Origin of the sequence: Paenibacillus sp. TAF43_2 (assembly GCF_052113545.1) — a bacterium.
Taxonomy (GTDB): Bacteria; Bacillota; Bacilli; order Paenibacillales; family Paenibacillaceae; genus Pristimantibacillus.
Window position 1 is genome coordinate 1 of record NZ_JBFRDK010000024.1, and the last position, 51962, is coordinate 51962.

47 protein-coding genes and 3 pseudogenes are annotated in these 51962 nt (G+C 44.9%); 32 read left to right on the forward strand and 18 right to left on the reverse strand.

What is annotated here, in order from left to right:
- The 4 genes and pseudogenes from AB4Z17_RS07720 to AB4Z17_RS07735 form a co-directional block, all read left to right on the forward strand.
- Positions 1-171 (forward strand): annotated as a pseudogene (locus tag AB4Z17_RS07720) (carbohydrate ABC transporter permease); the annotation flags it as partial.
- A 195-nt stretch (positions 172-366) separates the two neighbouring features.
- Positions 367-1443, forward strand: a complete 1077-nt coding sequence (locus AB4Z17_RS07725) for a copper resistance D family protein (protein ID WP_076268587.1) — start codon at positions 367-369, stop codon at positions 1441-1443.
- Positions 1444-1598: 155 nt separating this feature from the next.
- Positions 1599-2696, forward strand: coding sequence for a polysaccharide deacetylase family protein (locus AB4Z17_RS07730; protein ID WP_441959069.1), 1098 nt, complete (start codon positions 1599-1601; stop codon positions 2694-2696).
- Between the two features lie 18 nt (positions 2697-2714).
- Positions 2715-3866 carry an MFS transporter gene (locus AB4Z17_RS07735; protein ID WP_441912400.1) on the forward strand — a complete coding sequence of 384 codons (1152 nt, stop codon included), beginning with the start codon at positions 2715-2717 and terminating at the stop codon, positions 3864-3866.
- A gap of 153 nt (positions 3867-4019) precedes the next feature.
- Here AB4Z17_RS07735 and udk read toward each other — a convergent pair whose 3' ends face one another.
- Entirely contained in the window at positions 4020-4655 is a 636-nt protein-coding gene (udk, locus tag AB4Z17_RS07740) for a uridine kinase (RefSeq protein WP_441959071.1), read from the reverse strand.
- A gap of 145 nt (positions 4656-4800) precedes the next feature.
- On the opposite strand from udk, the gene AB4Z17_RS07745 reads away from it, so the two are divergent.
- The 3 genes from AB4Z17_RS07745 to AB4Z17_RS07755 all read left to right on the forward strand — a co-directional run bounded on the left by AB4Z17_RS07745 (position 4801) and on the right by AB4Z17_RS07755 (position 7785).
- On the forward strand, positions 4801-5721 hold the full coding sequence (locus tag AB4Z17_RS07745; protein ID WP_441959073.1) for an aldo/keto reductase: 921 nt from the start codon (positions 4801-4803) through the stop codon (positions 5719-5721).
- Positions 5722-5950: 229 nt separating this feature from the next.
- Positions 5951-6862: a permease gene (locus AB4Z17_RS07750; RefSeq protein WP_441959075.1), complete on the forward strand. Its 912-nt coding sequence runs from the start codon at positions 5951-5953 to the stop codon at positions 6860-6862.
- Complete coding sequence (locus AB4Z17_RS07755) at positions 6859-7785, forward strand: TIGR03943 family putative permease subunit (RefSeq protein ID WP_441959077.1); 927 nt, start codon at positions 6859-6861, stop codon at positions 7783-7785. The genes AB4Z17_RS07750 and AB4Z17_RS07755 overlap by 4 nt, the downstream gene beginning before the upstream one ends.
- Positions 7786-7924: 139 nt before the next feature.
- On the opposite strand, the gene hflX is transcribed toward AB4Z17_RS07755, so the two are convergent.
- From hflX to AB4Z17_RS07770, 3 genes are all read right to left on the reverse strand, one after another.
- On the reverse strand, positions 7925-9190 hold the full coding sequence (gene hflX, locus AB4Z17_RS07760) for a GTPase HflX (RefSeq protein ID WP_441959079.1): 1266 nt from the start codon (positions 9188-9190) through the stop codon (positions 7925-7927).
- A 431-nt stretch (positions 9191-9621) separates the two neighbouring features.
- Positions 9622-12579: a DEAD/DEAH box helicase gene (locus AB4Z17_RS07765; RefSeq protein WP_441959081.1), complete on the reverse strand. Its 2958-nt coding sequence runs from the start codon at positions 12577-12579 to the stop codon at positions 9622-9624.
- A complete protein-coding gene (locus AB4Z17_RS07770; protein WP_441959082.1) occupies positions 12576-13787 on the reverse strand; it encodes an SWIM zinc finger family protein in 1212 nt (403 codons plus the stop codon). Before AB4Z17_RS07770 ends, AB4Z17_RS07765 begins: the two co-directional genes overlap by 4 nt.
- A 195-nt stretch (positions 13788-13982) precedes the next feature.
- Between AB4Z17_RS07770 and AB4Z17_RS07775 the strand changes: the two genes are divergently transcribed.
- From AB4Z17_RS07775 to AB4Z17_RS07815, 9 genes are all read left to right on the forward strand, one after another.
- Positions 13983-14300, forward strand: a complete 318-nt coding sequence (locus tag AB4Z17_RS07775) for a thioredoxin family protein (RefSeq protein WP_441959084.1) — start codon at positions 13983-13985, stop codon at positions 14298-14300.
- Positions 14301-14445: 145 nt separating this feature from the next.
- Positions 14446-14676: a hypothetical protein gene (locus AB4Z17_RS07780; protein ID WP_053373130.1), complete on the forward strand. Its 231-nt coding sequence runs from the start codon at positions 14446-14448 to the stop codon at positions 14674-14676.
- Between the two features lie 250 nt (positions 14677-14926).
- Positions 14927-15106 (forward strand): hypothetical protein, encoded by a 180-nt coding sequence (locus AB4Z17_RS07785; protein WP_076268579.1) that lies wholly within the window; start codon positions 14927-14929, stop codon positions 15104-15106.
- Positions 15107-15306: 200 nt separating this feature from the next.
- Positions 15307-15960 (forward strand): polysaccharide deacetylase family protein, encoded by a 654-nt coding sequence (locus AB4Z17_RS07790; protein WP_441959086.1) that lies wholly within the window; start codon positions 15307-15309, stop codon positions 15958-15960.
- Between the two features lie 193 nt (positions 15961-16153).
- The gene (locus tag AB4Z17_RS07795; RefSeq protein WP_076268577.1) at positions 16154-16543 is read left to right on the forward strand and encodes a hypothetical protein; all 390 of its coding nucleotides are present in this window, start codon (positions 16154-16156) and stop codon (positions 16541-16543) included.
- Positions 16544-16670: 127 nt separating this feature from the next.
- Positions 16671-17720, forward strand: coding sequence for a serine hydrolase domain-containing protein (locus AB4Z17_RS07800; protein WP_441959088.1), 1050 nt, complete (start codon positions 16671-16673; stop codon positions 17718-17720).
- A gap of 54 nt (positions 17721-17774) precedes the next feature.
- Complete coding sequence (locus AB4Z17_RS07805; RefSeq protein WP_441959090.1) at positions 17775-18503, forward strand: metal-dependent hydrolase; 729 nt, start codon at positions 17775-17777, stop codon at positions 18501-18503.
- Positions 18487-19047 carry a nucleotidyltransferase family protein gene (locus tag AB4Z17_RS07810; RefSeq protein ID WP_441959091.1) on the forward strand — a complete coding sequence of 187 codons (561 nt, stop codon included), beginning with the start codon at positions 18487-18489 and terminating at the stop codon, positions 19045-19047. Before AB4Z17_RS07805 ends, AB4Z17_RS07810 begins: the two co-directional genes overlap by 17 nt.
- Before the next feature lie 179 nt (positions 19048-19226).
- Positions 19227-20213, forward strand: a complete 987-nt coding sequence (locus tag AB4Z17_RS07815; RefSeq protein WP_076268573.1) for a cation diffusion facilitator family transporter — start codon at positions 19227-19229, stop codon at positions 20211-20213.
- Positions 20214-20349: 136 nt separating this feature from the next.
- Here the strand turns inward: AB4Z17_RS07815 and AB4Z17_RS07820 are convergent, their stop codons facing one another.
- From AB4Z17_RS07820 to AB4Z17_RS07850, 7 genes and pseudogenes are all read right to left on the reverse strand, one after another.
- Positions 20350-21183, reverse strand: a complete 834-nt coding sequence (locus tag AB4Z17_RS07820; protein WP_076268572.1) for a PIG-L deacetylase family protein — start codon at positions 21181-21183, stop codon at positions 20350-20352.
- A gap of 36 nt (positions 21184-21219) precedes the next feature.
- Complete coding sequence (locus AB4Z17_RS07825; protein WP_441959092.1) at positions 21220-22065, reverse strand: carbohydrate ABC transporter permease; 846 nt, start codon at positions 22063-22065, stop codon at positions 21220-21222.
- 42 nt (positions 22066-22107) lie between these two features.
- Positions 22108-22977, reverse strand: a complete 870-nt coding sequence (locus AB4Z17_RS07830) for a carbohydrate ABC transporter permease (RefSeq protein WP_256710918.1) — start codon at positions 22975-22977, stop codon at positions 22108-22110.
- Positions 22978-23073: 96 nt separating this feature from the next.
- On the reverse strand, positions 23074-24348 hold the full coding sequence (locus AB4Z17_RS07835) for an ABC transporter substrate-binding protein (protein WP_441959094.1): 1275 nt from the start codon (positions 24346-24348) through the stop codon (positions 23074-23076).
- Positions 24349-24477: 129 nt separating this feature from the next.
- Positions 24478-25665 carry an ROK family protein gene (locus AB4Z17_RS07840; protein ID WP_441959096.1) on the reverse strand — a complete coding sequence of 396 codons (1188 nt, stop codon included), beginning with the start codon at positions 25663-25665 and terminating at the stop codon, positions 24478-24480.
- A gap of 124 nt (positions 25666-25789) precedes the next feature.
- On the reverse strand, positions 25790-26683 hold the full coding sequence (locus AB4Z17_RS07845; RefSeq protein WP_441959098.1) for a hypothetical protein: 894 nt from the start codon (positions 26681-26683) through the stop codon (positions 25790-25792).
- A 42-nt stretch (positions 26684-26725) separates the two neighbouring features.
- A pseudogene (locus AB4Z17_RS07850) lies at positions 26726-26905 on the reverse strand (family 4 glycosyl hydrolase); the annotation flags it as partial.
- A gap of 364 nt (positions 26906-27269) precedes the next feature.
- On the opposite strand from AB4Z17_RS07850, the gene AB4Z17_RS07855 reads away from it, so the two are divergent.
- The 3 genes from AB4Z17_RS07855 (at position 27270) to AB4Z17_RS07865 (ending at position 30240) form a co-directional block, all read left to right on the forward strand.
- Positions 27270-28214 carry an acetamidase/formamidase family protein gene (locus AB4Z17_RS07855; RefSeq protein ID WP_441959100.1) on the forward strand — a complete coding sequence of 315 codons (945 nt, stop codon included), beginning with the start codon at positions 27270-27272 and terminating at the stop codon, positions 28212-28214.
- Between the two features lie 177 nt (positions 28215-28391).
- Entirely contained in the window at positions 28392-28817 is a 426-nt protein-coding gene (locus tag AB4Z17_RS07860) for a MerR family transcriptional regulator (protein ID WP_441959101.1), read from the forward strand.
- Positions 28818-28827: 10 nt separating this feature from the next.
- On the forward strand, positions 28828-30240 hold the full coding sequence (locus AB4Z17_RS07865; protein WP_430055893.1) for an MDR family MFS transporter: 1413 nt from the start codon (positions 28828-28830) through the stop codon (positions 30238-30240).
- A 42-nt stretch (positions 30241-30282) separates the two neighbouring features.
- Here the strand turns inward: AB4Z17_RS07865 and AB4Z17_RS07870 are convergent, their stop codons facing one another.
- The 3 genes from AB4Z17_RS07870 to pyk all read right to left on the reverse strand — a co-directional run bounded on the left by AB4Z17_RS07870 (position 30283) and on the right by pyk (position 32818).
- Entirely contained in the window at positions 30283-30657 is a 375-nt protein-coding gene (locus AB4Z17_RS07870) for a hypothetical protein (RefSeq protein ID WP_076268564.1), read from the reverse strand.
- Positions 30658-30899: 242 nt separating this feature from the next.
- On the reverse strand, positions 30900-31196 hold the full coding sequence (locus AB4Z17_RS07875; RefSeq protein WP_076268563.1) for a hypothetical protein: 297 nt from the start codon (positions 31194-31196) through the stop codon (positions 30900-30902).
- 206 nt (positions 31197-31402) lie between these two features.
- Positions 31403-32818: a pyruvate kinase gene (gene pyk / locus AB4Z17_RS07880; RefSeq protein ID WP_076268562.1), complete on the reverse strand. Its 1416-nt coding sequence runs from the start codon at positions 32816-32818 to the stop codon at positions 31403-31405.
- A 105-nt stretch (positions 32819-32923) separates the two neighbouring features.
- On the opposite strand from pyk, the gene AB4Z17_RS07885 reads away from it, so the two are divergent.
- Together AB4Z17_RS07885 and AB4Z17_RS07890 are read left to right on the forward strand one after the other, a co-directional pair.
- Entirely contained in the window at positions 32924-33706 is a 783-nt protein-coding gene (locus tag AB4Z17_RS07885) for a helix-turn-helix domain-containing protein (RefSeq protein ID WP_441959104.1), read from the forward strand.
- Positions 33707-33804: 98 nt separating this feature from the next.
- A complete protein-coding gene (locus tag AB4Z17_RS07890; protein WP_441959106.1) occupies positions 33805-34434 on the forward strand; it encodes a type 1 glutamine amidotransferase family protein in 630 nt (209 codons plus the stop codon).
- Here AB4Z17_RS07890 and AB4Z17_RS07895 read toward each other — a convergent pair.
- A complete protein-coding gene (locus tag AB4Z17_RS07895; RefSeq protein WP_441959107.1) occupies positions 34414-35799 on the reverse strand; it encodes an MFS transporter in 1386 nt (461 codons plus the stop codon). The genes AB4Z17_RS07890 and AB4Z17_RS07895 overlap by 21 nt on opposite strands.
- A gap of 113 nt (positions 35800-35912) precedes the next feature.
- On the opposite strand from AB4Z17_RS07895, the pseudogene AB4Z17_RS07900 reads away from it, so the two are divergent.
- Positions 35913-36636: pseudogene (locus AB4Z17_RS07900) on the forward strand (LysR family transcriptional regulator).
- Positions 36637-36715: 79 nt separating this feature from the next.
- Here AB4Z17_RS07900 and AB4Z17_RS07905 read toward each other — a convergent pair.
- Complete coding sequence (locus AB4Z17_RS07905) at positions 36716-37120, reverse strand: CBS domain-containing protein (protein ID WP_441959108.1); 405 nt, start codon at positions 37118-37120, stop codon at positions 36716-36718.
- 504 nt (positions 37121-37624) lie between these two features.
- Here AB4Z17_RS07905 and thrS point away from each other — a divergent pair.
- The 5 genes from thrS (at position 37625) to AB4Z17_RS07930 (ending at position 43638) form a co-directional block, all read left to right on the forward strand.
- Positions 37625-39538 (forward strand): threonine--tRNA ligase, encoded by a 1914-nt coding sequence (thrS, locus tag AB4Z17_RS07910; RefSeq protein WP_441959122.1) that lies wholly within the window; start codon positions 37625-37627, stop codon positions 39536-39538.
- Positions 39539-39831: 293 nt separating this feature from the next.
- Positions 39832-40656, forward strand: coding sequence for a MetQ/NlpA family ABC transporter substrate-binding protein (locus tag AB4Z17_RS07915; RefSeq protein ID WP_076268555.1), 825 nt, complete (start codon positions 39832-39834; stop codon positions 40654-40656).
- Positions 40657-40729: 73 nt separating this feature from the next.
- Positions 40730-41758, forward strand: a complete 1029-nt coding sequence (locus AB4Z17_RS07920) for a methionine ABC transporter ATP-binding protein (RefSeq protein WP_441959109.1) — start codon at positions 40730-40732, stop codon at positions 41756-41758.
- On the forward strand, positions 41748-42422 hold the full coding sequence (locus tag AB4Z17_RS07925) for a methionine ABC transporter permease (RefSeq protein ID WP_441910633.1): 675 nt from the start codon (positions 41748-41750) through the stop codon (positions 42420-42422). The genes AB4Z17_RS07920 and AB4Z17_RS07925 overlap by 11 nt, the downstream gene beginning before the upstream one ends.
- 148 nt (positions 42423-42570) lie before the next feature.
- Entirely contained in the window at positions 42571-43638 is a 1068-nt protein-coding gene (locus tag AB4Z17_RS07930) for a cache domain-containing protein (protein WP_441959110.1), read from the forward strand.
- Here AB4Z17_RS07930 and AB4Z17_RS07935 read toward each other — a convergent pair.
- Both AB4Z17_RS07935 and AB4Z17_RS07940 read right to left on the reverse strand, forming a co-directional pair.
- On the reverse strand, positions 43626-45413 hold the full coding sequence (locus tag AB4Z17_RS07935; protein WP_441959112.1) for a sensor histidine kinase: 1788 nt from the start codon (positions 45411-45413) through the stop codon (positions 43626-43628). The genes AB4Z17_RS07930 and AB4Z17_RS07935 overlap by 13 nt on opposite strands.
- Positions 45394-46824 (reverse strand): response regulator transcription factor, encoded by a 1431-nt coding sequence (locus tag AB4Z17_RS07940; protein WP_441959114.1) that lies wholly within the window; start codon positions 46822-46824, stop codon positions 45394-45396. Before AB4Z17_RS07940 ends, AB4Z17_RS07935 begins: the two co-directional genes overlap by 20 nt.
- Before the next feature lie 143 nt (positions 46825-46967).
- Here AB4Z17_RS07940 and AB4Z17_RS07945 point away from each other — a divergent pair, with 143 nt between their 5' ends.
- The 5 genes from AB4Z17_RS07945 to AB4Z17_RS07965 all read left to right on the forward strand — a co-directional run.
- Entirely contained in the window at positions 46968-47897 is a 930-nt protein-coding gene (locus AB4Z17_RS07945; RefSeq protein WP_441881097.1) for a carbohydrate ABC transporter permease, read from the forward strand.
- A gap of 11 nt (positions 47898-47908) precedes the next feature.
- Positions 47909-48793 (forward strand): carbohydrate ABC transporter permease, encoded by an 885-nt coding sequence (locus tag AB4Z17_RS07950; protein WP_441959116.1) that lies wholly within the window; start codon positions 47909-47911, stop codon positions 48791-48793.
- 150 nt (positions 48794-48943) lie between these two features.
- Entirely contained in the window at positions 48944-50407 is a 1464-nt protein-coding gene (locus AB4Z17_RS07955) for an ABC transporter substrate-binding protein (RefSeq protein WP_441959118.1), read from the forward strand.
- Positions 50408-50539: 132 nt separating this feature from the next.
- Complete coding sequence (locus tag AB4Z17_RS07960; protein WP_441959120.1) at positions 50540-51649, forward strand: hypothetical protein; 1110 nt, start codon at positions 50540-50542, stop codon at positions 51647-51649.
- A 50-nt stretch (positions 51650-51699) separates the two neighbouring features.
- The coding region (locus AB4Z17_RS07965) for a hypothetical protein (RefSeq protein ID WP_441959121.1) at positions 51700-51962 on the forward strand (263 nt) is incomplete at its 3' end.

The following is a 51962-nucleotide window of genomic DNA, read 5'->3' on the forward strand; positions in this document are numbered from 1 at the left end:
CAGTATACGCTGCCGGTGGAAATTGGCGTTATGCAAGCCGAGATGCAGTATCGTACAGAGTGGGGTCCCTTGTTCGCAGCGCTGTTGATCACCATTATTCCGGTTCTTATTATTTATATTATTTTTCAAAGGCAAATCGCAAGCGGGATTACGGCTGGGGCGGTTAAATAAGCTAATATTTGAATAATCCAATAGCAGCTGGCAGCTCTTTTCTCTTCCGAGGAAGGAGCTGTTCGTTTATGGAAGACGTACTCGAGTGCGGGCATTCCTATTTTTCAAACAAATATCATATGAGCATGCATTCATTTGTTTTTATTTATGATATGATGGCTTTTGAGTTGAACCCTGTGCTTGGAGTTGATCATATTGTACATTTATTTGTTTGAAACGCTGCTTTATTTGTCCTTTGCTTTGACCGGCGGTTATCTATTGCTTCAATTCATTCCAGAGAAGTCCAAACCGCAATTAAAGAACATCACTGATTTATTTCAATATGCTTTATTGGCAATCCCGCTGTTTTCATTTATGTCGATTCTTCGATCAGCGCTTGTTTTACGCGATTTTGCGCAGGACATGCCCTTTATTCAGGTTTTATTAATAGTTGTAAAAGATTATTCGTACGGCAATGCATGGGTTTGGAATCTCATTATATGTACCGTGATGTACATGATCACACAGTTTAAAGGCATGCAGGGTAAAATGACCAAATGGGTTCTAGCACTCTTATGGTGTGCCAGTATTCTAGCTCATGGCTGGGCCAGCCATCCGGCAGGCTTCTCGCCTTTCTGGGGCGTACTTTCACAATCCGTTCATGTCGCTGCAGTTTCTCTTTGGCTTGGCACGCTTCTTATTGTTGCTTGGTTTACAAATGGGGAATGGAACTGGAAGGCGTTTGTACGATGGTTTACGCCAATGTCGATCAGCAGCATCGTCCTTATTGTAGCGGCTGGTATTGTGATGATGTTTCTCCTAGTCGATGGTTATATCAACTCATGGGGAATCAATTATGGACAAGCGCTTCTACTTAAGCATCTTGTTTTCTTGCCGCTTGTTCTTCTAGGCTTTATGAATGGGTTTCTATCAAAAATTACAGATAATGGTCGGCATAAAAGTAGATTGCAATGGTGGCTTCGAGCGGAAACGTTACTTGCACTAGTCATCCTCATCACAACCGCCTACATGGGTGTACAGGAGCCGCCTCATGAAGGGGAGTTCGAACAGCCTTCTCCATCTCCGTTATTTACTTTTTTGCATGGCGATTTGCAAGACGTGTCGCTGCAGTGGAACTGGAATTTGGTATATATCAGCATGATTGTTATTGGAATTGCAGCACTGGCCTTATTATTTCCCAGCTATAAAAAAGAGAAACGCAGCATGTTTGCTGCCTTTGCTTGCATAGCTGTCTTATTCCCGTTTTTTGGCATACTTTTATCTGTTCAATAGAGCAGATAGAAGGAAACTCGTTTTTGCTTTTTAAGCAGGACGAGTTTTTTTTGTAAGACAGTAGGATTGTATTAGATAAGGAGAGGAGAGTATTGGAACATTTTTTTATTCTCAACTATAATACAGGAAACTAACAAGAGAATAGGGGTTATCACATGACAATTGAAGCGTTTTGGAAGGGAAATAACGACCAGCCGATATGTGCATTTACGTTTGATGACGGGCCTTCACATCTACCACTTGAACTTTGGCTTTCTGTTCTAGAGGAAGAAGAAGCGATTGGCACCTTCTTTTTTACGGGCGAGTGGATAGATAGATATCCGGATAAAGCTAGAGAAATACTTTCGCGCGGTCATTTGCTCGCTCCGCATACGTATCATCATCGCAGAATGGCAGAGGTGCCTAAGGCTGTATTTTTGGAGCAGCTTAAGCTGACCGAGCTGGCTTATCAGGATGCGACAGGCCTTGCTTGCCCAACTTTTATGCGTTTTCCTTATTGTTCTTTCCGCGAAGAAAACTTGGATTGGCTGGATGAATGGGGCGGCTACCGGGACATTGAAGGCGTCGATTCAGGAGATTGGCGGGGCGTTTCTTCGGAAGATATAATTGCAAAAGTCGAACCCGTTCTAGATAAAGGGACGATTGTCGTCATGCATAGCAATGATATTGCGACAGGCACTCCGGAGGCTTTAAGAGCACTTATCCAAACCGCTAAGCAAAGAGGACTACGATGCGTCGGTATTCCCGAAATGCTCGAGTCAGCAGGGTTAGAAGTAGGCTACAAGCATTGGAAAATAACGGTTGAGGTTCCGTCTGAGCTGGATTATCCTTCGGAGGGCTGGGCTCCCTTTGCAAATAAAGAGGAGCTGTCTGCGCTAGCTGCTCAGACCATAGCATGGAACGTTCCACAATATACGCTTCAATTCAATTCCGAGCTGGAATGGCTTGAGCATTTGGAGAATCCAATTCATGAATTCGGTGTTATAGAGAATCGTGAGCTGTTCCACATATGGCAGTTTGAAGGCTCCTATTGGGGTTTTGTACGCGCTGGTGTCGTAGAAGATACGCTTGTACTACTCGACTTTGCGGCTAAGGAAGCGCAAGCGGATACGCTCGTGTATTTGCTTCGGTGGGCTGCTAAGACTGCGAAGGAATTAGGGTTAACCCGCATTGAAGCAAGGCGGGATATTCGCAATATGCATGAGATGTGCAGGCAGCTCAGCTGGCAATCGGAGATTAAGGAAGAGCTGTAGAGAGAAGGTACGTACCCGGTGAAGTCATTAGCAACCTATTATTTTTTATGGTATCTGGCCATTTCTGTCGTTATGCCTTACACCAGTCTATATTTCAGTGATCGCGGCTTTAGCCATACAACGGTTGGTCTCATCCTGTCTTTATGGGCTCTGGTCAGCGTCATTGCCCAGCCCGTGATGGGCATGATTAATGACCGAATTAACAATCCGCGCAAAATTATCATGATCTGCGTCATCATTGCTCCGATCCTCGGTCTTGGATTTCAGCTCATGGAGGGACTTGCGGGGATTCTCTTCTTGTCTATTTTCTTTGCATGGTTTCAATCCTCTGGCGGGCCGATAGGCGACGCGATGTCTGTAGAAATCGCCAGCAAAAAAGGTTTTTCCTTTGGCAGCGTCAGGTTATGGGGAGCTTTAAGTTATGCGATAGGTACCTTTGCTACAGGCATTTTATACGAAAAATACGGCTACAACGATATCTTTATTTATTATCTTATTGTGAGTTTAACCGTCTGCTTGGCGCTCATGCTGCTTCCAGCAACGAAGGTTACTCGTAGAAATGTGACGTTATTCGGCCAAATGGGCGAGGTTGTTCGCAATAAGCCGTTTATGATCTTTGTCGCTACAAGCATGCTGATGATGATGTCTGCATCGATTAATATGAATTTTTTGCCATTATACTTTAAGGAAATGGGCTTTGATAAGAGCTGGATCGGCAGTGCATTTGCGATAGCCGCTATTATTGAGGTGCCGATGTTCTGGGTGGCGACGAAGCTAAGCAAGCGAATAGGCAGATACCAGCTGCTGTGCGTCGCGGCTTTGATCTATGGCATCCAATATTTTGCGATGTTTTTCTTCGACAACGTTACATTGACGCTGGCGGTTCAACTGCTAAATGGGATCGCGTTCGCTTTTGTCGCGGGCACAGCTGTTGAAATCGTACAAAGCTATGCGACTGAGGGCACGAAAGCGACTCTGCAAACGGTATATGCGGCTGTAACCTGGGGACTTGGCGGCATTGTCGGCAATGCAATGGGCGGCGCGGTGGTCGATTATTTTGGAGCGCCATTTCTTTATTTGATTCTGTTCTGTTTATGCCTGACGGCTTCGGTGCTGTTCTTCGCAAACAAGCATCATGAGCGCGGAAGCCAAACAAACTCGATTGTTTAATGGTTGCTCGCAAAAATAGATCTAGAAAGTAGTCTTATTGCTGCTGAGAAGCTGCCGAATGGCACTTTAAACTTACATTTGCTAAAAAAGGGGCAGTCCCTCATGGTCTGAGATGACCGGAGGGACTGCCCTTTTCCTATGTTTAGAGCGCAATTAACCGAGAATCGGCGGCTCGTGATCTGTCATATATTTTTCAGTCAGTATGGACAGCAACTGGATACCGACCTCATTGTGTCCGCCTTCGGGAATGATTAGATCGGCATATTTTTTGGATGGCTCGATAAAAGCCTCGTGCATCGGCTTAACCGTCTTCAAGTACTGGTCATGAACGGACTGGATCGTCCGGCCGCGCTCCTCAATATCCCGAAGCACACGACGGAGAATACGCACATCGGGGTCCGTATCGACGAATACTTTGATGTCGAGCAGCTTCCGAATGCTTTCTTCAGCGAGCAGATGAAGACCTTCCAATATTACGATATTATTCGGCTTAAGCTCTACCGTTTCTGTTGTGGATGGAGCATAAGCGGCGAAGTCATAGACTGGCGCGTAAACGGTTTTCCCTTCTTTTAGAAGCAGCAGATCTTGAGCGAGCAGCTCGATATCAAAAGAGAGAGGGTGATCATAATTGATCAATTCACGTTCAGCCATGCTGAGATGCGAATAGGTTTTATAGTAGTTATCCTGAGATATGAAAGTTACTTTTTCCGATCCAAGACGTTCAATGACAGAGCGTGCAACCGTAGTTTTTCCCGAACCGGTGCCGCCAGCGATACCAATAATAAGCATGGTGATTTAGTAAACCTCCCTAATAAAATTGCCATAGCAATTTCAGTATTGTAGCACAGAATACGGAAGCATGCTATTTCTTACTCATGGTTTAAAATGTTAAAATGAAAAGGACAGGCTACATCATTTAGAAGGAGTGTTGATCTTGAAGTATAGAAGACTCGGAAGCACAGAACTAAATGTGTCGGTAATCGGCATCGGAACCTGGCAGTTTGGAGGAGAATGGGGCCGAGAGTATTCGCAGAACGAAGTCGATTTGATTCTCGATAAAGGGCGTGAGCTTGGCATCAATCTGATTGATACCGCTGAATGTTACGGCGATCACCTCTCAGAGTCACTCATTGGAGATTATATCAGCCGCCGCAACCGCGAGGATTGGATCATAGCAACAAAGTTTGGCCATCATTTCCACGAGCGCTTCACGCGTACCGACGTATTTGACGCCGAAGGTGTTGTAGCTCAGCTTGATGCTTCACTGAAGGCGCTAAAGACGGACTATATTGACCTGTACCAGTTCCACTCAGGACCAGACCAAGCATTTGATAATGATGTGCTGTGGACCACTCTGGATAAGCAAATTGCAGCCGGGAAAATCCGTTTTCTTGGGACGTCTATCGGCAGCAATGACAATCTGCATCAGACAGAAGCATCAACAAAGGTGAACTCTCGCGTCATTCAGGTTGTATATAATCGACTCGACCGTCAACCGGAGGAAAGAGTATTTCCAGCATGCGAGCAGCAGGATTTGGGCGTGCTTGCACGTGTTCCGCTGGCGAGCGGCTATTTGAGCGGCAAATATAAGCCAGGGGCCGTATTCGGTGATACTGATGTACGCCACAGGCATGATAAAGAGAACACGCGGCTTAAGCTGCTGGAAGTAGAACACATTCAGCGTGAAGAGGTGCCGCAAGGTGTCGATATGGCGAGCTGGGCGCTTGCTTGGTGCTTGAAGCATCCTGCCGTAACGGCTGTCATTCCGGGCTGCAAGGACCCGGCTCAGGTTGAAGCGAACGCAAAGGCGGCAATGCTTGCAGTCGAGCCTCACCCGCAGGATCGCAGCAATTAGTCTGTCAATATCTACGAGCAGGTGCTGTCTCATAAGGGATCGCAGTGATAAAAGATTATAGAATAGTTAAGTCGGCTGGTGAGCGATCATCAGTCTTTTTTATGTCAATTCAATAACTGACTTCGGCAGGCTTGACATACAGGTTGCGAGTGGTTTACAACCATATACAGAGGCAAAAGGAAAATACCATATGCATTTGGAAAATGAAGTAAACGCAGGAGGAGCAAGCTTGACGACCTTATATCAATTAAATACGATTTTTATTAGCATGGTGATGGAAGCTATTCCGTTTGTCTTAGTCGGTGTTCTTATTTCTGGATTGATTCAAACTTTTGTGAAGGAAGGATGGCTCACACGCATCATGCCGCGCAACCGTTATCTGGCTACCGCGTTTGGTTGCGGAATCGGTATCTTTTTTCCTTCCTGTGAATGCGGGATTGTCCCCATTACGCGAAGATTAATAAACAAGGGCATGCCGCTGCATGCCGGAATTGCATTTATGCTTACTGGACCAATTATTAATCCCATTGTTTTATTCTCCACCTATATCGCTTTTGGTAATGACTGGGAGATGGTTGGGATTCGGGCTGGGCTTGCTATCGCGGTAGCGTTCTCCGTATCGATTATCCTGTCGTTTATGTTCAAGAAGCATCCGTTCCGCATGCAAGACGAACAAGCTGCCGCGGCTATGGAGCCTGGCTTGGAAATACCTGCTGTTTCCCGCGTTTCATCCGGTAAGAAGCTTTATGAGGTAGTCGTGCACGCGATTGAAGAGTTTTTCTCCGTCGGCAAATATTTAGTGCTTGGTGCATTTATCGCTGCATGCATGCAGACATTTGTACCGACCTATTATTTACTTCATTTAGGAAGCAATCCGATCACTTCTTCATTAGTGATGATTGCTCTAGCTTTCCTTATTTCACTTTGTTCGGAGGCGGATGCCTTCATCGCAGCTTCCTTCAGAAGTACATTTACGGTAGGCTCACTATCGGCTTTTCTTGTTTTTGGACCGATGATCGATATTAAAAACACGCTTATGCTTCTCGGAACATACCGCAGTAAATTTGTCGTCGTTTTAATTGCACTTGTAACGTTGTTTACGCTGGTAGGATCGTTGCTTGTAGGGAGGTTATTCGGGTGATTCGTTTCGTTATATTGTTCGGATTTTCTTTTATGTTTTTTATGCTGCATTATACGGGAGATATTAATAAATATATCAATATGAAATATGCTTATCTCTCTATCAGTGCCGTCGTTATTATGGGTCTGCTAAGCATCTTTGAATTTGTTCGCGTCTCACGCCAGCAGATTGCCGAGGAGAAAAAGGAGGCGGCGCTTGCCGCAGGGGGACATGCAGAAGAGTTGGAATGCCGTCATGAAGCACATGATGATCACACTCATCAACACAATCATCATCATGATCATGGCCACAACCACGGCAACGATACGAGGCTAAAACGATTTATCAGCTGCTTCATTTTATTTGTGCCAATCTTTACAGGGCTGTTCCTGCCTGCATATGCGCTTGATTCAAGCTTCGTAAAGGCAAAAGGCTTTTCCTTCCCGAGCTTTGACGAAAACATCCAAAATAATCCTGGCGCCCACCAGTTCCTGAAGCCAGATTCTAGCGTTTTTTACGCCAAGGACGATTATGTTAATGTCAAAAATAAAGAACTAGAGCAATTTATAAATCGGGATGAAATCATTTTGACGGACGCAGATTATTTGAAAGGCATGGAAGTCATCTACAATACTCCAGAGGCATTTATGGGCAAATCAATCGGGTTCGATGGGTTCGCCTACAAAGGACAACAGGTGGACGGCAACCATTATTTTGTTTTCCGGTTTGGCTTCATTCATTGTGTTGCAGATTCAGGCGTTTTTGGCATGCTTGTCGAATTTCCGAAAAACACGCAAATTAAAGATGATGATTGGGTGCATGTAAACGGGAAACTGACGTGGGAGCTTTATCAGCCCTTTAAGCAAACAATTCCTGTTCTAAAGGTGACCGACTGGAAGCCAATCGAGACTCCCAATGATCCATATGTCTATCGTTCCAATTAACGGGGAAGCAGTAAGATGCCGACCCGTTCAGAAGAGCATTAAAAAAGTCGTTGTCATGTTGCATTTAGCGACAAAACGACGACTTTTTCAGTATTAGCTCAAAAGGTCTTTAATTAACCTTTTAAACAACTATTATAGCTTAAAGCACTGTTACTTCATTCCRGTACCTTTCAAAATCAGATACCCGGCATTCCAGCTTCATCCGAGTACCTTCTGCTTCGTAGTCCGTTGCATGCACATGCGCATGCTCGTTAAAGTAAGCAACCAAGCGCCCTTGGTTGAACGGAATCAACAGCTCGCATTCCATATAGTCGTCGAAGACATGATCGCGAATAAGCTGAATAAGCTCATTTAGTCCAATATTCTTTTTGGCGGATAGGTAGACGTTGTTATCACGTACTTCCGGATAAGGATGCTCCGTCAGATCACATTTATTGTAAGCATAAATCGTTGGGAGATTGTAAGCCCCCAGCTCCTTTAACGTCTCATTCGTAACCGCAACAAGCTGCTCATAATCGTCATGGGCGTAGTCGACGACATGTACGAGCAAATCAGCTTCAGTTACTTCCTCTAAAGTTGAGCGGAAGGCCTTCACCAGGTGATGGGGAAGCTGGCTTACGAAGCCGACCGTATCTGTTAGCAGGAATGATTTGTTGTCAGGCAAATCAATACTGCGAACCGAGGTCTCAAGCGTTGCAAAAAGCATATCCTTGGCAAATACCTGCTTGGTTGTCTCTGGATTATATTTCTCAAGCAAAGCATTCATCAAGCTGGATTTCCCCGTATTCGTATAACCGACGAGACAGACGACAGGCACCTCGTTCTTCTGCCGCTGCTTTCGCTGAATTTGACGGCGGGCTACCAGCTTCTCAAGCTCGGCTTGCAAAGCGGTGATGCGCTCTTCGATACGTCTGCGATCCAGCTCCAGCTTCGTTTCACCGGCGCCTCTATTCTTGAGACCAGCTCCGCCGCCTTGCCGCCCCAAGGATGCGCGAAGTCCAACAAGCCTAGGAAGCATATATTGAAGCCGTGCGACTTCGACTTGCAGCTGGGCTTCTCTTGTTTTGGCGCGCTCCGCAAAAATATCCAGAATGAGAATCGTTCGGTCAATAACCGTCCGCTCCAAAGCGGCTTCCAAATTACGAATTTGAGAGTGGGAGAGCTCATCGTTGAAAATAACGACATGCGCGTCATGCGCTTCGAGCAGGGCCAGCAGCTCTTGGATCTTTCCAGTCCCAATATAGTGAGACGGGTTAATGCGTGCTGCCTTTTGGCTTAGCTCATCAACGACCTCGATATAACAAGCGGAAGCTAGATTGCGAAGCTCCTCCATGGAGTATTCAAAGTCGGTTTGATTTTGAAGCTGAACTCCGACGATAATCGCCTTTTGTTTTGGTTGTTCCATTATTCATCATCCTTTTAACGGTTATTTAAAAAATAAAAAACACAGGCAGCTCTGCCTGTGTTCACCGTTATAGGTAAGCGGGTATCAGTAAAAATATCCAAAAGGAATCGAGTATTCCTTATCAATATGGATTGATGGCCTTCCATATACGCTGAAATAAACGTATGGAAATTCCGCTCTAAAGGCGAATACGCGAGTCGGGATGCTCCCTACAAGAGTCGACGTATTCTGTTTATATGGGTTACCTTCAAAATGGGCAGACCTATCCTGAGTCCCCTGCACACAGGCAGAGCTTTGGCGCTATTCAATTAGCAGCTGCGCAAAGACCTAACTCGGATATAGTCTATCACACGTAACCCTCCGTTCATTTAAATTAGCATCAGTGTAGCACAAAGGGCTATTTCACGGCAAGTCAAAAGGAAAAGAGTCCCTTATGAATCGCTCCAATCCTGACGCAAAGTGAAGAGCTCCTTCAGCTCATCGGTTGRCAGCTCCGTGATCCAGCCCTCAGAGCTGGAGATGACATTTTCGCTGAGCTGCTGCTTATTTTCGAGCATCTCATCGATGCGTTCCTCCAGCGTGCCAAGCGAGATAAATTTATGAACCTGAACGTCACGCGTTTGACCCATGCGGTACGCGCGGTCGGTTGCTTGGTTCTCCACAGCAGGATTCCACCAACGGTCAAAATGGAATACATGATTAGCAGCGGTCAGGTTAAGCCCTACGCCGCCAGCCTTAATCGACAGAATGAACACATTAGGCTGCTCTTCCGGCGGCAATTGTTGCGATTGGAACCGCTCAATCATGCGGTCCCGCGCCAGCTTGGAGGTGCTGCCATTCAAATATAATATCGGCTYCTGCAGCTCCTGCTGCAGCACGCTTTGAAGCATTTCCCCCATACCGAGGTATTGCGTGAAAATAAGGCAGCGTTCGCCTTCATCTCGCAGTTCTCTCACCATAGCGAGCAGCCGCTCAAGCTTAGCCGATCGGCTTATGATCCGCTCTGTATCCATTTGCTCGCCAGCGGGCGCAGAGCTGTCCACCAAAGGTTCTTTTGTTAGCAGCATCGGATGATCGCATAGCTGCTTCAGCTGCATAATGGACGATAAAATGGCGCCTTTACGTTCGATGCCTTCAAGCTTTTGCATGCGATCCATAAGCTGATTAACGGTTTGATTATAAAGCGCGCCTTGCTCGGCTGTGAGATGAATATACGTTTTCATTTCGTTTTTGTCCGGCAAATCAAGCTGGATCGCGGGGTCCTTCTTCTTGCGCCGCAGCATGAATGGCTTAACTAGCTTCTGCAAGTCTGCGGTGCGCTGAACATTGCGTTCCTTTTCAATAGGATTGCTGAAGCGGTGCTGGAAACCATGTGCACTCCCCAGAAACCCCGGATTCATGAAATCATAGATGGACCACAGCTCCGATAAACGATTCTCGATCGGCGTGCCCGTCAAAGCGATACGATGCTTCGCAGTAAAGCTGCGAACGGCTGCGGATTGTTTCGTTTGTGCGTTCTTTATATTTTGTGCCTCATCCAAGCAAATCGCTGCAAAGGTAATATCCTTCAGCATGTCCTGATCAAGTGTAGCGGTGGCGAATGAAGTTAGTATGACATCGGCGCTTCGCATTTCCTCAAGGAAATGTTCTCCTACGAGGCGTTTGCTTCCGTAATGAAGCATGACGCGCAGCGAGGGTGCAAAGCGGCTTATCTCCTTCTGCCAGTTGCCCAGAACAGAGGTTGGGCAAATGATGAGCGATGGCATGTGCTGCTCCGACTCTGCTGCGCTCTCCTTGAGATTGAGCAAGTAGGCGATAAGCTGAACCGTCTTGCCAAGACCCATGTCGTCGGCCAAGCATGCGCCAAGTCCGAATCGTCGTAAAAAGGACAACCAAGCGTAACCTTCCTGCTGATAAGGTCGAAGCTCGGCACGCAGCCCGGCAGGAACAGCAAGCATAGGCCATTCGGTTCGTTGGTTTAGCTGGCTGACCAGCGTCATCAAATGCTCGTTCAGCTCAACTTCCATCTCAATACGATGCTCTTGCTCTGCTTCGTTTTCTTGCTCAGGCTGATCATCCCCTTGCTCGTTGCCGCTTCCCAAAAGATGCAGCTGAAGAACATCTTGAAACGATAAACCTTCGGCGCGGTCAATGCCCGACATCGCTTTGCGAATTTGCGCGAGCAAGGCGGGATCAAGCGAAACCCACTGTCCTCGGAAGCGAACGAGCCGCTCATTCCGGGCAACAAGCTCATTAAACTCGGATTCAATCAGGTCGGTGTCTCCAATGGCAATGCGCCAATCGAATTCGATTAGTGTATCCAGTCCAAATAATGATTCACCGGAGCCCTCTTCTCGTTTACTCGTGCTGACCTTAGCGCGAAGGCGTGGTTTCTTACGGCTGGCGGTTTCCCACCAAGCGGGAAGCAGTACCTGCCAGCCCGCGTCTAATAAACGGGGGCTATCTACGGCAAGGAACCGCCAAGCGGCATCATTTTTCAAGGGGACGTTTAAAATATCGTCACGATTGCCCGCTAGTAGGTTTGTTGGCAGGCAAGCACGCAGACGCTCCAACCAGCCTGAGGAACGCTCATGAATAGAAGGCGACCAAGAAGCAGGCCACGAGCCGTAAGCTTCGCCTGTATCAGACAATTTAACGGGTACAATAACCGCTTGATCGAGCTTGTCCTGCAAAATAAGCTTAAGCTGCCACGGGTCATCCACAGCAACGGGCTCGACAAGCTGAAGCATTGGCCGAAATGGAGCTTGATCGGCTTTCCAGCCAATGGCGATCAGCCATGCCTGTGCATCAAGTCCAGCGGTTATGCCATCCTTGGCAAAGAGGAGCGGGTATTCCCTGCGCAAATCAGCAGCAGTCGTTTCTGTGCCATAATAAGCGTCAAATACAGCAGCAGAAAAAGCAGCAAGCAATCCCGTCTTAAAGCTATCGTCTGTTTGCGTTTTCCTGATCATGCTCTGAATTTGTTCGTTTATTGCAGCATTATCCCAGCTCCATTGGAGCTTTCCTGTACGGAAGGCTGAGAAGCTTGGTATAAAGCGATGCGCAGTTATTTCAGCTGCTAACAAGGGGGCGAGCGCAACAAGCATTCCGGCTTGCTCTTCCCATATCCATTCCACATGCTCAAGCAACATGTTTTCCGCAAAAAAAGGAATAACCTGCTCGGCTGGAAGCAAAACAAGCTCTAGTCCTTCAACCTGCTGTACTTCGAGTTCTGTGCCGTAAAAGGAAGGCGTATGCCAGGCGAACAAGCTGTGCTTCAAGCTGACACCGGGCAGGAAGTCGCTCATGTCGCTCATTCCGTATAGGAGAGCATCACCATGTGTCGTTAAACTAGCGTATACTGTAATTGTTTTTGTAAACTTGCTCATGGTATAAGTTTTCCCCTCCGAAGCTCTTCCTGAAGCGCACGAAGGCGGCTATGGTTAGAAGCGAACGCTGCAATAAACGTTTCCCAGCGCTCCTCGTCTTTCCTTTTCTTGTACAGCTTAGCCAGCCGTTTGAGCAGCTTCACAGCAGTTTTGTARCCAGGCCTATTTTTGAGCAGCACATATCTTTCCACAGCCTGATGATAAAAGGGCAGCAGCAGCTCCGGCGCATGTTTCTCAATAGGGGCGAACACTCCAACGCGATAGTCAAGCGGCTCGGTTCCCGTGCTGAGCTGATAATCGATCCATTGCTGCCATTTGGCATGATGGAGCAGTTTTCCTTCGTAAATAGAACTAGCGTAAGGAAGCGATTGAATGAGAGGCGCCCACATCAGCTGCTCCGCATCTGGAATATGTTCAATTACCCCGTCCCAGTAGCTATAAAAGATTTCCAAGGCGTTAATTCGGCTTTTCTCTATATACGGCTTCGTTTCCACTAACCAATTGGATAACCGCTGCCATTGCTCTTTTTCAGACATCATGGTTAAGACATGAAATAAGTCACCTGGACGAAGCTCGTTACCGCTGCTTATTTCCTTTAGTTTGCTCCACGCCTCTTCGTCGCGTTGTAAGAAGAAGTTCATCCACACCTCGGCAAGCAGCAAAGGGTAGCGGGAGAGCGCTGAGCCAGGCTTTAAAGATGCGGCATTCAATTGCTGCAGCTCTTCTAGACATAGGCTCATATCGTTATGGTTAGGGATAATCCAGTATTGCCATAACCAAAAATAAGGATCGGAGAAATACGTCTTTGATCCTGATTCCGCCAGCATGAGCCTGCGCAAAAAGGCTAATGTTTCTTCTAGGCACTGCCAATAGTCGGGCTCCTCGGCAGGATCGGATTTTTTTTGCATGAGCTCAGCAATAGCAAGCTGTACATCAGCAATAGCAGCATGAGTATGGAAGCCGATAAAGGAGCCGGAATGTCCCTTTTGATCGGGAATAAGATTAAGCAGCAGCATCAGAATATGAAGATGAGCATGCAGCTCGAATAGATTATTTTGTGCAGAAGAAAGCTTAGGCTTTATCTGATTAATTGCTGTAATTGCGCTGTGTACATATGCGGCATTTCGAGTAAGGTCAGACAGAGACTCGGTACGAGATTTAAACAGTGCGTGCCACTCTGCGACGTTCATTTGTTCAATTGGTTTCATGACGAAGTGGTCTCCCTAACGAATAAAAATCATTTTGCGAATCAGCTAATTATACCATTTATTTTAGCCATTGCTCGGGTGATAATGTGCATGCTTCCAGCAGTTTGTCTTTCCTAAAGCACCAAAACATTTTACAATATAAATACGGCAACAAATGATCGACTGTCTTTAATCGGCAGAAAGGAAAGATGACAGATGGCAATTCAAGAAATCGAAGAAGAAGACTGGCTAAAGCTTAATCGGATAGGGAATGGTAAGGATGCGCTGCTTTTTTCTTCACCGTTTTGCGGAACCTGTAAGGTCGCCGAGCGGATGCTGGAAATTGTGGAAGCTGCTGAGGTTCCAACGACCTTGTATAAAATAAATATAAATTACGCCCCCCAGCTGCGAAATGCTTGGAAAATTACGAGTGTGCCTTGCCTTGTTTTATTGAAGAACGGAGAGCCTTATCAGTTTGAATATGCGATGCGTTCAGTTGATTATTTGTATAAACTTATGAAGAACATGGATTAACGGGGATGATTTCTCCGTAGAACGGCCGAAATATATTTTTATTTACTATAAAATTTTTATCAGGCGAAGATTATAGTGCTGTTCGTGTTATAATTGAGAGGTGCAGTCAATAAAGACCATTGACTATGATAAAGGAGTCGGAAATATGCAGGTAGTATTTGAAGACTGGGATCAAAAAGTAAAAAAAACATTTAACGCAACGAGCAAGCAGGTTGTATTAACCGTTACCGAGGCCGGTGACCTGTTAGGCCTGACTAAGGACCAGATGAAGGTTTATGTGCTTAAGCATAACCTCACTAAGGTTGCGATCAATCGCAGCGTCCACAGATATCTATTACTGAAAAGCGAAATAGATGAGATCCTAGGTAAAGCCTAATAATTGCGATAAACCACAGCCAAATATGGGCTGTGGTTTTTTGTTGTGTTTACATCCTATCTGAGGAGGTGTGGACGTTATATGGAGGATATGGCAGGATGTTTTCGAATGACTGCTGCTCGTTTCCGCTCAGTCCGCCTTAGTCAGCATTATTAGAAATAACGCCACTGGTTGCTGTTTTTCAATAGGAGTCGTATTCGTTATACTTAAAACGACCGATTGGAAAACATTATCTGGAGGGTGATTTTACTTGACTTATATGGACATGTTAGGACGTCGGAGCATCATTTTGAAGCGGAATATCGGCAATTTAATTATTAAAGACAACAAGCAGGGACTCAGCACGCAGGAAAGTCATTTTTACCAAAGCATGCTCAAGGAATGGCATCAGAATGCCAATGAATTGAATTCAGCTAGAAAACATTCTTAGTTGATAGGTAATTATTGAAATTACATGACTCGCAAAAAGAGCCGGGTGTCATTCTGACATTCGGTTTGCTGTGTGTAATTTTTGTATATAGCTACAAATGAAGTTCTTTTAGGAATGAAGAGTAAATGAAAAGGAATGCTTATGGTATACTACATAGATGATAAAGGTTGGCAGCAATAATTAAACGGGGGTTTCTTGCTATGTTGGCGGTTGAAAAAGCGGTGTACCTCACGATAGATGAAGGTCCTGCTGAAGATTTTATGCAAAAGGTCAATTTTCTGAACGCAAAAGAGATTCGGGCGATTTGGTTTTGTGTGGGTGAATCATTGGAAAGCTGTTCTGAGGAAGCGATAGCTGCGATTAAAGCAGGCCATATCATTGGGAATCGCGGTTATGATCATGCAGATTTCTCTGTTATCGGCTTACAAGAAGTAAGAGGGCAGATCGAGCGAACAGACCATATTATAGATGAGCTGTACAATAAAGCAGAAACGATCAGGCCTTCCAAGCTGTTTCGTTTTCCATTTATGCAGCATTTGTTAGACGAAATGAAGGATGATCATTTCGAAGGTATTCAAGGTGTGCTGGATGAGCTGGGCTATCAGCAGCCTTCCTTCGAGAATGGCACCCCAAAAAGCGGACTGCATGTGGATTGTACTTGGGATACGTTCGATTTTGAGCCGGCGGACGTTATGGACCAGCATCATGATTTACAAGCAACAAGCGGACAAATTATTATGATTCACGACTGGATCTCGGTTGCTCCTTTTCAAGCATTAATGGATAAGCTGCTTGCAAAAAATGTAGTTTTCCGGCTTCCTAAGGAAACGGCTCTTCAAATCGCAGCCATTTAGCAAGCAAATCGCATAATCAAAAAGGAGTACAGCTCGTCTCTATGATTTCATAGCAGCGGCGAACGGTACTCCTTTTTTGCTGCGAGCAGTTATTGCTGAATTCATGCTGGGCAAACCAGAATGAACGAAACAAAGTAAGCGCTTCATGCGTTTAAGTAAAAAAGAACATTTATTCAAGAGGGGGCAATGGTTGATGCACTGGATTCCCGCTGACAGAAGCGGCAGGTGGTGGCTACTAGCTGGAGCATCCACCTTGCTTGTTAGCCTGTTATTATGGTTGATTCGTTTTGTTATATTAGGCCAGCCTTTCACCGGCATGCACGCTTTCCGATTTATGCTGCTCGCAGCCATATTATCTTTTTTATTCGGTTTTATCGGCTGGCTTGGAGCGAGAAAGCTGTGGCTGTTCTCCAATCTTGGGATGCTAATTGGTCTTATGCTGATGGCTATGTATTCCAAAGGTTTGACTGGATGGGAGGACCTGATTAGTTTCCTCGTATTTTTAGAAGCAGTAGCAGGAGGTTTTATGGCAGGGCTGATTGTTGAAGGTGTTTATTTCTTTAGACGGCTATCAAAGAAATAATAGGCTGCCATAAAAATGTTGCAACTGGCTGTTGCTTTTTCCCGTCATACAGAGTGAAATGGAATAATGAGGTAAAAATTATTCTAATTTGTTTGGTGACGGAGCTGATCTTATGTGCCAAGAGGCAATGATAAGTTTGGAAATAGAAGAAAAAATGAAGTTGACTGGTGTTCCGGGATTAGGAATTGCCGTTCTTCAGCATGGACAAATGGTGTGGCAAGGAAGCTATGGCGTACTTGAAACGAGCATGCAGCAGAAGGTGACAGAGGAAACTTTGTTTCCTGCCTGCTCCATCAGCAAAATGGTTACGGCTATTGGTGTGCTTCGTTTAGTCCAGGAGGGCGTGCTTAGCTTGGAGGAGGATGTTAATCGTTACTTAGTTTCCTGGCAGGTGCCCGAAAACCAGTTCACTCAGCAGAGGAAAGTAACGCTGCGCAGTTTGCTGGCACATCAATCGGGAATTGTGGATGCACGGGGGAGCTATGAACCGTTGCAGAAGCAAGACCCTTTCCCTACGCCTAGAGAGCTGCTCTTAGGAGCAACGAAATATCATTCCAAACCAGTTGAGGTTGCTCACCTGCCAGAGAGTCGATTCTCTTACTCGGATGCAGGTTATTCTGTTTTGGAGCAAATTCTTGAGGATGTGTCAGGAGAAGCCTTTTCGGCTGCTATGGAGCGGCTTGTTATGAAGCCGCTTGGCTTAAAACGAACTATTTTCTGGGATGGTATTGCAAACGAGTCGCTGAACACATCCATGGGTCATGATAAACGGGGACAGGTGGTTGAAGGGAAGAGAGCGCACTATCCCAATTTATCCGGAGCCGGCTTATGGACAACGCCTTCTGAATTGCTAGTATTGGCACGCGAGGTCGTGAAAGCTTGGAATGGCGATCCTAATGGTATTTTGCGGCCAGCGATGGCTAGAATAATGCTTACGGGTTATGCGAGCGATAAAGGTGCAGGCTTAGGCGTATTTCTTCCTGATGCTGGAGAGCAGCTCTGCTTCGTTTCTCAAGGCTGGGGAGTTGGTTCTCAAAGCAAGCTGGCTGGATACCCGCGCCAAGAAAGCGGTATTGCAGTAATGATGAATGCAGAGCCAGGTAAACCTCAAAACGAGTCGTTGATCGGTGAGGTCATTCAGGAGTTATGCAAGCATTATGAACTGCCGATAGTGTAGGCTGCTTCTTCGAGAATCATATATCAAATTTTATAATTTGATTGAAAGGTGAATATGGAGAATATTTCAGGTCATATCATACACGTCTTTTTACATTTTGTTGTAGGCGCTAGCTTGGCCTATTTATTTTGCGGGAAAGCGGCTGCATCGACTGTGAATCGCAAGGTTCTCTTCATTTTCGGCGGTGCAGCTGCTATTTCTCCTGATATTTCGAAGCTTTACGGAGACCTGCTTGGCCACTCCATTTGGCTCGTACCTGTGATTGGTTTGTTTTTTGCTGCATGTTATTACGCATTCCAGAAGAAAATTTCGTTTAAGAAGGCTTGGCTGATATTGTCTATATGTGTTTTTAGCCATTTATTTATAGATTTTATCGGCAATGGCGTAGCTCCCTTTTATCCCTTTATTAAAACGGAGTCTGATTTCTTTATTGTAAATAGAAACGACCCTGTTCTTTTAATTACGCTGACCACTGCTCTTATTATCGGGGCATCTACTCGGAGAAGAAGGCGTATTTTTTTATCAGGACTAATCCTTGTTGCTTTGTATCTTGGAGGGTTGTCGTTCTCGAAGCTGCAATTGCAGCATGCATTAGAAAAAAAGTATAAGAACGAAAACATCTATGTCATGCTCACCTTTCCAAGAGAGGGCTTTAAGTGGTCATTCATGGTGAGGACGGATGAAACAAGTGTCGACGGTTATTCGCCAATTGCAGGCTTGGACATACATATTGAACAAGAAATGAACAAATCAGGAGAGTGGATCAATGTTGATAAACAGTGAAGAGGATATTATACAGCTTGTATATAGAGATGAGTGGATGATGAACATCTTACGAGAGGTTAGCACGCTCGAGCTTCCAGATTGGTGGGTATGTGCAGGTTTCGTTCGCAGCAAAATTTGGGATACCCTTCACGGATTTACGGAACGAACGCCGCTGGCCGATGTTGATGTCGTTTATTTCGATCCTGCCAACATAGACGAGCAGATAGAGAAACAGCTGGAAAACACATTAAATCAGATGAACCCTCACGTACCTTGGTCCGTTAAGAATCAAGCTCGAATGCATGTAATCAATAACAATCCTCCGTATTCCAGCTCCACAGATGCCATTTCCAAATTTCCAGAGACCGTAACCGCTCTAGGTTTGAAAATAGATCAGCATGACAAACTCGTGTTAACTTCTCCTTGTGGGATAGAAGATGTTCTAGAAATGATTGTTAGACCATCACCTTTTTACTTGGATTACGAGGATCGAATCGCCATTTATGAGAAGCGGCTTGAGCAAAAGAGGTTTCAAGAGCGCTGGCCTAAAGTACGCCAATGAAAGCACGGTATTATTCTAAGGACTTCGATAACGCAAGAAGAAAGTTGTCTCTGACATAATGAAAAGCTTTTGTCCGTTTATCCTATTGCCTGTGTGGGTAAGCATAAAATAGCAGTGCTGGGATTGAAAGCAGGCAATAGTGGAATGGTAATGGTAAATAAAATGTTGCGGGGGAGAAAATGGAGCCTAAAGCAGAACGTCAGAGTTTTATGCAGCTTATAAAGAAAGGGAATAAATCTTCCGCTGTAGCGATGATCGGCAACGCGTTTATCGCCGCCATAAAAGGGTTCGCAGCGGCCTTCAGCGGCAGCGGCGCCATGTTTGCTTCCGCCATGCATTCATTGGCAGATGCGATAAACCAAGGGTTTGTTTTTGCCGGAAGCATTCTTGCTGAGAAAAAACCGACGCCGAGGTTTCCAACCGGCTTTGGCCGTGTCATCAATATTTTTTGTATGATTGCCGTCATCGTCGTTACCATTATGGCTTATGAAACGATTCGTGAAGGCTGGCATCTCATTTTGCATCCAGTTGCAAGTGAAGGTTTTTGGCTAAACATTGGGGTTCTGGTTGTTAATTTAGTTATCGACGGGCTTATATTAGTCAAAGCAATGAAGGAAATTATACACGAAGCGGGAGCGGAGGGGAAAGGTCTCGGTATTTTCTCAGCTGCCTTCAAAAATGTAGGGCGTTCTGCTCCTGCTACACGATTAGTTTTCTATGAGGATCTTGTCGCCGTTTCGGGAGCCGCCTTGGCGATGATCGCGGTCATTATTGCTGCATTTACCTCGTTTAAAACGGTTGATGGCGTTGCAACCCTGTTGATTGGTCTGTTGATGGTTGGAGTTGCTTATCGTGTGGGATACGACAATATGATCGGACTCATTGGTGTTTCTGCCCCGAAGGAAGTAGCAGACAAGGTGTCCCGAATTATTTTTTCCGAACAGAGCGTAACCGATATTTATCAAATGCGCATTCTACAAGAAGGCCGCTATTACCACGTTGAGGCGTACTTGGAGCTGCAGCCTGGTTTAACGCTTGCGGTAGCCGATGATATTAAGTTCCTCGTTCGCGCCAAGCTGCTTGAAGACAAGGATATTGCAGATGTGACGTTAGGGATTTTAGAGGATGACGGCAAAAGAAGCTGGAATCCTATTGAATCCAAATAGAAAAGCTGCACCTCCAATGTTAGATGGTGTCTAACAATGGGGGTGCAGTTCATTGGTGCTGGCTTTTGCTATTTACGTGTATTGCAGCTGCCCTGCAACAACGATCCGTTCATGGAGTATCTCAAGGTATTTCCTCTTATTGACTCAGCATGGGAAACAACTGCTTCAGCTCTGTATCACTCGGTCTTCTGCCATAATCTGCAATCTCGAATGGCTCTGCATACTTTGTCTTTTCTGACTTCCCATCTTCGTATAGTCGATCCAGCGTCGGAAGCATCTCCGATGAAACCTCAATAAAGCTGCTCCAATATTGCAAAATATAATCCTTCCTAGCATCCCACGTCTGTGGAACCTGATCTAGCAGATTACGCTGCCATGGCGCAAACTCATAGAATTGGGAAGCGTGCGCATCACAGCCAAGCAGCTTCTTCTCAATAACAGAACCAATATCGACGACCAGATCGGGTGAGTAAGCATGCCTCTTTCCGTAGTCCGGCATAAGCAAGAAAAGAGGGGATTGCTCTAAATATGGGGCATCTGGCACAGAATTAGGTACCTTCGCTATAAAATCCGCAGCATCTCTCACAATTCTTCCTGCATTGCGATTATCTACATGTCCTGCACCTTCAGGATGGAAGGTAATGACGACATCGGCCTTCCAATTGCGAATTTGGCGAATAACTTCTTCTCTCACTTCAAAGCTATTCGTCAGACGGCCATCAGATATATTCAATATGCTATAGTCAAGAACACCCAATCGTCTAGCAGCCTCATACGCCTCCTGCGTTCTTCTATCCACGAGCTCTTGTCCGCTAATTGAGTAGTGTCCGCAATCTCCATTGGTTAAGGAAACGAATTTCACTCGGTGTCCCATTTCTGCGAATAAAGCAGAGGTTCCTCCCGCATAAATTTCCGGTTCATCCGGATGTGCAGCAATGACAATTATATTTTTTTGTTGTTGTGTAGACATCTTTTTTCTCTCCTCCTGTATGGTAACCCAAAACCATTATCCCTTTACTGCACCTGCTGTCAGCCCTTTAATAACCGTTTCTTGTGAGAACATGTACAAAACAAGCAGTGGTACGATTGAAATCGTGATGGCTGCCATCATAGCGCCATAATCTGTACCATACGCATTCGATACGAGCGACAAGAGGACAGATATAGGCTGCATCTCTCTTATTGGCAGGTAGACGAGTGGTAGCAAAAGCTCGTTGTATGACCAAAGAAAGACCATAATAGACACCGTTGCAAAAATAGGGAAGCAAAGCGGCAGCGTTATTTTATAATATATTTTCCAAATGGTTGCCCCATCCATGACCGCCGCTTCCTCTAGTTCTCCAGGCAAAGAAGCCATGAAGCCTGTTATCATTAGAATAGCAAAGCTCAAATTGCCAGCTACTTGTGGGAGAATAACGGATAAATAAGTTCCATTCAAACCTAGCTTCTCGATGATAACGAAATTCGGAATAATAACAGCGAACTGCGGCAGCAGCATGCAAATAACAAATATAGACGTGAAATACCCTTTAAATGCAAATTGAAATCTCGCTAGTACAAAAGAAGCCAACCCGCCCAAAAGGGAAACACCTAATACAACGGATCCCGAAATAATCATACTGTTCATAAAGCCTTTAACGACGTTAATATTGCCATACTCGTTCAACTTCAAAAAGTTAAATAAAGAGTAGCTTTGTGGGAGAGCGAATGATTGCGTTAAAATTTCTTCGGACGTTTTGAAGCTATTGAGCAGCACCCATAATAGCGGGATGATCGTTGTGCATGCCCATAAAAGCAGGAGTGCATATACGCCGAACTTGACCGCACCAGGCTTTACTAGTCTGTTAACCATCTAAAATATCACCTTCTCAATTGGGCTGTTTGTAGTTTATCATCAGTAGCTGACAGCCTCTTTTTTAACTAATTTATTTAACACAACGGTTATGACAATACCGAGTATCATCATCGCAATGACGATTGTGCTGGCATAACCTGCGTTTTGCCCATTAAATGCCTTCGTGTACATGTAAGTACTGAGCAGCTCACTGGAATTCAATGGACCACCCTTGGTCACGATATATACGACATCAAATACTTTCAATGCTCCTGCCGTGGCGAGCGTAAGGCAAGAAGCAATGACATCACGTAATAATGGAAGTGTAATATAGATGGATTTTCTTATTCCTGTGATACCGTCCAGCATAGCTGATTCATAAATATCCTCTGGAATCTTCGACATTCCGGTCAGGAATATAACAAAATAAAATCCAACATACTGCCATAGAATCGGTATGAGTACCAAATAGATAGCGCTTTTCTCCGTCAGCCATATTTGCTCAGACAGACCGAGCCCTCTCATAATGGCATTTAAGAGTCCATAGTCGTAGTTGTAAATGAGCGAGAACATGAGGCCAATCGCCGTACCTGAGATAACAATTGGAAAGAAAAAGACCGTTCTAAAAAACTTAAATCCTCGTTTGATGCTGTCGGTTAGCAACGCGAGGACCAAACCTCCTCCAGCCTGCAGGAATACGGCACCGATTACCAATATAAACGTGTTTTTTAGCGCTATCCAAACAACGGGGTCGTGAATGAGCTGGTTGTAATTGCCGAATCCTATGAACTTCTTCGTATTTGAGAAGTTATACCATTCGGTGAAGCTATAATAAACGGATTGTACGAGTGGATATAAAAGAAAGGTGAATAATAATAGCATCGTTGGCGCCAGGAAAAGCACAATGTATCTCTTGTCCCTGAATATCACAACTGAACGCCTCCTCTTCATAAGCAATAGCTTGGATTACATACTGCCATTTGCCCGGGRGCCGGTGATCCGATATCCCGGGGCATGTTGAAAGAACTACTTGTTTCTGTTGTTTAATTTTGTGGCTTCATCTAGAATTTCCACGGCTGTTTTTCTTCCTGCTGACACATAAGCAATACCTTTTAAGAACTCGGTATACGATTCCCTAGAAACGTAAGAATCGATGGGCATAACGAAATCCTTTGCCTCACTCACCATCTTGTTGCCGTCAATCAGAAGCTGTGCGGTGCTGCTGGATTGTTGTGTATCGACTGCATAAGTTCCGCCTATTGCTGCAAATTTTCCAGCCGTTTCAGGAGATGTCATGAATTTCACAAAAGCTAGAGCCGCATCATATTTGGCTTGATCGGTATTTTTCTTCATATACCAACCAGAACCAAATCCAGATACAATCATATTCTCACCCTTACCACCCGGTACGAGTGGAAATGGTGTAATTTGAAAAGCAGGATTTGTACTCAGACCAGCAGCTGTCCATGAACCGTTGAACATCATTCCCGCTTTCCCGCCTGCAAATAAAGATTGCGCTTTTTCATCATCCAGCGTGAGTGCGTCTTTAGGAAACGCTTTCTTATCATTCAACTCTTTGAAGATCGTTAGAGCTGGCGCCCATGATGAATCGTAAGCCTTTTGTTGTCCCTCTGGTCCAACCTGTGAAAGAACCAAAGCTTCTTGCAGATATGGAGTGGTGAGCGATGTAGCGAATGGTACAATATTATTAGCTGCAAACGTATCTATCGCTTTTATAAAAGCATCATAGGTTGTTGGAGCTTCGAGTTGATACTGATCGAATAACTCTTTATTCCAGAACAAGCCTTCATAGAAGCCGATATAGGGAAGAGAATAGAGTTTGCCTTCATACTTGACCTTCTCGATGATCCCGCTATTGAATTGCTTCGCCCAATCTGGATCTTTAGCAAATTCATCTTCCCAGGAAACAATTTCTTTCGATTCGGTTAGAATAGCTGTCTCGCTGCCATTGAAATAAAACATCACATCGGCTAGATTGCCAGTTGCTGCATCCGCTTTCACTTTCGTACGCAATGCTTCTTGATTGACCGGCGTTGACTCATCCGTAATTTTGATGCCCTTGTTTTCCTCTTGGAACTGTTTAATAGCTTCCGTCCAAGCTGGAACCCATGGATCAGATCCAGCGAATGATGTCGCTACCCGAAGCGTTATCTCTTTTGTTTTACTCCCGGTTGCTCCATTCTCTTCTTGTTTGGATCCCCCGCATGCTGCCATCAGTGCTGCAAATACTACGAAGATAAGTACTAGTGCTGTTGCCTTGCTTGCCACCTTTTTCTTCATTACTCAACTCTCCTTTTAAAATGAATTCATATATTGAAACTTGAACGCGTTCATTTAAAACGTCCAAGGAACAATCTAATTTGTCATTGATTAATAAACTTAATTAACTAATTGAAGAGATAGGAGGCTTTAAGCCTCCTGCTCCTCCAGCAGTTCACTAAACATAGTCTCCAATCCAATGGCAATCCCGCCGATCAAAACAGCTTTCGTCTTGAGCGCCGTATCCACGATAGCCGTATTTCCTAGCCCTAAACGCCTAACTTCATCCCGTATTGTATCGGTGTAAGCCGAACCGAGGGTGACGAACCCACCACCCAATATAACGGTATCCAAATCAAGTAAAAATAGCATGTTTGCTATGAAGGCAGCCATAATCTTTGCACAACGCTTCACATGTTTAACGCTAAGGGCATCTCCTTCTAATGTCGCCTTTATAATGTCATTAAAATCGACCTTAGCAATGTCACCATTCACAGCTTTAAGCAGTCTGCTTTCGCCCCCAGCCTCCAGCTCTGCTCTAACCGATCTGACCAAAGCTTCTATTGTAACCAAATCGCGCAACCGAGAGCTCTCAAATATCCCATCTTGTCGTTCCGTATTCTCTGCCTCTACGTTTACGATGTAATTTTCTATTTCACCTGCAAGATGAAATTTCCCCGGATACAACGATCCTCCAAGCACAATACCAAGACCCACGCCCACGTCAACGCTTACAAACACAGCATTTGCGTGTCCTTGTGCAGCTCCGAATTTTATTTCACCTAGAACAGCAGAATTGATATCCTTTTGTACGAGTACTCGAACACCAAATTTATTTAGAAGCGGTTCTCTGAAATTCACAGTGCCGAGTCGCTCCAGATACGATCCGCACTTTACGATACCTAAATCATTATCTACTTGACCCGGTATAGAGATAGATATAGCAAGCAATTGATTTACTAATACACTGCTCTTAACAAGAAGTTCATCAATCTTGCTTATGATTAGCTCCATTAACTGGTTGATGTCATATTGTTCAATATCGAATTTCACTTCTTGAATGATGATTGGATTTAGATTTGAAATGCCCACCGTAATACAAGGATTGCTTAGATCAACGGAGATGATATAGCCGAAGTTATCATTCAACCGCAAACGGCTTGCTTTTCTTCCCACACCTGTGAAGCCATCCTCTGTTTCCCTTAGAATGCCTAACCTAACCAATTGATCTGCGTTCGTACAAACGCTAGGTACACTCAGCTTCAACAGCTTTGACAGCTCACTTCTTGTAGCGCTTTCATCTCTTCTAATCGCATCTATGATTAAATTTTGATTCATGATTCTTACATGTTTCTGTTTTGCTGATACTTTGGACAAACGACAACCTCTCTTCTGAAATTGATTAATAAATAAACTTAATTAAATAATAAGATTTGCCATTATGATTGTCAATAACTTTTATTTACATATTCACAAACACAATGGCGAGCAAGCCAATGCCTATTCCGATGATGCCGCCACGAGACATTTTTTCTTTAAATAAAACAGCGGAGAGGATCGTTAGAAGCACAATCATACTTCCATTGACGAGCGGAAACAAATGAAGGCCTGACATTCGTCCTGACAAATACGTTATTATCGCATTTCCAGTACCGGTTGATCCTGCTATGGCTACAATGTACAGTGTCAAAATACGAAGCTCTCGTGCAGTAGGAATTGCCTTGCTTTGTCTTTGGAATCCCCCAGTGAAAAGAATACCGATAAGTGAAAATAAGAACGCAGATCCAAATCCTACACACATAAAGGGAATCAGCTCATGCCCCGCAAGTAACGTCTGCTGCCATTTCATGATGATTGGCAAAGTACCATTTAAAATAAAGGCAAGAAGACAATAAACTAACCATTTCAGTCCTGCTGCTTCTTGCCCTTTGCTTCCGTACACATTGATGAAATAGAAGGATAGGATAAAAAGAGCAATACCCATAAATTTCATGCCGGTCATCGGTTCATTCCAAAGTACTACACTTGCAACAACAGGCAGAAGCAGGCTTGCTGAGAAATAAAAAGCAGAGTAAGATAACGGTCCCGTATTCATAGCGCAGGAATAAAACAAAACAGTAAGTACAAAAACAAGCCCATAAAACACTCCAAGCACAAGCGTAGCGGTATGGATGCCATTCAAATCTGACATGAGCCATGATACAAAAAAGCCAATAGCAATTATCGCCGTATAAGCCGAACTCCGTTTAAAAAAGGAGGATAATCCCTCATTGTTATTCGTGCTTCTCATTTGTTTCAAAGCTAGCGTCTGAATAATGAACATCAGAACAGCGCAAAAGGCCAACAATATATTCAATAGATTCCATCCTTTTTATTCATCTACCATGCAGCGGTAACCTAAACCTGATTTTTTGACCATTCTTTTGGCTAGTTCACCAACAATCTCTAGCTTATGGCGGCCTTCTTCACTATCAAACAGTCACAGCCCACGTATGGGCATTTCATCATATTTATTTATAAAAACCTCAATAATCTCAGGAATGTATGAGGAACCGCCTCCAATAATCGCTATTTTCAACCCATTTTTTCTGCTCCGTCATGGTTTGAACTCCTAAATGGTTGTAACACTAAAACATACACATCACTAATCTATATCTGTTTTTTGGTTCACACTCCTATTCAAATCAAAAAGATATTGGCAAGCACGTGATCTTCATCCCGCTTAGCCTTACTTCTATTGTAAAATAAAAAAAATCGTTCTTCTTATGATAAAGAACGATTTTATAATACTATCTTACTGTATGTAGTTCATGGGGGAGGTTCCAACCGTATGGACAAACAATGTACTAAATTGAGATGGACCCTCTTAATTTAACTATTAATTTTCCAATTATGGTAATATAAATTTGAAAGGCAATTTAGCTTTTTTGGAGGGATCATTCATGACCGTTCACGAAATTGAATTGGCGCAAGGCTCCCTAATTGGCTCGTTTACAACAGAAGTGACTCCGCTGCTTACGATCGAATCAGGTGATTCCATTCGTTTCCAAACGCTGGATGCAGGTTGGGGTACAGGTACAAGCAATCAAGATAGATATAAACCTTTTTCAAGAAGACAGGATATCGATAGTGGTCATGCTTTAATTGGCCCCTTATTTATTAAAGAAGCAAAAAAAGGAATGACTCTTGAGATTAGATTTAATGATATCATTCCAGGATCATACGGCTTTACAGCAGCAGGCCAATATCCAAATTGGCAAAATCAAAAGCTAAAGCTAACCGAATATAAAGAGATTTCCCTCGATTGGAAACTAGACAAGGAATGGATGAGGGGAACCTGTCTCATTAATGACAAATCGTTTACGGTAGAGCTACAACCCTTCATGGGCGTGATTGGGATGCCCCCTGATTGGCTAGGTATTCATTCCACTTTTCCTCCTCGCGCCTGCGGCGGCAATATCGATTGCAAGGAGCTTGTCAAAGGAAGCACATTATATTTGCCGATCTCTGTAGACGGAGGTTATTTATCCGTAGGAGATGGCCACGCTCGTCAAGGCGATGGGGAAATTAGTTGTCAGGCGATTGAGTGTCCAATGGATTTGGTTGACGTAACGATAACGGTGAAGGAAAACATCGTTTTGACGAATCCTAGAGCGAATACGCCTTCAGGCTGGATTACGTTTGGCTTTCATGAAGACTTAAATGAAGCCACCGTAGAGGCGCTGGATGGGATGCTTGATCTTATGGGTGAGTTATATGGTTTAAACCGAGTGGAAGCGATCGCACTTGGAAGCTCGGTTGTTGACTTAAAGATTACTCAAATTGTGAATGGCATTAAAGGCGTTCACGCTTGCTTGCCGCATGGCGTTTTCAAGTCATCGATATAACTGAGATCAAAAAACAGTTTGGAACATGCAGCTATGTTTCAGATTGTTTTTTTGCTTATGAACGGCAAGTTATATGCACAGCTGCTGCTCCATCACTATTGCATTCCTAAAAGTTAACGTTGACGTTAACTGTCACTGAGAGTATGCTTATTGTAGAAAAATTGGAGGTGCTCGACATTGGATTTACTAAAAATTGAGGAAGTAGCGAAGCGAACTGGATTAACGAAACGCGCCATTCGGTATTATGAGGATTTTGGCTTAATCTCTGCACCGGAGCGGACGCAAGGCGGTATTCGGTTATATTCAGAGGAAAATATAGAGAAAATCAACAAAATACTGCTCGTAAAAGAGGTGCTCGGCTTCTCGCTTGCAGAGCTTCAGCAGTATATGGAGTTTCAATCGCTCATCGAGCAGCAGAAAAGTGAATATCGTACGAGTGAGGATCGCGAAGCGCGAAAATTGAAGCTTTTCGAAATATCACAGGTGCTCCATAAGGAAAAAACGATGATCGACATGAAAATTAAACGTATGGAGCRGTTTAAAGAAGAACTTACCGAAACAGAGAAGCGGGTACAGAAAGCTTTAGATCAATTACAGGAATAGGAGCATGAATGTGGATACCTCGCAAAAAGCAGCTTCGTCATTTTGGACCATTATGATTGCCGTTTTTTTCGGTAACTTCATGGCCTCTTTGAGTACAACTACGATAAATGTGGCGTTGCCTATCTTTATGGATGATTTCCATGCCAGTTTAAACACGGTGCAATGGATGTTATCCGGTTTTATGATGGCAACAGGTATTATTGCTCCGATTATCGGTTTTATGGGCGATAAGTGGAGCTACAAAAAATTATATGTGATCGCACTAGCCGGTTTTACTTTAACGTCTGCGCTTTGTACCTTCGCTTGGAGTATTGAATCCCTTATTGCGTTTCGGATTTTGCAAGGATTCTTCAGCGGAATTATTATGCCCACTACGATGACAATCATTTACCAGACCATCGAGAAATCAAAACAGGCTGTTGCCGTCAGCTTCTGGAGCGTATCAGCGATGCTTGCTCCTGCGCTTGGGCCGACGATAGGCGGATGGCTTGCTGAAATTTACGGCTGGAAATCATTATTTCTAATGAACATCCCGATTGGCATTATTGCTGTGCTTATTGCCGCCAAGTACATTCCTAATTACCGATTAAGCACCGGGATTAAGCTGGATTGGATCGGGTTTGGCGCAGTTCTCATCGGAACAAGCGCGCTGCTGGTCGCATTTAGCGAGGCGCATAATTGGGGCTGGGCGGGTTGGCAAACACTCGGAATGATCGCTGCTGGTTTAGTCGTGCTTGCTTATTTTGTGGTGCGGACACTGCGAGTCAGCAATCCTTTATTAAATTTGCGAGTACTGAAGATACCGAGGTTTACTTACGGAGTCATCCTAAACTGCTGTATAACGATTTCCTTATATGCAGGCACGTTACTCGTTCCAATCTTCATGCAAAATATTAAAGGGGAGTCGAGCTTTACTACCGGTATGGTCATGCTTCCAGGTACGCTTGCGATGGTATTAATCTCGCTTGCAGTAGGCAGGCTTTATGGCAAAATAGGACCATCGAGGCTAATCTTCATCGGTTTGCTGCTAATGGGATTAGCTACATGGGAGCTTAGCCATGCAAATGTGGCGACAAGCGCGGCATTTATTACGGTATGGGTGGCTATTCGTTATATGGGGATTGGCTTTAGCAACATGCCCGTGACGAACGCTGCGATGTCTGCTGTACCAAGCGTGAATTCAGGTCATGCCTCTGCGGTGATGAACTGGATCAGGCAGGGGACATCCGCGCTATCGATTAGTTTGTTCAGCACGATCCTCTCAGCACAGACGATTGCTCACTTGGAGGACGGTGTATCGTCCAAAACCATTGCGCTGTCGCTTAGCGTTCAGGATGTTTTCCATCTGGGGACGATTATTATTATCTGTTCTATCCCGCTTACACTATTGCTGCGGAAACGAAAGGCAGCTGCAGTACAATAAGAAAGAGCGCCGATTGCGGCGCTCTTTCTTATTTCATGGAAGTTAAAATACATGTGCGCCTTCCAAGGCGACCTTAATTTTGCCGTTAGTCTCCAGCACCTTCACCTTTACTTTGCGGCCAGGCTGATACTGAGGAATATTAACCATATAAATGGCGGTTTTAATGATGGCGCGATAGGGATCTGCATGCTCTCTTGGAATCGTTAATCCGATAAAAACCTCAGGATGACCGTTAATCTCCGTATTGGTTTTTTGTATGGAGCTCACAGTCGCGTCAAAGGATTCGCCATGTTTCAAAATAAATTTAGTTTCCCGAGTATCCTTAAACGATTGCCGAATGACGATGAAGGCAAGCAGGAAAAGCGGCACGGAAATGAGGGTAATGACAACTAAGGTGATACTTTCATTTGTACTCACGAATCACCAACTTTCATGGATCATGAACGGTATAGCTTCATGCTGACTCTAAGCTTTTATAATCCTAGAAGAAGCATAACACAACCAATTCAACATGAAAATATTTCCAAAGCCTTATTAAGGAATAGGTACTTTAGCAGCTGTCAAAGTGGTAAACAGTTTATTTTGTACGATAAAAAAAGGCTGTTTCATGAGGTCATTTGACCCGAAACAGCCTTTCTGCTCCTATTCTAGTAATATTTCTATAGGAATGGCGTCTTTTTTACAAAGCTTTGTGCGAGATGGTCAGCATGTAGATCTTTGTCGTTTTTCTTATAGTTTTCAAGAACGTCGATCAAATAGTCGTCTGCTGGGTTGTTGGAGCGGAAAATAAACTGCTCTTCATTCTCGATATGTACATCATGTCCGCATTGTTTCAGGACTTCTTGATAATCTTGAACAGTTGGTTTTGTGTTTTCTTCTAGGTACATGAGTCCGGTTAGCGTCTTGGTTGCCGAGCCATGCATAATTTTGAAATGAACGGTATGTTCTTTTTTCATACCCATTCCCTCCTAAGTGTAGAAACGATGTGTTGTTATTATTATAATATGCTCCAAAAGGCATAGGAAAGCATGTCATTTGTGAAAGCTTCATGAAAGTATTCTTATGTAGAGTCGTTCGGGCTGCATTTATATGTGTAAAAAGCTGCATCGTCCTCGGACGGCGCAGCTTTTTGATATCATGCCATTTTTGGCGAAATACTTACTTATACTTGTGCTACTTTGATAAGATTGGTTGCCCCGGCTTGGCCGATTGGCACGCCAGCGGAAAGCACGATAATATCGCCTGTATCAATAAGCCCAGTCAGCTTGGCATTGCGGATAGCGGACTCGAACATTTCGTCTGTTGTTGTTACTGCATCGCCTTTAACCGGAATAACGCCGGAGAGCAAGCAAATTTTTGGAAGCACATGATCATGCTGCGTAATTGCGATAATTGGTGACATCGGACGGTACTTGGATACCATGCGAGCAGTAAAGCCGCTTTCCGTTGAAGTAAGAATTGCTTTGGCGCTCAGCTCAAGCGAGGAGCTAACGACACCTTGGCTAATTACCTCCGTAATGTTCGTGCTTTGCTGCGATCTCTTTTTATCGAATTGCTCTTTATAATCGATCATGGATTCGGCTTTTCTAGCGATGGAAGCCATTGTCCGTACGGATGGGATGGGGTATTTTCCAGCAGCTGTCTCGCCGGAGAGCATCACGACGTCAGCGCCTTGAATAACCGCATTGGCTACGTCGCTTACTTCAGCCCGAGTTGGACGCGGGTTAACCTGCATCGATTCGAGCATATGTGTAGCAACGATAACCGGCTTGCCTACAAGATTACATTTGTTGATCATCTCACGCTGCATCATCGGCACGTCTTCGATCGGCACCTCAACGCCTAGATCGCCACGCGCAACCATAATGCCATCGGATGCTTCGATAATTGCATCAAGGTTTTGCATGCCCTCAGCGTTTTCGATTTTTGAAATGATTTGTACATGGCTTGCATTTGCTTCTTCAAGAATGTTGCGGATTTCCAAGATGTCCTCTGCTTTTCTTACGAAGGAAGCAGCAATGATCTCAACATTATGTTTGATGCCAAAATGAATATGCACCACATCGCGCTCCGTTACGCCTGGCAGCGTCGTTTTGATGCCTGGCAGGTTAACGCCTTTGCGAGGTTTCAATATGCCGCCGCTCACGATTTTGCAACGAATATCGTTACCTTCAACCGACATTACCGTCAGATCTACAAGTCCATCATCTATGAGAATCCGGTCTCCTGTTTTTACAACAAGCGGAAGCTCGGAATAGTTTACAGGAAGACGAGTTGCATCGCCGAGTACATCCTCCGTCGTGAGAATCAATTCTTCACCGATAACCAGCTCGCAGGATGCTTCCTTCAGCTTGCCGATCCGCACCTCAGGACCTTTAATATCCATCATAATGGGAACAAAAGTGTTCAGCTCGCGTGCAGCCTGCCGTATATTGTTCATTCGCATAACGTGATCTTCTAATTCGCCGTGAGCCATATTCAGTCTACCAACGGTCATCCCTGCTTGGATCATTTCTTTAATCGTCGAAACGGAGTCGCAAGCGGGCCCCATTGTACAAATAATTTTTGTTTTTAGCATGTTGTAGGCCTCCTTATTTTTTTCATTGTAACGTGAAAAGTCGAAAGGAGATAAGAACTATAGTACAATGAATGTACAATAGTACGGTTCTAAGGAGCGTTCATTATGCTGGCAATTATGGATGTGCATCAGGACAACGGGGCGGATTGGTACGAGGAAGGTGAGGGGCGCATGTTATCCTTTCATCTCTCGTTAGTGACTTATGGGAAATGTGTATATTGGGTGAACGAGGAGAAGGTGATTTTGGAAAAAGGAGATTTGCTCCTTATACCGGGACATATTCCATACTATGGGAAAAGCATTCCAACGGTCGTCCACACGAAGTATGTGGTCAATTTTTGCAAAATCGCTACCGAGTGCAGCCTTCCTCTGCTTCAGCTGGAAGAGCCGTTAAAGCAACGGCTCGGGCGCTTTGAAGTGATACAGGAGAGGCTGCGGGGAGTTTGGACACAATACAAGGAGAAACCGCCTTACTATGAACATATGGCAGAGGCGCTGCTTACGGAAGCGCTGGTCTATCTCAATCAAGAGAAGGATCGCGGAATGATTTCCTCGGAGAAGCATCGGCGTGTGGACAGCATGAAGCAATATATTTCGACGCATTATCGCGAGAGGGTGACGAAGGAGGAGCTGGGGGATGTCATTAATACGACACCGAATTATGCGGCTACTTTGTTTAAGGCGGTTACGAACCAGACGATCAGCGAATATGTACACAATCAGCGGATGAAAACGGCGATCTACATGCTGACCGAATCGCAGCTGATGATTAGTGAAATCGCCGACTATTTAGGTTATAACGATGTTTCGTATTTTTACCGCATATTCAAGCGCATTGTTGGCAGCTCTCCATCTGATTTCCTGCATGAGCGCTCTTCAACAGTTTAATTGATTTTTATCAAATTTAAAAAACTTCACTGACGGAGAATGTCAGTGAAGTTTTTTTATAATAGGGGTATTCAGACATTACAAAAGGAGTGTTTATTATGCAGACAAAAAAAGTGTATCTWTATGTTTTTGATACGATGGCGGACTGGGAAGTAGGTTATTTAACTGCTGAGCTTAACTCGGGGAGGTATTTTAAAAAAGAGGCAGCACCTTTAGAAGTTATTACAGTCGGCGTGGATAAAAATCCTGCTACTACAATGGGTGGATTGAAAATATTGCCTGCTATTTCTGTTGAAGAGTGTAGTTTGGAAAGTACGGATGTACTCGTTCTTCCAGGCGGAGATACTTGGATGGAACCCATTCACGAGCCTATATTGAAAAAAGCTTCAAAAGCATTACAAGAAGGAACAGTAGTTGCAGCGATTTGTGGCGCTACAATGGGACTTGCAAAGATGGGAGCGCTCGACTCAAGAAGACATACAAGCAACGATCTTGAATATTTGAAAATGATTTGTCCTAATTATACGGGAGAAAAATATTATGAAACGGAGCCTGCAGTAACAGATGGGAACTTAGTTACTGCATCAGGTATAGCTCCGCTAGAATTCACGATGCATGTACTGCAGCTGTTGGATGTTTTTGCGCCAAATACATTACAGGCTTGGTTCAAGCTCTATCAGACTCATGAATCAAAATATTTCTTCGAATTAATGGATTCTGTATCGTAATGAATCCCGGCGCCGCCGGTTTAGGAATACCAAAGACAACGCAATAACCGTGAGGATAATTCCAAGCACGTGAAATCCCTCGAAGCTGAACGTATCGCCCATAACGATACCTATCAACAGTGAGGAGAGGATGGTTCCAAAGTATCTGGATGTATTAAATAATCCGGATGCTACACCGATTATTTCTTTTGGAGAGCTTTGGAACAAGGATGCTTGCATCCCTACATTGTTCAGTCCGTTGCTAATACCGAATGCAGCCAAGGCCAAACATACGCTGATAACTGGTGAACTTTGATTCAATGTGACGAGCCACACTGACCCAAGTGTCATCAGAATGGCAGATACCAGCAATGCTGGTCTTGGTCCTGATTTATCGATCCATCGTCCTGCGATTGGAGAAGTAACTAGCGAGCATAAGCCTAAGCTTAGCATGAGAATCCCAGTTTGGAACTCACTGACATGGCGTACCATTTGCAAGTAGGATGGCAACCCGAAAAAGAGCGAGTAATATAGTACGTTAACGAGCATGAATTCTACATTAACCCAAGTCATCGCAGGATATTTGGCGAATGTGCGTAGTGGAATAAAAGGTGACGCCGTTTTTAACTCATGTCGTACAAATGCCCCCAGCGCAGCAAGGCCGATCAGCAAGGCAATGACATTTCCGAATGAGAGATGTCCAGATGATTTGACTGAGAGCAATGAAGCGAGCAGGGCAACCAGACCTACTGTAAAGAGCAGGATTCCTGGCGCATCTATCAAGTCAAACCACATACGAAAAGACATGCCCTTTGGAGCGCGCATTTGCGGTTCATCCATAGGAATAGTTCTCCAAGCTAATAGAAAGCTAGCCACTGCAAATGGAATATTGACAAAAAAGATAGCCGTCCAATCCCACGAATGAATCAAGACCCCGCCAATAAAGGGGCCAATGGCTGCCGCTCCGGATAGAAAGATGGACAAAACAGACAGCGCAGTCGCTTGTTTCTCCGTAATATGAATGCGTACAATGGCCATTCCAACGGCAACCATCATGCTTGTTCCAATGGCTTGCACAATGCGGAACACTATGAGCCATCCGAAGTTTGGTGACAACGGAGCTAGTAATGACGCAACGAAGGCTACAATAAGACCGGCAAGAAAGATCTTCCTGCGCCCGAATAAATCGCTGGCCTTTCCCATAATAGGCTGAGCGATGCTGCTTGCAATGTAAAAGGAAAAAATAATCCAAGAAACACTTGTAAAATCAAGTTGGAATACATGCTGCAGACGTGGAATAGCAACTGAAATCATCGAAGAATTTAATGGGTTCAATAGTATTCCTAGACCAACGGAGATCATTAACCACCTGCTGCGAACATTCATTTTTGAATCGCCCCCAAAACGTATTAAGGTCATCGTACTTGAAATCATTTATTCATTCCAACGCATTTGATGCTATAATCTCATTGACTTGAGGGAATGAATGGGGGCGCGAAATGGAACTTCTTCAACTGCAATATTTTCTTACTGTAGCTCGTTTGGAGCATATGACCGAAGCTGCACGCAATCTGCACGTTACTCAGTCTTCACTAAGCAAAACGATTGGGCGCTTGGAGGAGGATTTAGGGGTCCCCTTATTCGATCGAATAGGGAGAAATTTGCGATTGAATGAGTATGGCAGCCTATTCCTCCGCCGTGCAGAAAGGGCTTTGTTTGAATTGGAGCAGGGGAAGCAGGAGCTTAGCGATTTATCCAGCCCGGAACATAGCACGCTCAAATTAGCAGTGACCACTGCAAGCAAATTGCCCAATATCCTTCGTGAGTTTCGGAAAAAACGTCCTGACATTCAATTTCATGTGCAAATGCTTGCCACACAGGAAATGGTTACGCTTCTTGATAGAGGAGAAGTGGATTTTTGCTTGTCCTCACCTCCTATAGAAGGGGATGAGATCGAATGTCAAATCGTGTTTATCGACCCGATAGGGGGATGAACCTGCAAGGCTTAGCATGCTTGTAGAGGCCGAAATAGGTATAGCCTTCATACCCAGCACGGCAAGGAATTCGCGGGAACAAATCCATTATCTCCAAATAGAGAATCACGAATTAGTACGGGAGATAGCACTATTATGGCATAGGAATCGGTACATTTCGCGAGCTGCTCTGGAATTTCGTGAGGTCGTTGCAGCGTATTTTGAAGCGTTATCCAAACAAAGCATTTAAGCGTGTTCACCACTAATTCATCATAAAAGGCTGCCGGCGACGGCAGCCTTCTTGATTTGCATGATCAGGCTTTTCCAAGCTAATCAGAAATATTTCGGGTATAGTATTCGATGATATCTTTGCGGCGAATAATACCAAGAAAGACGCGATCGTTGTCTACGACGGGAACGAAGTTCTGATCGGCCGCCAGCGCCAGCATATCGTCCAAATCGGCGTTGATCGCGACACATTCGACTTTCATCCGTTTTTTGATGGAGACGACAGGAATTTCGTGCATCGTATCGAAAGTGAGACCGGGTGTGGCTTTCAACTTCCATAACAAATCCCCTTCGGAAAGAGTTCCGAAATATAAGCCATTGTCGTCCAAGATCGGAATGGCGGTATAGTGGCTAGCCTCTAATTTATCTATGGCTTCTTTCATATTAGAGGATGTCATGAGGTAAGAGACCTCGTTTTTTGGAAATAGAAACGATTTGATGTCCATTGAATCACGCTCCTTTGGTATATTAAAGCATATTTTGTCCGATGGTGCATGTGGAAGTGACTGGGCACGTCTAAAATAATCGAATAAAAATGCTAAAAATGATGCTTATTTCCATGAATACTTGGCTGCAGTTGACTTATTGGAATATTCGAATTACAATTTACCCATAAATAGGCTTTGACCAAAGACATGATTACCTTATACGAGCTGTCCAGAGAGAGAGGCTAAGGCTGAGAGCTTCTCCAGCAACCGAATGTGTAATTACCCCTTTGCAGCCGTGTTATTGAACCCGCTGTTTCCATAAAGCGATTGTAAATAACACCGATTCATCCTCGTTACCGGGTGCTCAATAAGGATCTTGCTGTAACTTTAAGTCTGGCGAATAGCCAGTCATATAAAGCAGCAGATCGAATGAGGGTGGAACCACGAGCTGAACGCACTCGTCCCTTGGTGGGAGAGATGTGTTTTTTTTGCGTTCAACTACATTCGATCGGAGGCTGCATGATGAGTATTGCAATTACATTACCGGATAGAACAGTTAAGGAGTATCCACGGGGGACAACCGCCGCGCAATTGGCGGAATCAATCAGTACTGGACTTGGCAAAAATGCAGTCGCGGGAAAAGTCGATGGCAGGCTTGTCGATCTGAACGAGCCCATTCAAGCAAGCAGCAGCGTTGAAATTATAACGCTTGATGGTGCTGATGGTTTAGCGATTTACCGTCACAGTACAGCGCATGTGATGGCACAAGCCATAAAGCGTATCTATGGGGAAAAGGCTGTGAAGCTTGGGATTGGTCCTGTTATTGAGGATGGCTTCTACTATGACATTGATATCGAGAAGCCGTTGTCTACAGATGATCTTGCTGCGATAGAAGCGGAGATGAGCAAGGTTATTCAAGAAAACCTGCCGATTACGCGCCGTGAAGTGAGTCGCGAGGAAGCGACAGCTTTATTCGCACAGGAGGAAGAGCCGCTCAAGCTGGAGTTAATTCGTGATTTGCCGGACGATTCCATTATTTCGCTGTATGAGCAAGGCGAGTTTGTTGACCTTTGCCGCGGTCCTCATTTACCTTCCACAGGACGCATCAAGGCGTTCAAGCTGCTAAATGTAGCAGGCGCTTACTGGCGTGGCAATTCGGACAACAAAATGCTGCAGCGCATATATGGCACGTCCTTCCCGAAAAAAGCGCAGCTTGATGAGCATTTGCACCTGCTGGAGGAAGCGAAGAAGCGTGATCACCGCAAGCTTGGCAAGGAATTGGAGCTGTTCATGTTCTCAGAAGAGGCGCCGGGCATGCCGTTCTACCTGCCGAATGGCATGACGATTCGTACGGAGCTGGAGAGCCTGATTCGCGAGAAGCAGCGGCAGCGGGATTATGAGGAAGTTCGCACGCCATTTATGATGAACCAGCGGATGTGGGAGCAATCGGGTCACTGGGATCATTATAAGGACAATATGTATTTTACAAATGTGGATGATACGGCTTATGCGCTTAAACCGATGAACTGCCCGGGGCATATGCTGATTTTCAAAAACAGTCTGCACTCGTACAGAGAGCTGCCGATTCGGATGTCGGAATTTGGCCAGGTTCATCGCCATGAGTACTCGGGTGCTCTGAACGGCATGATGCGGGTGCGTACGTTTTGTCAGGATGATGCTCATATATTCGTGCGGCCTGATCAGATTGAAGCAGAGATCAGCCATGCGATCGCATTGATCGACCATATCTACGGGGTATTCGGTTTTGATTTCAAAATTGAGCTGTCGACTAGACCTGAGGACTCAATGGGTTCTGAGGAGCTCTGGGATCAAGCGGAGCAATCGCTGCGCAGCGTACTAGACAGCCGCAATATTCAATATCGCGTAAATGAGGGCGACGGTGCATTTTATGGGCCAAAAATCGACTTTCATATCCTCGATGCATTGAAGCGGAGCTGGCAATGCGGCACGATTCAGCTTGATTTCCAAATGCCTGAGAAATTTGATTTGTCCTATATTGGCGAAGACAACCAGAAGCATCGCCCTGTCGTTATTCATCGTGCGGTATATGGATCGATTGATCGTTTTATCGGTATATTGACAGAGCATTATTCAGGAGCATTCCCATTATGGCTCGCACCAGTACAGGTTAAGCTGCTGCCTGTCTCGGAGAAATATATCGATTATGCCTTGCAGGTGAAGKAAGCACTCGCTGAAGCGGGCATTCGCACTAAAGTGGATACACGGAATGAGAAGCTGGGTTATAAAATTCGCGAGGCTGGCCTTGAAAAGGTGCCTTATACATTTGTGCTTGGTGAGAGTGAGAAAAACGCGGGCAGCGTTGCCATCAGGAAAAGAGGCGAAGGTGATCTCGGATCACTAGCGATTGCTGAGGCTGTGCAGCGGATTAAGGATGAGGTGCTGGCTAAATCGTAAGATGGGTAGCGCGGCTGCAGCGTGGTGCAATAACCGAGCGGCAGCCGTTCCACGTTAGAATTGGTCATCCATGGAAGAGCTAGCGCTTGAATGACAAATAAAATCGTTGACAGAAGCAATAAATATAATCTATAGTAAGCTCATCGGAATTATAAGATATTGAGCTGATTAGACGACTAAAAGCTCTTATTTCACGGAACGGCGCAAGCAGCCGGCATCGTGGAATAAGAGCTTTTCTGTTTTTCTAGACATGTAATCAGCTTGAAAAACAAATAGGAAGCAGGGGAGATCATATGAAACAAAAGCTCGTATTGATTATGCTGACACTGGTATTAACCGCTGTGCTTGCCGCGTGCGGCAACAAATCAGAATTGAGTGGTGCAGAGGGAGAAGGAGAGAAAGCAAAGCTTAAGGTAGGTATTTCGGCAGGCGTTGAGGAAGAGATTTGGAAGCAGGTGCAGGAAGTTGCGGCAAAGGATAACCTCGATATTGAGCTTGTTGTATTCAATGACTATGTACAGCCGAATAAAGTGCTGGCGGAAGGCGAGCTTGATGCCAATGCATTCCAGCATGAGCCGTATCTCGATCAATTCAAGAAGGATAACAACCTTGATTTGGTGAAGATCGCGAACACGCTTAATTTTCCAATCGGCTTCTACTCCAAAAAAATCAAAGACGTTTCTGAAATAAAGGAAGGCGATGTTATCGGCCTGCCTAATGATCCGACAAATGGCGCGCGCGCGTTGATTCTATTTGAAAATGCTGGACTGATCAAGTTAAAAGAAGGCGTTGGCATTAAAGCGACTGTTCGCGACATCGCAGAAAACAAGCTCAAATTGAAATTTGAGGAGCTGGATGCAGCATTCATTCCGAAAGCGCTTGGCGATCTGACGGCGGCAGTAATCAACACCAACTATGCGGTAGAAGCGGGTTTTGTGCCAACGAAGGATGCCATTTTTATTGAGCCAAAGGATTCTCCTTGGGTAAATATTATTGCAGTAAGAACCGAGGACAAGGATAAGCCGGTATTCCAAAGATTGATTAAGGCTTATCATTCCGACCAAGTCAAGAAATTCGTAGAAGAAAAATACGGCACGTACATTGTCGCATCTTGGTAACTCGAAAATAGACCTTGGTCTCTTCTTAGATGAAGAGACCTTTTTAACATTTTAGCAGAGGCGGGGTTGTACAGTGATCTGGATCGAAAATGTCAGCAAAACGTATCAACAGGGCAAACAGAACATCCATGCAATTAAGGACGCGAATCTGCATATTCGTAAAGGGGAAATATTCGGCATTATCGGCTACAGCGGAGCAGGCAAAAGCACGCTTCTGCGCTGCATCAACTATTTGGAGCGGCCGACTGCTGGCAGTATACGTATAAACAACACGGATCTGGCATCGCTTAGCGAGCAGGAACTGCGCATTATGCGGCGGAAAATTGGGATGATTTTTCAAAACTTCAACTTGCTTATGTCGAGTACCGTCTATGAGAATATAGCCTCCCCGCTCGTGCTTGCAGGTGTCCCCAAAAAACAAATTGAAGCAAGGGTAAACGAGCTCCTGAAGCTTGTGAATCTAGCGGATAAACGTGACAGCTACCCCGCTCAATTGTCTGGAGGACAGAAGCAGCGTGTGGCGACTGCAAGGGCGCTTGCCAACGAGCCGGAAATCTTGTTATGCGATGAAGCGACATCAGCACTTGATCCGCAGACGACCGATTCGATCCTGCATTTGCTGCTCGACATTCATCGTTCCTATGGAATTACGATTGTGTTGATTACCCATGAGATGTATGTGTTGAAAAAGATATGTGATCGAGCAGCCGTAATGGAGAACGGTATCATTGTAGAGCAGGGCTCTATTTTGGAGCTGTTTACGAAACCGCAAACGGATACGACCAAAAAATTTACGAAAAGCGTGTTTGATGCGGATTTGCCGCAGGAGCTGCTTAACAAAGCTAACCACCCCGCAGAGCCAAAACATCTGCTTCGCATCTCCTTCATTGGGGAAACGGTAAGCGAGCCTATACTCGCAGATTTGACGCTGCGCTATCAGCTTCGGCCAAGCATTTTGTACGGGAATATAACGAAAATTAAAGATACCGTGTTTGGTTTTCTCTTAATTAGTTTGCCGGGCGAATCGACTGCCATAGAAGAAGGAATTGCATACATGGTACAAAACGGAATGCAGGTGGAGGTGCTTAAGCATGCTGGATAGCTTCTTCAGAAGCCTCGCCGAGAACCATGATCTATACACAGAAGCGCTAGGGGAAACGGCGGCGATGGTTGTCTATTCCTTGTTTTTCTCCACTATTATTGGCTTGTTTCTGGGCATTTGCCTAGTCGTGCTGCGCCCAAATCATATTTATGAGAACAAGGTGCTCTATCATCTGTTAAACACAGTCATCAATGTGCTGCGGTCTGTCCCGTTCATCATTATTTTAATAGCGATCATTCCCATTACGAAATGGATTGTGCATACGACAATCGGAGTGAGGGGAGCAATCGTTCCGCTTGTCTTTTATACTGCGCCTTATATTGCGAGGCTTATCGAATCGGCTTTGCTGGAGGTGAATCCCGGTGTTATTGAAGCATTTCAAGCGATGGGAGCCTCGCGCCGGCAAATCATTTGGCGGGTTATTTTGAAGGAAGCAAGACCTGGGATCGTGCTTGGTTTAACCATCGCAACGATTGGATTAATCGGCGCAACAGCGATGGCGGGTGTACTTGGCGCAGGCGGTTTAGGCGATGTGGCGATTAGATACGGCTACCAGCGCTGGGAGCCCGACGTGATGTACGTTTGTGTCATTATTCTTATTTTACTCGTACAGCTGATGCAGTCAGCGGGCAATCGCATATCGAAGAAGCTGCGCAAGCACTAGTTGAAACGTTATAGCGGCCTGCCCGCATTCTGCGAATGAACTCCTGAGATAATCGGGAGTTTTTTTTCGTTTATCCTTCGATCCTGCGATTGCAAACCATTTCGCAGCTTTAACGGCTTTTTTATAAGCAGCTTGTATGGTACTATCGATGGGCAATAAAAGAAAGCGCTTCATTATAGCTTGCGTTAAAATAGAAATAAGGACAACTGGGGAACGAGGGGATACGGTGTTCAGATCGCTTGATAAGAAAATGAAAATTATTTTGCTATCGGTCATTGTTTTATATGTGATCTTATCCAGCATGCTCGTATTTCGGACCATGGAGAACAAAAGCTCGGAAATGCAGCGTCAGCTTTCCCTTCAATATACAGGCCAGCAGCACAAAAACGCCCAGCTGTTTATGAAATGGATGGAGGAAATGGCTAGTTTGGTGACAAACAATACAGCCGTTCATGCTTCCCTCACAAGCAGCGAATATGACAATACCATTCCGCCGATATTGGACGGCATGATTTCATCCAACCTCTATATTTTAGATATGGTGATGTACGGGAATAGCGGCAGCGTGTACGCATCAAGCAACGTATCAGCGATACGCTCGTTCCAAGAGACTCAGAAGCTTCCCGAATATACGAAGTTTTTAAGCTCAGATTTAACGTCCGAATGGATTGTACAAGCTTCGAGCTCGCTCGTGTACAAGAACACAGATCCACGCAGAAAGCTGGTTTATGTGGCCAAAATCATCGATACAAATGAGAAGATAACGGGCCTGCTTCTCATGAATGTGGATTTGAAAAAGATGAGCAGCTTCTATCATGCCGACGATCCTGAATTGTATGGCCGTCATCCTACCTATATTATTACGCATGATCATGCGATTTTGAATGCAAATGGCTTGCAGGAAGAGCCTAACGATGTGATTTGGGAAACGCTGCAGGAGGATACACAAGAAGAAGCAAATGAGGAAATGACGATCAATCAGACGGAAGAGGGCATTGTTTTGTTATATCGCTTGTATCATTCCGATGATCGAATCGCGATTCTAATCTCAGGCGAGCCGATCAAAAGCGAACTCCGACTGCTAAGAAATACGCTGATCGGAGTTGGCGCTTTTATTTTGGCACTATTTTTTATACTGATTAAGCGGCTGTCTCGCAGCATTCTAGATCCATTAAAGGATTTGTACAAAAAAATGCGCAGACATCATGAGATTTGATCTAGGCTGAGGCGAATCCGAATAAGGGCAGTCGTTCCTTTTCCGGGTTCGCTCGTTATCGTGAGTCCCGATTCCTTGCCGTATTCGAGCTTAATCCTCTCGTCAACGTTTCTCAGGCCGTAACCGCTTTGAAACAACACATTTTTGTCGGTGCTTTGAATGTTGGATTTGCTTTTAAACCCTACCCCGTCATCCTTAATTTCAAAATACAGATAGGTTTCGTCTCGCCAGCTCTTAACCTCGACTAATCCTTTTCCTTGTTTCTCACTCATGCCATGTTTAATGGCGTTCTCCACTAATGGCTGAAGAATAAGCTTCAAGATGCGAATTTTCCGAAGCGGCTCCGGAATATCGTAGGTGACATCATATTTGTCTGGAAAACGCATCAGCTCAACGGTTACAAAGCTTTTTACCAGCCGAATCTCTTCCTCAACGGGTATATGCTTGTCCCCTTTATGAAGGCTGATTCGGAAGAAGGTTGCTAACGCAGAGATCATTCTCTCGATTTCAGGTTGTTTTTTCAGCCTGGCCGTCCAAGTGATCGCATCGAGCGTATTGTACAAAAAATGCGGATTGATTTGCGATTGCAAAGCGGTTAGCTCCATCACTCGCTGCTTTTCCTTTTCCTCATTGTTCTCATGAATGAGGTTGTTAATTCGGTCGATCATCGTGTAATAGCTGTTTTCCAGCTCACTGATTTCGTCGCTCGGCTTGTTTCGATCATTCATAAGCTGCAGCCCGGACTTTCCTATCGCACCCAGCTTCTTTGTCAAATTGAAAACAGGTTCGGTAATTTTGGACGCCAAATAAAAAGATAGAGCTAAGAGACCAACAAAAACGAGCAAAGCGAAATACAGCGCATTGCGGTTTCCTTCCGTAATCGCAGCAAACAATTGTGGCCGCGATACAACGGAAACAAGCTTCCAGCTGACGCCGAATCGGTTCAGGCGGTCGCTCAGCGGATACGTGCTCAAAACATAGTTTTCATGCCCCGATGATACGTTTCGATAACCTGCCGTTTCGCCGGGATGGAACGAATCCGATTCCAGAAGAGTATTGCCGACCACCCGTTTATCCGGATGTGAAATCACTTCATTAGTGACCGAGGCGATATAGGAATAGCCTAACCCCTCAAACGCTGGCTTATAAAGATTAAACAGCGAAGATTCCTTCACATAGACGAGTATTGTTCCAATGTTTTGGCCTGTATTGAAATTGCGATATTTTTGTCCGAAAAYGATATAGGCGTCACCTTTAGCGTTATGCTTCACCTTACCGATAACAGGCAAAATAGACTCCTCGATTTTGGATAGCAGCAGGTCATCCGGATCTTCAAAAATTTCTGTATCGGCGACATATCGGTAACGGGTGCCTTCATTTGTAATGATCACCACGTCGCCGATCAGCTCGTTTTTGGCGACGATGCCTTCCATCAGCGAACGAATACGCGTTTTTTTCTCATCCTCTGCAATGGACAAGTCGCCGATTAGGCGGTAAATGTCCGTATTGACGAGGAAACGGAGCGAAAGCATTTGGATATCATCGACGATCAGCTCTAAGCTGAGTCCGATCTCTTTTTGAATATTGCCAATGTGATTGTACAAATTGTTTTTGAGATACGTGTGCGCGTAAATGTTGAACACACCCAGCATCAAAGTGAGATGCAGCGTCAATCCGGCGATGATGACAAAGACGATTCGGGTTCTAATGTTCATTTTACGCAAAATAGAGGACGACTTGTCGCTGCGATCCTGCTTATTGTTGATATTTGGCATATTCGCTAGGAGACATCCCGGTCATTTTGCGGAAAATTTGGCTAAAATATTTGGAATCGCCGAAGCCGACATGCAGGCCGACCTCATAAACGCGGTAGGAGGAGTAGCGCAGCAAACGCTTAGCCTCATCGATGCGATATTCCGTCAGGCACTCATAAAACGTTTTGTTCAGATCCTTCCTAAACAAATGCATCAGATGAGTTGGGCTGACATGAACCTTCTCGGCAACCATGTCGGCTGTAATGTTATCTGCAAAATGAAGTCTAATATAGGCGAGCGCGTCCCGAACCTCGCGTCTTGAGCCTGAACGTTCATTTTCTGATTCGAATAAAACGCCGCCTAATCCAGAGATGGATTTGCGTGCCGCCTCGCGTGCTTTCACAAAAGCAGTGTGTATGCCCGCATAGCGGTCAGCTGCTTCAGTGAAGCCTACCGTCAATTGGAAGCCGGCGGAGTCTTTTATTTCTTTAATGACAGCGTAACCAAAAGTGTACATGGTGGATGCGAAATCGGTGATCGGCAGGCTCGAAGCCGCGATGACTGTCCATTCTGTCGGTGCACTTTGCAAAACAGCTATAGTACTCACTGAATGGTTGTTTAAGATCTGGCGAATTTGCTGTTCAATTGCCGACCATTTGGATTGATCAACAAAATCTATCGCTGTAACGGTGTCTGGAATGATAGAGATGACAGCAGCAATCAGTTTATCCTCAGGCGCAATCGCGATACTCAGCCAATCATATTTCTCCTGAATCAATGTGGTGTCAGAGAGTCGCCCGTAAAATAAATCAAGCCAAAATTGCGAGGAGATGGCGTTCTCTTCTTTTTTATATTTTTGAAATTGCATGCGGTTTGCTCGTTTTTCAATCGTTTGCCGCCCAATTTGCTGGACCGTTTCTGCCAGCTCATCGATATTTACCGGCTTAAGCAGATAACTGGCTGCGCCATGGCGAAGCGCCTCCTGGGCGTATTGAAATTCATCGTATCCACTGAGCACAATAACGCCGCAATGCAGATTATGCTCTTTTATTTTCTCCAAAAACTCCAGCCCGTTCATATAAGGCATACGCACATCAGTCACAATGACATCGGGCTGATGAAGCAGTGCGAGCTCCAGCCCTTCCACGCCATTGCTTGCATCTCCAATAATCTCTACCCCATATTCGGCCCAATCGATGGTCTCGCGGATTCCTGTGCGAACTAAATATTCGTCGTCGACGATAAGCGCTTTCAACATGGTGTCCGACTCCCCCATAACCCATTGTTGTCGATCCATTTTATTATAATCTATCGTCCTTATTTCGTCAGTGCCATGGAAGGTTCCGACAGAATAATCCACCCTTTCGCAGGATAACAACCTACTGGCAAATCTTTTTACTGTGCTGCCATGAGCTAAAGCAGCGATTGCCATGAAGAAGGGAGAACAACGTTAGCAGCAATCGGCGCTTATAATTCACACCATGTCAAACCATTTCGCAGGGTTGAAGGATGTCGCTCTTCGCAAGGAAGCGTTATCATTTTAATTAAATACATCATTTAGGAAAGGAAGCCAACATGAGCGTAAACGCCGGTACACCCACGTATACTCCTAAGCAGAAAAAATCGACTTTTTTTATGTATTGGATGAAGGAATGGTCCTCGTGGCTTTTAATTATTCCCACGCTGCTTTTTTTCTTTTTCTTTTCATGGCAGCCGTTATTGTCAGGCATTTGGTTATCCTTTTTTAAGACAAAGGGATTTAAAGCGGAATCATTTATCGGGCTGCAAAATTATATCGATGTCATTACCAATTCGGTATTCCAGCAAACCTTAATCAATACGTTTATGTACGTTTTTTGGTCTCTTGTTATTGGATTCGTCATTCCGATCGTCGTTGCTGTCATGATTAATGAAATGCGGCATTGGAGCTCTTTTTTTCGGTTTTCGGCTTTTTTTCCAAGCATGATTCCGGGAATTGCAGCATCGATGCTGTGGATGTTCCTCTTTGAGCCGAGCGAGAACGGTTTGGTCAATAAAATAATAGGCATGGTCGGCATTCATCCGCAGGGGTGGCTGCAGGACCCAAGCTTGACGATTATTACGATCGTGCTCACGATCACATGGAGAAGCTTCGGGGCAACAACGCTGCTATTTCTAGCCAGTTTGCAGGGTGTGAATAGTGAGCTGTACGAGGCGGCTTCAATTGATGGCGCAGGCATATGGCGAAAATTTTGGAACATTACGCTACCGCAAATTTCACCTTTAATCGGCTTAACGCTGATTTTGCAAATTAGCGGCGTTTTCCAAATTTTCAATGAGCCTCTCGTTTTGACAGAGGGCGGACCTAATAATTCGTCTATGACTCTGCAGCTGCAAAGCTACTTCTATGCCTTCCGGTATTTCGAGGCGGGCCATTCGGTGGCACTTGGCGTCATTACCTTTATGATTTTGATGGTTATGACCGTCTACTATTTCAAATTGCAGAAAAAATGGGACAAGGAGTAAGGAGTGAGTAAATGAAGACGGCTAAATTATCAGGAATTATTGGGGATCTGGAATACAAAACACCTAAGGTTAAAATTATGTATTGGCTATTTTTTGCGATCATGACGATCATTTCACTCGTATGCCTTCTGCCTCCTGTCTGGGTTATTTTGTCCAGCTTCAAGGATGTGAAGGAGTTTTACGAAATTCCGCCTACTATTATTCCAAGGTCGTTTCACATCGAGAAGCTTTGGGACACATGGAATGAGTTCAAGTTTATGCGTTATTATGTGAATACGTCCTATGTGACGATCGGAACGCTTGTATTTACGGTGTTGTTTAATGGATTGGCAGGTTACTTTTTCTCCAAGCTGAAGCCAAAAGGAAGCGCCTTTTTCTTTTTGCTCATTCTTTGGACAGTGCTGCTGCCGAGTACAGTCGGAATTGTTCCTTTGTTCGGCAATATTGTCGATTTTCCACTGTTCCATATTAACTTTACGAATACGTATTGGCCATTATGGTTTTTGGCGGCGGTCAATCCCGTAGTCATTCTTATTTTCAAAAACTTTTTCGACACGATTCCAGCTTCCTTGGTCGAATCAGCCCATATTGACGGAGCTTCCAAGCTAAGTATTTTTCTGCGGATTATTTTGCCTTTGAGTGGACCCGTGCTCATCACGATCTCGATCTTAACGATCAACGGCGTATGGAATGACTTTTTCTGGCCGTATATGATTCTGAAAGACCAGTCGCAGTGGACGGTCATCGTCGCTATTTTCAACTTAAAAGCTACGCTGCCTGCGGATATCCAGTTCCTTGGCTTAACGTTTGCCATCGTTCCGCCGGTTCTACTATTTCTAGTCTTCCAGCGCTATATTATGCAGGGCTATTCGATTGCCGGAAGCATCAAAGGTTAAGGAAGCGCGCAGAATATTAAACGGTTTCGCAGATTTGTGCCCTACTGAATGCGATAATGAGTGTGATAGCATTTAGTTGCCGGCAAAATAAGAAAGCGCTTTAAAAGCTCGTAATGTCATCATTCCAAATAGAAGGCTGGGGGATTGCAAATGAATTTGAAAAAAAGAAATACTTGGCAGCTTACGTTTATAATGTTGTGCGTGTTTGTTCTCGTTATCGCAGGCTGCGGCAAAAATAGCGGCAATAATGCTGTGGAGCCGACGGCAAGCAGCAATAGCGGTGAAAATAATCCAGCGACGGAAGCGCCTTCCGAAGCTAAGCCTACAACGATCAAGGTCAGCAACTGGCCGAAGCCGAATGAGGAAGCTCAGGTCAAAATTTACACCGATTATGTTGCCAAAATGAAAGAGAAATATCCGCTTATTACAGTGGATAAGGATGAATGGGGCTATGATGTAAGCTCGTTCCTTCCAAAGGCGGCAAGCGGTGAGCTTCCTACCGTGTATGAAACCTTTTTTACTGAAGCAGACAAAATTATCAAGGCTAATTATGCCGCTGATATTACGGATATTATGACTAAAAATGAGTTTGACAAAGCGCTTAACCCAGATTTGCTGAAGCTGGTGCAAAAAGACGGCAAATATTACGGCATTCCAAAAGACGGATACGTGATGGGCCTTATGTACAACGTAAACCTGTTCAAGCAAGCTGGTCTTGTAGATGACAAAGGGGTGCCGAATTTCCCGAAAACCTATGAGGAGCTTGCGCAAACCGCTAAAACGATTAAAGAGAAAACAGGAAAGTCCGGCTTTTTCTTCCCAACCAAAAACAATCAAGGCGGCTGGATGTTCATGAATATCGCATGGGCATATGGCGCTGATTTTGAACAGCAGGTAGATGGCAAATGGAAAGCTGTATTTAATTCTCCAGAGGCTGCTGAAGCGCTTCAGTACGTAAAGGATTTGAAATGGAAATATGACGTGCTTCCTGCAAACAATCTAGTTGATGTAGGTACCGATTTATTCCAAATGTTCGGAACAGAGCAAGTGGCGATGAGCTTTGGCATATCCGATTGGGGTAATGCAATTGTTCAAAACATGAAAATGCCAAAGGATAATCTGGCTATGTCTGCACTGCCGACTGGACCAAAAGGAAATGCGACGCTTCTAGGCGGCGGACTATACATGTTTGCGCCGGATGCAACGCCTGAGCAATTGGATTCAGCCTTCAAATGGCTGGATGTGAAGGGCTTCTCGCCGCAAACGAGTGAAGAGTCGCTGCTTGGACTTGAAACGCAATCCAAAACAGCTAACGAGCAAGGTTTAATCGTGGGCCCGCACGGACTTCGCGTATGGGTGAACGAGGATCGTATTAAAGCAGAGCAAGCTATTCTTGATAAATACACCAATGTAAATATGGATATGTTCAATGATTACATGACGAATGGTTCGGCTGGTCTTCGCCCTGAGGTGCCAGTCAATGCGCAAGAGCTTTACAAAACGCTTGATGTGGCTATCCAAGCTGTATTAACGAACAAGAATGCAGATCCGAAAGCACTGCTTGAGAAAGCGGCTGCYGATTTCCAAAAGGACTATCTCGATAAAGTGCAATAAGCATCGGAAGTTTTCGGTGAACTCTAAATCCCCAAGGGCAGTCAGCCTTGGGGATTTACAATCAATAGGGCAGCGGCGGAGCCTCTGCGAATGGCAAAGGACACCATGTGGTGTGGAAGGAGAATGGATGTCGTGAGGAAGCAGAAGGATATGGCGATAAAGGGGCTGCGTGCGAAACAAAAGCAGTTTTTCATTTTGTTTTTATTGATAACGCTTACAGCAGTTTTCTTCTTGGTCGGCGCTTCGCAAAAACGATCGAGCATGGCTTCCGAGCCCTTAATCGTTAACGGCCATGCAGCTTCAGCAGAACAATTCGGAATGTATTTAGCGCTGAAAAAAGCGCTCGTAGCTGATTATTTCAAGCAAACCTACGGAGCTGAATATACGGATCAGTTCTGGACGACTTCCTACTCCGGCGAATTGCCTTTGCAGAGGTTAATCGAGGAAGCTAAAGCGGAGCTGACGAAAACGATAGCTTTGCAGCAGCTGGCGAAGAAGAGTGGGATTGCTGTGGATGGCAGCTACGAATCGTTTCTTAGCGGGATGGAAGCTGAGAATAGCAGGCGCAGCAAGGCTGCAGCAGACGGTGAAATCGTATATGGACCCACTTCCTTCGAAATCGAAGCGTATTACAGCTATTACATGAGCAATTTGGAAAGCGCGACACTTGAAGCAATGCAAAAAAGCGGCAAGCTCTCTGTTCCAGATGACAAAGTAAAACAGGCATACGAAATGGATAAACAGATGAAGTATTCGCTCCCGGGGCATGTAAAGCTTAAATGGGCGGTGCTGTCCTATGGAGATGGAGCCGCTTTGCGTAATAAGAACGAGGCTCTCCGCGCTATTGAACAGTTGAAAAAAGCAGCTGTAGACCAAGCAGGCTTCATCGATTCTGCCAAGCAGCTTGGGATAGAGGTGATGGATGCAAGCTTAACGAGTGCAACTCGTCGTACCGCGGCTCTAGAGAGTCCAATAGCGGTGCAGCAAGCAGAGCGTATCCAGGCAGATCAATTGAGCGATATTTTCGAAGAGAACGGGGAGCTGCATCTACTGTATTGCATTTCTAAAGGAGAGCCCATTCTCCAATCCTATGAGAAAGTGAAAGACGCGATAGCAAGCGAGTTGATGTCTGAACAATTTCGCGAAATCGCTCAGCAGGAATCAAGACTAGCGACGGTTGATTGGGATAACGAGCGTGCAGAACGTCTTGCACGAAGCTGGTTAGGCATAACGAAATTATAGCTTTTCACTAATAAATGAATTTCTATTATTTTTAAGAAGGAGCCATGAAAATGTTGAAGAAGTGGATGAATGCGATGCTGGTCCTCACGCTGCTCAGCATGCTGGCATTGCCAGCTGCGAGCGTATCTGCGCATGATGCAGTATCGATTGAAGATGCGTTAACGGATAACGCCAAGATGTTTGCGAGTTCGCCAAACTGGACATTTGACAATTCGAATCCGCAGTTTTTTGGAGGCGATGAGTCTAGAGCGGTTAGAACGTCAACGACGACGCAGTATGCAGTATATAAGCTGGATGGCATTCAGTCCTTTGC

Bases quoted from the DNA above. Each gene is read 5' to 3' on its own strand.
- AB4Z17_RS07925 (WP_441910633.1), top strand. From the start codon at position 41,748: ATGCTGGATAGCTTCTTCAGAAGCCTCGCCGAGAACCATGATCTATAC.
- AB4Z17_RS07730 (WP_441959069.1), top strand. From the start codon at position 1,599: ATGACAATTGAAGCGTTTTGGAAGGGAAATAACGACCAGCCGATATGT.
- AB4Z17_RS07930 (WP_441959110.1), top strand. From the start codon at position 42,571: ATGGGCAATAAAAGAAAGCGCTTCATTATAGCTTGCGTTAAAATAGAA.
- AB4Z17_RS07875 (WP_076268563.1), bottom strand. From the start codon at position 31,196: ATGAAAAAAGAACATACCGTTCATTTCAAAATTATGCATGGCTCGGCA.
- AB4Z17_RS07940 (WP_441959114.1), bottom strand. From the start codon at position 46,824: ATGGCAATCGCTGCTTTAGCTCATGGCAGCACAGTAAAAAGATTTGCC.
- AB4Z17_RS07825 (WP_441959092.1), bottom strand. From the start codon at position 22,065: ATGGTTAACAGACTAGTAAAGCCTGGTGCGGTCAAGTTCGGCGTATAT.
- AB4Z17_RS07775 (WP_441959084.1), top strand. From the start codon at position 13,983: ATGGCAATTCAAGAAATCGAAGAAGAAGACTGGCTAAAGCTTAATCGG.
- AB4Z17_RS07895 (WP_441959107.1), bottom strand. From the start codon at position 35,799: ATGAATGTTCGCAGCAGGTGGTTAATGATCTCCGTTGGTCTAGGAATA.
- AB4Z17_RS07810 (WP_441959091.1), top strand. From the start codon at position 18,487: ATGTTGATAAACAGTGAAGAGGATATTATACAGCTTGTATATAGAGAT.
- AB4Z17_RS07855 (WP_441959100.1), top strand. From the start codon at position 27,270: ATGACCGTTCACGAAATTGAATTGGCGCAAGGCTCCCTAATTGGCTCG.
- AB4Z17_RS07800 (WP_441959088.1), top strand. From the start codon at position 16,671: ATGATAAGTTTGGAAATAGAAGAAAAAATGAAGTTGACTGGTGTTCCG.
- udk (WP_441959071.1), bottom strand. From the start codon at position 4,655: ATGCTTATTATTGGTATCGCTGGCGGCACCGGTTCGGGAAAAACTACG.
- AB4Z17_RS07815 (WP_076268573.1), top strand. From the start codon at position 19,227: ATGGAGCCTAAAGCAGAACGTCAGAGTTTTATGCAGCTTATAAAGAAA.
- AB4Z17_RS07885 (WP_441959104.1), top strand. From the start codon at position 32,924: ATGCTGGCAATTATGGATGTGCATCAGGACAACGGGGCGGATTGGTAC.
- AB4Z17_RS07790 (WP_441959086.1), top strand. From the start codon at position 15,307: ATGTTGGCGGTTGAAAAAGCGGTGTACCTCACGATAGATGAAGGTCCT.
- AB4Z17_RS07905 (WP_441959108.1), bottom strand. From the start codon at position 37,120: ATGGACATCAAATCGTTTCTATTTCCAAAAAACGAGGTCTCTTACCTC.
- AB4Z17_RS07840 (WP_441959096.1), bottom strand. From the start codon at position 25,665: ATGAATCAAAATTTAATCATAGATGCGATTAGAAGAGATGAAAGCGCT.
- AB4Z17_RS07820 (WP_076268572.1), bottom strand. From the start codon at position 21,183: ATGTCTACACAACAACAAAAAAATATAATTGTCATTGCTGCACATCCG.
- AB4Z17_RS07780 (WP_053373130.1), top strand. From the start codon at position 14,446: ATGCAGGTAGTATTTGAAGACTGGGATCAAAAAGTAAAAAAAACATTT.
- pyk (WP_076268562.1), bottom strand. From the start codon at position 32,818: ATGCTAAAAACAAAAATTATTTGTACAATGGGGCCCGCTTGCGACTCC.
- AB4Z17_RS07805 (WP_441959090.1), top strand. From the start codon at position 17,775: ATGGAGAATATTTCAGGTCATATCATACACGTCTTTTTACATTTTGTT.
- AB4Z17_RS07795 (WP_076268577.1), top strand. From the start codon at position 16,154: ATGCACTGGATTCCCGCTGACAGAAGCGGCAGGTGGTGGCTACTAGCT.
- AB4Z17_RS07915 (WP_076268555.1), top strand. From the start codon at position 39,832: ATGAAACAAAAGCTCGTATTGATTATGCTGACACTGGTATTAACCGCT.
- AB4Z17_RS07945 (WP_441881097.1), top strand. From the start codon at position 46,968: ATGAGCGTAAACGCCGGTACACCCACGTATACTCCTAAGCAGAAAAAA.
- AB4Z17_RS07835 (WP_441959094.1), bottom strand. From the start codon at position 24,348: ATGAAGAAAAAGGTGGCAAGCAAGGCAACAGCACTAGTACTTATCTTC.
- AB4Z17_RS07950 (WP_441959116.1), top strand. From the start codon at position 47,909: ATGAAGACGGCTAAATTATCAGGAATTATTGGGGATCTGGAATACAAA.